Source organism: Pseudoalteromonas sp. SR43-3, from assembly GCF_014163875.1.
GTDB lineage: Bacteria > Pseudomonadota > Gammaproteobacteria > Enterobacterales > Alteromonadaceae > Pseudoalteromonas > Pseudoalteromonas distincta.
Genome location: NZ_JACJEC010000009.1, coordinates 74,115 through 131,785, shown reverse-complemented (window position 1 = coordinate 131,785; position 57,671 = coordinate 74,115). Strand labels below are relative to the sequence as shown.

55 protein-coding genes (2 of these 55 cut by a window edge) are annotated in these 57,671 nt (G+C 39.7%); 34 read left to right on the top strand and 21 right to left on the bottom strand.

Annotated elements, in window-relative coordinates; all coding sequences use genetic code 11:
- Nucleotides 1-578, bottom strand: the beginning of a protein-coding gene (gene rhlB, locus H5088_RS12485; protein ID WP_182753042.1) for an ATP-dependent RNA helicase RhlB. 700 nt of this gene lie to the left of the window's left edge; 578 of the gene's 1,278 nt are visible here — the first part of the coding sequence; it begins with the start codon at nt 576-578; its stop codon lies beyond the left edge, outside the window.
- 91 nt (nt 579-669) lie between these two features.
- Between rhlB and trxA the strand changes: the two genes are divergently transcribed.
- Nucleotides 670-996 (top strand): thioredoxin TrxA, encoded by a 327-nt coding sequence (gene trxA, locus H5088_RS12480; protein ID WP_002960942.1) that lies wholly within the window; start codon nt 670-672, stop codon nt 994-996.
- Nucleotides 997-1,182: 186 nt separating this feature from the next.
- Entirely contained in the window at nt 1,183-2,442 is a 1,260-nt protein-coding gene (rho, locus tag H5088_RS12475; RefSeq protein WP_002960945.1) for a transcription termination factor Rho, read from the top strand.
- A 63-nt stretch (nt 2,443-2,505) separates the two neighbouring features.
- Here the strand turns inward: rho and H5088_RS12470 are convergent, their stop codons facing one another.
- Complete coding sequence (locus tag H5088_RS12470) at nt 2,506-5,325, bottom strand: ATP-binding protein (protein ID WP_182753040.1); 2,820 nt, start codon at nt 5,323-5,325, stop codon at nt 2,506-2,508.
- Between the two features lie 76 nt (nt 5,326-5,401).
- On the opposite strand from H5088_RS12470, the gene H5088_RS12465 reads away from it, so the two are divergent.
- Nucleotides 5,402-5,974: a DNA-J related domain-containing protein gene (locus H5088_RS12465; protein ID WP_039486846.1), complete on the top strand. Its 573-nt coding sequence runs from the start codon at nt 5,402-5,404 to the stop codon at nt 5,972-5,974.
- Nucleotides 5,975-5,996: 22 nt separating this feature from the next.
- Here the strand turns inward: H5088_RS12465 and dbpA are convergent, their stop codons facing one another.
- Nucleotides 5,997-7,385, bottom strand: coding sequence for an ATP-dependent RNA helicase DbpA (dbpA, locus tag H5088_RS12460; RefSeq protein WP_002960948.1), 1,389 nt, complete (start codon nt 7,383-7,385; stop codon nt 5,997-5,999).
- A 189-nt stretch (nt 7,386-7,574) separates the two neighbouring features.
- Here dbpA and H5088_RS12455 point away from each other — a divergent pair, with 189 nt between their 5' ends.
- The 3 genes from H5088_RS12455 (at nt 7,575) to H5088_RS12445 (ending at nt 12,262) form a co-directional block, all read left to right on the top strand.
- Nucleotides 7,575-9,653: a TonB-dependent siderophore receptor gene (locus tag H5088_RS12455; RefSeq protein WP_182753038.1), complete on the top strand. Its 2,079-nt coding sequence runs from the start codon at nt 7,575-7,577 to the stop codon at nt 9,651-9,653.
- Nucleotides 9,654-9,833: 180 nt separating this feature from the next.
- A complete protein-coding gene (locus H5088_RS12450) occupies nt 9,834-11,234 on the top strand; it encodes a M20/M25/M40 family metallo-hydrolase (protein WP_182753036.1) in 1,401 nt (466 codons plus the stop codon).
- An 86-nt stretch (nt 11,235-11,320) separates the two neighbouring features.
- Complete coding sequence (locus H5088_RS12445) at nt 11,321-12,262, top strand: tetratricopeptide repeat protein (RefSeq protein ID WP_182753034.1); 942 nt, start codon at nt 11,321-11,323, stop codon at nt 12,260-12,262.
- Nucleotides 12,263-12,306: 44 nt separating this feature from the next.
- Here H5088_RS12445 and H5088_RS12440 read toward each other — a convergent pair whose 3' ends face one another.
- Complete coding sequence (locus H5088_RS12440) at nt 12,307-13,212, bottom strand: DUF808 domain-containing protein (protein ID WP_182753032.1); 906 nt, start codon at nt 13,210-13,212, stop codon at nt 12,307-12,309.
- Between the two features lie 145 nt (nt 13,213-13,357).
- Here H5088_RS12440 and H5088_RS12435 point away from each other — a divergent pair, with 145 nt between their 5' ends.
- The 5 genes from H5088_RS12435 to H5088_RS12415 all read left to right on the top strand — a co-directional run bounded on the left by H5088_RS12435 (nt 13,358) and on the right by H5088_RS12415 (nt 18,676).
- Nucleotides 13,358-13,639, top strand: a complete 282-nt coding sequence (locus H5088_RS12435) for an MliC family protein (protein ID WP_182712542.1) — start codon at nt 13,358-13,360, stop codon at nt 13,637-13,639.
- Nucleotides 13,640-13,705: 66 nt separating this feature from the next.
- Nucleotides 13,706-15,736, top strand: a complete 2,031-nt coding sequence (locus tag H5088_RS12430) for a methyl-accepting chemotaxis protein (RefSeq protein WP_182753030.1) — start codon at nt 13,706-13,708, stop codon at nt 15,734-15,736.
- A 71-nt stretch (nt 15,737-15,807) separates the two neighbouring features.
- Complete coding sequence (gene ubiD, locus H5088_RS12425) at nt 15,808-17,274, top strand: 4-hydroxy-3-polyprenylbenzoate decarboxylase (RefSeq protein ID WP_002960958.1); 1,467 nt, start codon at nt 15,808-15,810, stop codon at nt 17,272-17,274.
- A 109-nt stretch (nt 17,275-17,383) separates the two neighbouring features.
- Nucleotides 17,384-18,097 carry an NAD(P)H-flavin reductase gene (fre, locus tag H5088_RS12420; RefSeq protein ID WP_002960960.1) on the top strand — a complete coding sequence of 238 codons (714 nt, stop codon included), beginning with the start codon at nt 17,384-17,386 and terminating at the stop codon, nt 18,095-18,097.
- 168 nt (nt 18,098-18,265) lie between these two features.
- Nucleotides 18,266-18,676, top strand: coding sequence for a CBS domain-containing protein (locus tag H5088_RS12415; protein ID WP_182753027.1), 411 nt, complete (start codon nt 18,266-18,268; stop codon nt 18,674-18,676).
- Between the two features lie 64 nt (nt 18,677-18,740).
- Here H5088_RS12415 and add read toward each other — a convergent pair whose 3' ends face one another.
- From add to cyaY, 8 genes are all read right to left on the bottom strand, one after another.
- Nucleotides 18,741-19,742, bottom strand: coding sequence for an adenosine deaminase (gene add / locus H5088_RS12410; RefSeq protein ID WP_182753025.1), 1,002 nt, complete (start codon nt 19,740-19,742; stop codon nt 18,741-18,743).
- 128 nt (nt 19,743-19,870) lie between these two features.
- Nucleotides 19,871-22,558: a CHASE domain-containing protein gene (locus H5088_RS12405; RefSeq protein WP_182753023.1), complete on the bottom strand. Its 2,688-nt coding sequence runs from the start codon at nt 22,556-22,558 to the stop codon at nt 19,871-19,873.
- Nucleotides 22,559-22,609: 51 nt separating this feature from the next.
- Nucleotides 22,610-23,719 carry a heme biosynthesis HemY N-terminal domain-containing protein gene (locus H5088_RS12400; RefSeq protein ID WP_182753021.1) on the bottom strand — a complete coding sequence of 370 codons (1,110 nt, stop codon included), beginning with the start codon at nt 23,717-23,719 and terminating at the stop codon, nt 22,610-22,612.
- Nucleotides 23,716-25,557 carry a uroporphyrinogen-III synthase gene (locus tag H5088_RS12395; protein ID WP_182753019.1) on the bottom strand — a complete coding sequence of 614 codons (1,842 nt, stop codon included), beginning with the start codon at nt 25,555-25,557 and terminating at the stop codon, nt 23,716-23,718. Before H5088_RS12395 ends, H5088_RS12400 begins: the two co-directional genes overlap by 4 nt.
- Nucleotides 25,558-26,496: a hydroxymethylbilane synthase gene (hemC, locus tag H5088_RS12390; protein ID WP_024594617.1), complete on the bottom strand. Its 939-nt coding sequence runs from the start codon at nt 26,494-26,496 to the stop codon at nt 25,558-25,560.
- A 35-nt stretch (nt 26,497-26,531) separates the two neighbouring features.
- Nucleotides 26,532-27,509 (bottom strand): DUF2914 domain-containing protein, encoded by a 978-nt coding sequence (locus tag H5088_RS12385; protein ID WP_024594616.1) that lies wholly within the window; start codon nt 27,507-27,509, stop codon nt 26,532-26,534.
- A 22-nt stretch (nt 27,510-27,531) separates the two neighbouring features.
- The gene (locus H5088_RS12380) at nt 27,532-28,188 is read right to left on the bottom strand and encodes an alpha/beta hydrolase (protein ID WP_002960978.1); all 657 of its coding nucleotides are present in this window, start codon (nt 28,186-28,188) and stop codon (nt 27,532-27,534) included.
- Nucleotides 28,185-28,508, bottom strand: coding sequence for an iron donor protein CyaY (gene cyaY, locus H5088_RS12375; protein ID WP_002960979.1), 324 nt, complete (start codon nt 28,506-28,508; stop codon nt 28,185-28,187). The genes H5088_RS12380 and cyaY overlap by 4 nt, the downstream gene beginning before the upstream one ends.
- Nucleotides 28,509-28,676: 168 nt before the next feature.
- Between cyaY and H5088_RS12370 the strand changes: the two genes are divergently transcribed.
- From H5088_RS12370 to H5088_RS12335, 8 genes are all read left to right on the top strand, one after another.
- Entirely contained in the window at nt 28,677-28,871 is a 195-nt protein-coding gene (locus H5088_RS12370; protein WP_024605935.1) for an LPS translocon maturation chaperone LptM, read from the top strand.
- A complete protein-coding gene (lysA, locus tag H5088_RS12365) occupies nt 28,872-30,125 on the top strand; it encodes a diaminopimelate decarboxylase (protein WP_182753017.1) in 1,254 nt (417 codons plus the stop codon).
- A 64-nt stretch (nt 30,126-30,189) separates the two neighbouring features.
- On the top strand, nt 30,190-31,020 hold the full coding sequence (gene dapF / locus H5088_RS12360) for a diaminopimelate epimerase (protein WP_002960987.1): 831 nt from the start codon (nt 30,190-30,192) through the stop codon (nt 31,018-31,020).
- Nucleotides 31,017-31,628 (top strand): DUF484 family protein, encoded by a 612-nt coding sequence (locus H5088_RS12355; protein WP_182753015.1) that lies wholly within the window; start codon nt 31,017-31,019, stop codon nt 31,626-31,628. Before dapF ends, H5088_RS12355 begins: the two co-directional genes overlap by 4 nt.
- Entirely contained in the window at nt 31,625-32,569 is a 945-nt protein-coding gene (locus tag H5088_RS12350; RefSeq protein ID WP_182753013.1) for a tyrosine recombinase XerC, read from the top strand. Before H5088_RS12355 ends, H5088_RS12350 begins: the two co-directional genes overlap by 4 nt.
- A 10-nt stretch (nt 32,570-32,579) precedes the next feature.
- Nucleotides 32,580-33,287 carry an HAD-IA family hydrolase gene (locus H5088_RS12345; RefSeq protein ID WP_182753011.1) on the top strand — a complete coding sequence of 236 codons (708 nt, stop codon included), beginning with the start codon at nt 32,580-32,582 and terminating at the stop codon, nt 33,285-33,287.
- A 28-nt stretch (nt 33,288-33,315) separates the two neighbouring features.
- The gene (locus H5088_RS12340; RefSeq protein ID WP_182753008.1) at nt 33,316-34,419 is read left to right on the top strand and encodes a retroviral-like aspartic protease family protein; all 1,104 of its coding nucleotides are present in this window, start codon (nt 33,316-33,318) and stop codon (nt 34,417-34,419) included.
- A 21-nt stretch (nt 34,420-34,440) separates the two neighbouring features.
- Nucleotides 34,441-34,797, top strand: a complete 357-nt coding sequence (locus H5088_RS12335; protein ID WP_182696174.1) for a HopJ type III effector protein — start codon at nt 34,441-34,443, stop codon at nt 34,795-34,797.
- Nucleotides 34,798-34,807: 10 nt separating this feature from the next.
- Here the strand turns inward: H5088_RS12335 and H5088_RS12330 are convergent, their stop codons facing one another.
- Together H5088_RS12330 and H5088_RS12325 are read right to left on the bottom strand one after the other, a co-directional pair.
- Nucleotides 34,808-35,215, bottom strand: coding sequence for a GNAT family N-acetyltransferase (locus H5088_RS12330; protein ID WP_182753006.1), 408 nt, complete (start codon nt 35,213-35,215; stop codon nt 34,808-34,810).
- A 40-nt stretch (nt 35,216-35,255) separates the two neighbouring features.
- Nucleotides 35,256-35,561 carry a DUF6482 family protein gene (locus H5088_RS12325; protein ID WP_182753045.1) on the bottom strand — a complete coding sequence of 102 codons (306 nt, stop codon included), beginning with the start codon at nt 35,559-35,561 and terminating at the stop codon, nt 35,256-35,258.
- 89 nt (nt 35,562-35,650) lie between these two features.
- Here H5088_RS12325 and H5088_RS12320 point away from each other — a divergent pair, with 89 nt between their 5' ends.
- From H5088_RS12320 to H5088_RS12310, 3 genes are all read left to right on the top strand, one after another.
- Nucleotides 35,651-36,343, top strand: coding sequence for a pseudouridine synthase (locus tag H5088_RS12320; RefSeq protein WP_182753003.1), 693 nt, complete (start codon nt 35,651-35,653; stop codon nt 36,341-36,343).
- Between the two features lie 101 nt (nt 36,344-36,444).
- On the top strand, nt 36,445-36,819 hold the full coding sequence (locus tag H5088_RS12315) for a BlaI/MecI/CopY family transcriptional regulator (protein WP_007377323.1): 375 nt from the start codon (nt 36,445-36,447) through the stop codon (nt 36,817-36,819).
- 9 nt (nt 36,820-36,828) lie between these two features.
- Entirely contained in the window at nt 36,829-38,037 is a 1,209-nt protein-coding gene (locus tag H5088_RS12310) for a TonB family protein (protein WP_182753001.1), read from the top strand.
- A gap of 73 nt (nt 38,038-38,110) precedes the next feature.
- Here the strand turns inward: H5088_RS12310 and H5088_RS12305 are convergent, their stop codons facing one another.
- The gene (locus H5088_RS12305) at nt 38,111-38,494 is read right to left on the bottom strand and encodes an MAPEG family protein (RefSeq protein ID WP_182752999.1); all 384 of its coding nucleotides are present in this window, start codon (nt 38,492-38,494) and stop codon (nt 38,111-38,113) included.
- A 239-nt stretch (nt 38,495-38,733) separates the two neighbouring features.
- On the opposite strand from H5088_RS12305, the gene H5088_RS12300 reads away from it, so the two are divergent.
- Nucleotides 38,734-39,612 (top strand): DMT family transporter, encoded by an 879-nt coding sequence (locus H5088_RS12300; RefSeq protein ID WP_182696179.1) that lies wholly within the window; start codon nt 38,734-38,736, stop codon nt 39,610-39,612.
- 66 nt (nt 39,613-39,678) lie between these two features.
- Here H5088_RS12300 and H5088_RS12295 read toward each other — a convergent pair whose 3' ends face one another.
- The 4 genes from H5088_RS12295 to H5088_RS12280 form a co-directional block, all read right to left on the bottom strand.
- Complete coding sequence (locus H5088_RS12295; RefSeq protein ID WP_002962354.1) at nt 39,679-39,996, bottom strand: multidrug efflux SMR transporter; 318 nt, start codon at nt 39,994-39,996, stop codon at nt 39,679-39,681.
- Entirely contained in the window at nt 39,996-41,528 is a 1,533-nt protein-coding gene (locus H5088_RS12290; protein ID WP_024595458.1) for a bifunctional GNAT family N-acetyltransferase/carbon-nitrogen hydrolase family protein, read from the bottom strand. The genes H5088_RS12295 and H5088_RS12290 overlap by 1 nt, the downstream gene beginning before the upstream one ends.
- An 88-nt stretch (nt 41,529-41,616) precedes the next feature.
- A complete protein-coding gene (locus H5088_RS12285) occupies nt 41,617-42,465 on the bottom strand; it encodes an MBL fold metallo-hydrolase (protein WP_182737987.1) in 849 nt (282 codons plus the stop codon).
- Between the two features lie 58 nt (nt 42,466-42,523).
- Complete coding sequence (locus tag H5088_RS12280; protein ID WP_182752997.1) at nt 42,524-44,809, bottom strand: penicillin acylase family protein; 2,286 nt, start codon at nt 44,807-44,809, stop codon at nt 42,524-42,526.
- A 156-nt stretch (nt 44,810-44,965) separates the two neighbouring features.
- Between H5088_RS12280 and ycaO the strand changes: the two genes are divergently transcribed.
- The 7 genes from ycaO (at nt 44,966) to folX (ending at nt 53,657) form a co-directional block, all read left to right on the top strand.
- Complete coding sequence (gene ycaO, locus H5088_RS12275) at nt 44,966-46,726, top strand: 30S ribosomal protein S12 methylthiotransferase accessory factor YcaO (protein ID WP_182195425.1); 1,761 nt, start codon at nt 44,966-44,968, stop codon at nt 46,724-46,726.
- A gap of 115 nt (nt 46,727-46,841) precedes the next feature.
- A complete protein-coding gene (locus H5088_RS12270; protein WP_182752995.1) occupies nt 46,842-50,204 on the top strand; it encodes an ATP-binding protein in 3,363 nt (1,120 codons plus the stop codon).
- A gap of 43 nt (nt 50,205-50,247) precedes the next feature.
- Nucleotides 50,248-50,877, top strand: a complete 630-nt coding sequence (locus tag H5088_RS12265) for a YceH family protein (RefSeq protein WP_002962344.1) — start codon at nt 50,248-50,250, stop codon at nt 50,875-50,877.
- Between the two features lie 68 nt (nt 50,878-50,945).
- A complete protein-coding gene (nadE, locus tag H5088_RS12260) occupies nt 50,946-51,776 on the top strand; it encodes an ammonia-dependent NAD(+) synthetase (RefSeq protein WP_024589633.1) in 831 nt (276 codons plus the stop codon).
- A 223-nt stretch (nt 51,777-51,999) separates the two neighbouring features.
- A complete protein-coding gene (gene folM / locus H5088_RS12255) occupies nt 52,000-52,719 on the top strand; it encodes a dihydromonapterin reductase (RefSeq protein ID WP_182752993.1) in 720 nt (239 codons plus the stop codon).
- A 22-nt stretch (nt 52,720-52,741) separates the two neighbouring features.
- Nucleotides 52,742-53,296: a GTP cyclohydrolase I FolE gene (gene folE, locus H5088_RS12250; RefSeq protein WP_002962341.1), complete on the top strand. Its 555-nt coding sequence runs from the start codon at nt 52,742-52,744 to the stop codon at nt 53,294-53,296.
- A 4-nt stretch (nt 53,297-53,300) separates the two neighbouring features.
- A complete protein-coding gene (folX, locus tag H5088_RS12245) occupies nt 53,301-53,657 on the top strand; it encodes a dihydroneopterin triphosphate 2'-epimerase (RefSeq protein WP_002962340.1) in 357 nt (118 codons plus the stop codon).
- A gap of 16 nt (nt 53,658-53,673) precedes the next feature.
- Here the strand turns inward: folX and H5088_RS12240 are convergent, their stop codons facing one another.
- Nucleotides 53,674-54,108 (bottom strand): YqaA family protein, encoded by a 435-nt coding sequence (locus H5088_RS12240; protein ID WP_182195417.1) that lies wholly within the window; start codon nt 54,106-54,108, stop codon nt 53,674-53,676.
- Between the two features lie 228 nt (nt 54,109-54,336).
- Nucleotides 54,337-54,702: a DUF4870 domain-containing protein gene (locus H5088_RS12235; protein ID WP_182696051.1), complete on the bottom strand. Its 366-nt coding sequence runs from the start codon at nt 54,700-54,702 to the stop codon at nt 54,337-54,339.
- 185 nt (nt 54,703-54,887) lie between these two features.
- Here H5088_RS12235 and H5088_RS12230 point away from each other — a divergent pair, with 185 nt between their 5' ends.
- The 4 genes from H5088_RS12230 to H5088_RS12215 form a co-directional block, all read left to right on the top strand.
- A complete protein-coding gene (locus H5088_RS12230; protein ID WP_182721016.1) occupies nt 54,888-55,589 on the top strand; it encodes a spondin domain-containing protein in 702 nt (233 codons plus the stop codon).
- Between the two features lie 10 nt (nt 55,590-55,599).
- Complete coding sequence (locus H5088_RS12225; protein WP_024607274.1) at nt 55,600-56,334, top strand: spondin domain-containing protein; 735 nt, start codon at nt 55,600-55,602, stop codon at nt 56,332-56,334.
- 62 nt (nt 56,335-56,396) lie between these two features.
- A complete protein-coding gene (locus tag H5088_RS12220) occupies nt 56,397-57,122 on the top strand; it encodes a response regulator transcription factor (protein WP_182752991.1) in 726 nt (241 codons plus the stop codon).
- Nucleotides 57,123-57,132: 10 nt separating this feature from the next.
- On the top strand, nt 57,133-57,671 hold the 5' end (the start) of the coding sequence (locus tag H5088_RS12215) for a cell wall metabolism sensor histidine kinase WalK (RefSeq protein ID WP_182752989.1). Its footprint extends 949 nt past the window's final position; 539 of the gene's 1,488 nt are visible here — the first part of the coding sequence; its start codon is at nt 57,133-57,135; the stop codon falls past the right edge of the window.

The following is a 57,671-nucleotide window of genomic DNA, read 5'->3' as shown; positions in this document are numbered from 1 at the left end:
AATAAGTTTAAACGCTTTGATGTATCTGGCATACGATCGAACATATAGCGAATATCTTTGATAAAACCTAAATCGAACATACGATCGGCTTCGTCCAGCACGACTACCTCAATTTCATTAAGGGTGTAACAGCCTTGCTTATACAGATCAATTAGGCGACCTGTAGTACCAATTAAAATATCAACGCCTTTTTCTAGTTGTGCACGTTGTTTTTCGTAATCTTCGCCACCATATACTAAACCTAAGTTAAGATTACAGTGCGGCGCTAAAATTTTAGCATCTTTGTGTATCTGAATCGCAAGCTCCCGAGTAGGGGCCATGATCAGGGCTCTTGGATGTTTACTAGGTGCTTTGCTAGATTGTAATAACCGATGGCACGTGGCGGTTAAAAACGCCAACGTTTTGCCTGTACCCGTTTGAGCTTGGCCCGCGATATCGCGTCCATCACAAATAAAAGGTAGGCATTTTGCTTGAATAGGTGTGCAATATTCAAACCCATTCTCGGTTAAACCGGCAACCACTTCCGGTGCGATAGCAAAGTCTGAAAACTTTTTATCGGTTAAATGTGTCTTAGTCATAGCGTTTAAGCATAACGTTTAAACTTGCAATAAGAAACAAGAGTGTTTAAATACGCACTAAATATTTCGCCTAACTAAATCGGAGAGCGCAATGAGCGAGAAAATAATCCAAATTACTGACGATAGCTTTGAAGCTGACGTATTACAATCAGACAAACCAGTACTAGTAGATTTCTGGGCTGAATGGTGTGGACCTTGTAAAATGATCGCCCCTATTCTTCACGAAGTTGCTGATGAATACGACAGCCGTGTGACTGTTGCTAAATTAAATATTGACCAAAATGCTGGCACACCGCCAAAGTTTGGTATTCGTGGTATCCCTACTTTACTTCTTTTTAAAGATGGCCAAGTAGCTGCAACGAAAGTAGGTGCTCTTTCAAAAACTCAACTTATCGAGTTTTTAGAAAACAACATCTAACGGTAAGCTAGAACAATAAAAAGGGCTTTTTTGCCCTTTTTTAAATTTATTTTGTATAAAGACTGGACGCTTTGCCAGTGAACTGCTAGTTTATAAAGCCAACTAATCCTTAGTTATATTCAACAAACCTCACTCAACGATCAAAGCGATTTTGAGTATGACAACTGTAATAAAGAACCCACCAATATGCATTTACGCGAATTAAAAGACAAGTCGATTAAAGAGCTTGTAGACTTAGCTGAGTCCATGGGGCTCGAAAACGTAGCCCGCTTAAGAAAGCAAGATATCATTTTTGCCATTCTTAAATCCCATGCCAAAGGCGGAGAGAATATCTTCGGCGGCGGTGTATTAGAGATTTTACAAGATGGTTTCGGCTTCTTAAGATCATCAGAAGCCTCTTACTTAGCTGGGCCAGATGACATTTATGTTTCACCTAGCCAAATTCGCCGTTTCAGCATGCGTACTGGCGATTCAATTTCAGGCCTTATTCGTCCACCTAAAGACGGTGAACGTTACTTTGCTTTACTCAAAGTAAATGAAGTTAACTTTGATAAACCTGAAAACTCTCGAACTAAAATTCTTTTTGAAAACCTTACTCCACTACATGCAAACGAACGTTTTCGCATGGAACGTGGTAACGGCAGTAAAGAAGATATTACAGCCCGTGTACTTGATTTAGCATCTCCTATTGGCCGCGGCCAACGTGGCTTGTTAGTAGCTCCGCCAAAAGCGGGTAAAACAATGCTACTTCAAAACATTGCACAATCAATTACGCATAATCACCCTGATGTAACATTAATGGTTTTACTTATTGATGAACGTCCGGAAGAAGTAACTGAGATGCAACGCCTAGTTAAAGGTGAAGTTATTGCATCAACGTTCGATGAGCCAGCTTCTCGTCACGTACAAGTTGCCGAAATGGTTATCGAAAAAGCAAAACGCCTAGTTGAACATAAAAAAGATGTTGTTATCTTATTGGATTCAATCACTCGTTTAGCACGTGCTTATAACACCGTTATTCCTTCATCAGGTAAAGTACTTACTGGTGGTGTTGACGCTAACGCATTACATAAACCTAAGCGCTTCTTTGGTGCTGCACGTAACGTTGAGGAAGGTGGTAGCTTAACAATTATAGCTACAGCGCTTATCGATACCGGCTCTAAAATGGATGAAGTTATCTACGAAGAGTTTAAAGGTACTGGTAACATGGAACTTCACCTTAACCGTAAAATTGCGGAAAGACGTGTATTCCCTGCTATCGACTTTAATCGTTCAGGCACTCGTCGTGAAGAATTACTAACAAAACCAGATGAGCTTCAAAAGCTTTGGATTTTACGTAAAATTGTTCATGACATGTCAGAAATTGATGCAATGGAATTCTTAATCGATAAACTATCGATGAGCAAAACCAATGATGAATTTTTTGATTCGATGAGACGCCAATAAAGCGTTTTAGCTGAATAAAAAAAGCGCCTAAGGCGCTTTTTTTATGTCTGGATAAAACACAGTTTAACTTTCGTTATACTTTTTAAGTACACTCTGCAGCGTATCAACGAGCGCTTTAAAGTCATTCGCACTACTTTTTTGGGTCCTGCGTAAAAGGGCTCTATCTAAACTTTGAGCCGATTGCGCAATTTCATCTAAACCAAACATTTGCGCCGCTCCTAAAATGCGATGGCTATCTTTTTGTAGCGCGGCTAAATCTTCACTTATAAAATGCTGAGTAATCGTTTCACTCTCCAAAGCAAAGCTTTGCTTAAAACTAATGACAAGATCGCTCATATCAACTTCATTTTGCTTTGTAATTGGCTGATCTTCTGCACTATATAGGTGGCTGGAAAGCGCTTTATAAAATGACTCTTTATCTATCGGTTTACCTAAGTAACCACTAAACCCTAACTCTAAATAGCCATCCACTTCATGGCTCATAGCATTTGCAGTTAAAGCAAAAATAGGCCGCTCAAAACCACACTGTTTTAATAGCTGAAAAGCAGAACGCCCATCCATCACAGGCATTTGAATATCGAGTAGCACTAAATCAGGATACTCTTTTAAGCACTGCTCTACCGCTTGCTCACCGTTTTCAACGGCAATAACCTCGAGCCCCATTGAACGTAAATAGCGGCTTATTAACCTTCGATTATCAGGGTGATCTTCTGCAAGTACAACACGCCCTGCTAATTGCTTATTTACCTTTGGAGCACTTTGAGTTTCAATCAGGCTTTGCGATTTATTTACTTCTGCGCACGGTAAAAAGAACGAAAACTGACTGCCCTTTTTGTATTCGCTTTGTACACTGATATAACCGCCCATCATCGCGGCTAATTGTTGCGATAAGCTAAGGCCTAACCCTGTCCCCCCAAAGCGACGGCTAATACTGTTATCAGCTTGGCTAAAGCATTCAAAAATAAGCTTTAACTGTTTAGAGCTCATACCAATACCGGTATCTTTTACAATAATCACTAGCCCTTGTTCACTCTTATTTAAAGCAATAATGATTTGGCCAGCGTGAGTAAACTTAATAGCATTAGCACATAAATTTATAAGAATCTGTTTTACGCGTATTAAATCCAGCTTAGTGTAAAACTCATTACCCACTTGATTGTCTAAAATGAGGCGTAGATTTTTTGCTTTTGCTTGAGTGATAAACATTGCATGTACGTCATTTACAAGCTCTACAATATCAAAGCACGAAATATTTAACTCTAATCTATTGGCTTCAATTTTACTTAAATCGAGCACGTCGTTTATTAAGCTTTTTAAATGGTCACTGTGACGCTGAATTACTCTTAATTCATCTTTAAGTGACTCAGGCTCATATAATTCATTAATTAAAGCATCTGTTTGCCCTAAAATAGCCGTTAGTGGAGTGCGGATTTCGTGGCTAATATTGGCTAAAAACTGGCTTTTAACATCGTTAGCTTCTCTTAGCTCCTGTGCTATTGCCTGTAACTCGGCAGTGCGCTGCGTAACTTGCTCTGTTAACTGCTGCTTAGCGCGTTTTTCTGCGCCACGGCGGTAAAGCGCAATACCAGTTACAACAACCAAAAGTAATAGTAAAAAAGAGAATAAAGTAAGCTGAGAACGCTGCGACATTTTTAGCTCTTGCACACGTCGATCTTGTTTAAGTTTTTCTATCTCTTGGTTTAATTGGGTTGCTTTAAATTGATGCTGAAGTACCGCTAGTGCATTTATAATTGCTGTACTTCTGAGCTTTCGTAGCTCACTAATATATTCTTGTTGCAAGGCCATTGCGCTTGAATAATCGCCTTTACTGGCTTCAAGTAGTGCTTTAGTCCCTAAACCCTCCCTAATTATTCGCTCACTGCCATATTCGTGGGCAAGTGAAATAGCTCTATCTAAACTTATTTTCGCCTCTTCTAAGTTGCCTTTAACAAACTGAATTTTACCAAGCGCATGTAGCGCATTAAGCTCTAAATTATGGTTACCTATTTTAAGCGCATAGTACTCACCTAATTTAGCTTGCTCGTACGCTTCATCTACTTTTTTTAACACTAAATTAGTATTTGCCAAGTTGGTATATTGCGTAGATAACTTATTGTAATCATTGGCTGAATTATAATAACGCAGCGCTAGCTGGTAATAATGAAGTGCTAAGTCAAATTGATTACTCTCCATATGAGCAACACCCATATTGTTGTATACCTGCGCAATACCGCTTTTATCATCTAACCGCTGATAAACTTTAAGTACATCTTGATAAAGACTAAATGCACTATCGTAGCGTGATAAGCGTATATAAACGCCTGCTATATTAAGTAATATGTCGGTTTGATCTTGCTCACTACCGTGCGCTTCGTAAATAGCTTTTGCCTTTAAGTAAAACTCTAGGGTATCGCCTAGCTTATTCATATTAAAATAAGCCAAACCAATATTATTTAGTAAATTTGCTTGTTCAAGTAGTTGTTCATTTTTTTCAGCTAATACTAGGGTGCGGGTATATTCACTTATGGCCTTTTGAAATAAGCCTTGATAAAAAAGTGCTACACCTTGCATTTTTATTGCACGAAAGTGCTCGTCAGGAAAGAAAGTATCTGAAGTGTTTTTTTCTAATAATTTAAAATAGTGTAAAGATTCTTTAAAATTATCAGCCGATAACGCACTATTACCTAATACCGAATAAACAGCGACACGCTCTTTTTTAGAAACGTTTTTATTAGCAAGTAACGTATTTGCTAATTGTAATTTAGGCTCCCACTGCACTTCGTTTTTGAATTGCTCAAATAACGAATCACTATTTTGGGCATAGCTAGGAGCTATTAGTACACAGCATATAGTAAATAAGAGGCATTTAAACTTGCCCAGCATAATTTTAATCCTTCAAACCGTTACTTATATCAGTGTAATCTTTATTGAAGATACACTAACTACTAGGGCCTAAACAATGCTTAACCCACTGATTGATGAGATTTTTGAGCTGATATTAACAAGGCAGGTTTGGCAAGTTCATACTTTAGCAGCAGAACTGACAAACCGCAGCGCAATAACAACACTCGATAAAAGCCCTGAACGTGATTTATTTAAACGTAACTTTTTAATTATGAATGCATTGTACCAACTGCAGGCACAATTACGCCCTCAAAGTTTACTCATTTCAACTCTGCATATCGAGCTTTTAGAAAAAGAAGATAATAGTTTAGTAACAACGAACGAAAATTTGCGAGATTATTATTTAGATTGGCGTAATTACGATACCGATGAAGAGAAAATTGATGAGCTTTTGAATAGTTTTTGGCGTCAGTTTAAAACGACATCACCACAACAAGTATTAAATGACAATGAATTCAAAGCGTTGGCTTTAGAGTGGAAGTTACCCGAAAATTTCACTCTTAAAAACGTTCAAAAGCGCTGGAGACAACTTGCATTACAGATGCACCCAGATAAACCAAATGGTTGTGAAGTTAAGTTTAAAAAAATAAAATTACAATACGAGCAGCTAAAGGTAGCTGCTCGCTAATTTGTTAATTTAGCGGTTTAAATTAACGAGTAAGGCGACGAGCGCGTATTTTACGCCCTTTAATGTTGCCTTCGGTTAGTTTGCGAAGTGCTGGTTTTGATGAGTTACGTTCAACAGCAACAAATGCTACGTTATCAAGTACGTTAATTTTACCTACTTGACGACCTGCAACCCCATCCTTACCTGTTAGAGCACCAAGAATATCGCCTGCACGTACTTTTTGCTTTTTACCTGAATCAATCATCAAAGTAACCATTTCAGGGCGGTACGGCGGTTTATCTAATAAATTAAACGGCGGCATTTGCTCTGGAGTAATATCACGCTCGTAATGATCGCCAATTTGTGCAATTTTAAACGCTTCAGCTTCACCGTAAATAGAACAAGCAATGCCCTTTTTACCAGCACGTCCAGTTCGGCCAACACGGTGAACATGTGTTTGCGTGTCATGTGCTAAATGGTAGTTAATAACCATATCCATGTCATCAATATCTAAACCTCGTGCAGCAACATCGGTTGCAACAAGTATTGAAGCACTTTTATTTGAAAAGTGAATTAGCGTACGTTCACGATCGCGTTGCTCTAAATCACCGTGCAATGCAACAGCGCTGAAGCCTTCGTCAGCTAAATCATCACACACTTGTTGAGTTTCTACTTTGGTATTACAAAATACAACACAGCTTTGTGGTGTAAATTTAAGAAGTAATAACTTAAGCGTTGGATAGCGCTGCTTATTGTTATCCATTTTATAGAAGTACTGCTTAATTGTGCTTTTGGCTTGCTCTTCTTCTACTTTAACCATTTCAGGGTTTTTAAGTACACGCTTAGCAATTGCTTCAATGGCTCTTGGGAATGTAGCACTAAATAACAATGTTTGACGATTTTGTGGAATACGCTCAATAATTGCATCAAGTGTGTCTTGAAAACCCATATCAAGCATTTGATCGGCTTCATCAAGCACCAATGTTTCCACATCATCTAAACGTAAAGTACCTTTACGAATATGGTCATCAACACGCCCTGGCGTGCCAACAATAATATGCGCACCATGTTCAAGTGAACCTATTTGCGGGCCAATTGAAACACCACCACATAACGTCAATATTTTAATGTTATGAATGCCGCGCGCTAATTTACGCATTTCAACTGCAACCTGCTCGGCAAGTTCACGAGTTGGGCACAAGACTAAAGATTGAATACGAAAGCGTTTTACGTTTAATTTAGCTAACACACCCAAGCTAAACGCAGCAGTTTTACCTGAACCGGTTTTTGCCTGAGCAATGATGTCTTTACCAGCAAGTACAGGCGGCAAACTTTGCGCTTGTACAGGTGTCATGTGGGCATAGCCAAGTGTTGATAAGTTATCAACGAGTCCAGCCGGTAAAGCCAAAGATGAAAAAGCAGTTGAAGTCACAGTAAGTTCCATAGCAATAAAATAACATGGGAGAAAGCCCCACTAATATGCAGCTTATAATAGCAGAATTCGTAATTGGCAACCATTAACAAACACATTATAAAACATGTTAATGAAAGGTGTTGAAAATGATAGTAGTTTGCATTAAGATCGCGATTGTTTTTTACATACCTGCGCTGGAAGCAATTAATGAAACTGAATTCTATTTACATAGCACTATTAGCAAGCATTACAACAAGCACATATGCAAACACTACCGACCTTGAACGCATAGAAGTAAAGGGTAGCTACTTTAACGATTACAAAGTAGATAACGCTAATGGCGCAATGAGAACATCAGCTTCATTACTTGAAACTGCACAATCTGTCACTGTAATAACCGACACTATTATTAGCGAACAGCTTGCCACTACACTTGGCGAAGTACTCACAAATGACGCAAGCTTAACTGCAGGCTCACAACAACGAAATCGTGAAGTATTTAACTTACGCGGCTTTGAGCTGAGCTCATCGACAGGTTATTTACGCGACGGTCATCAGCATTGGTCGCACTATCAGCAACCAATCGAAATTTTGCAACAAGTTGAAGTAATTAAAGGCCCATCAAGTATTTTATATGGTCAGTCAGGCCCGGGGGGCTTGGTTAACATGGTAACTAAAAAGCCTACCGCACAAACATTATTTAATGCCAGTGCCGATGTAGATCAGCATGGGTCAACGCGCTTTATGGTTGATGCTGCAGGTGCATTAACTGAATCAGAAGATTTACGTGCTCGCGGGATTTTAGTAAAGCAAGACGTTGACTACTGGCGTGAATACCAAAATGGTGAAAACCGTGAGCGTGACCGCTTTTTAGGTGCTTTAGTTGTAGATTACGATATTAGCGATAACGCATTAGTCCGTGTGCATTACGACCGCACAGATGACGAAGCCGGTTTAGATACTGGCGCATGGATAGATGATAACACCAATGTAATTGGTAGCGATAAAACAATCCGTGATATGTCTTGGGCGTTTACCGATATTACCGTAGAAAACCTAGGTGTAGACCTAGAAGTATTTTTAACCGATAACTGGCAAGTAAAACTTGGCTATAACGAACAAACGTTTGAGCGCCAACGCTTTGAGTCAGCACCTCGCATGCCTAGTGGCTTTACTGAAGGTGACAGCTATGAATCTCGTCCTTACGACCGTTTTGACGATTGGCAATTTAAAACTGCATTTATTGATTTTATTGGTGAATTTAAAACAGGTAGCTTACAGCATCAGTTTTTAATTGGCGCAAACTCGCTAGATTACTACTACGGGCAACGCCGTACTTCTGCTGACTACTTTGATTTTTCTGCAGGACAAGCAGAACCATCACGCCCATCTGTAAGTTATAAAACAGATGATACAGTAAGCGAAACTGAATACGACTATTACGGTATTTACGTTCAGGACTTAATTTCGTTCTCACCACAATGGCAATTATCGCTAGGTGGCCGTTACGATAAGCAAACTCGAGAAGGTGCAGATAACGAGTCATTTGTACCAAAGGTAGGTGTGCTTTATCATCCAAATACTTCGGCAACTATATATGCAAGTTACTCAGAAGGTTTTGAGCCTCAAGGTAGTGAAACTCTGATTGATGAAACCGATGTAAATAATGGCATGAAGCTAGATGCCATTACCTCAGAGCAAAGAGAGATTGGTATTAAATGGCAATTATTTGATGACCGTTTACTGCTTACAGGTGCAATTTTTGATATTAGTAAAGAAGGCACACTTGTTAGCGAACAGCTTGAGACGCCTATTGGCTCATTCACAAGTGAAACAAACCAAGTGGGTGAACAACGCCATAAAGGTGTTGAAGTAAGCGCACAAGGTGCTGCTACCGACCGCTTATTTGTTATGGCATCAACTATGTATCTAGATGCTAACTTTGAACGCGATGAAGTATTGGAAGGTAAACGCCCTACCGATGCACCAAAATGGTCGGCATCACTTTGGACTCGTTATGAATTAAACGACGCCATTGCCATTAACGCTGGCGCTTTTTACGAAGGCGAGCGCTTTGCAGATAGCGATAATACAATTACTAAAGATGCATATACACGTGTTGATGTTGGCGCCACTTATAAGTTTAACTTAAGCAATACCGATATTAATTTACGTCTTAACATCGAAAACTTATTTGATAAAAGCTATTTAGGTGGTGGCGGCACGAGTAATGTAACTATTGGCGAGGGCACAAATCTTCGTTTAGCAGCGCAATTTAGCTTTTAAATAAATGCCTTAAATAACAGTGTTAAAAGATAGCCCGCGTACATTTACGCGGGCTTTTTTATATCTAAACTTTTATACCTAACAGCATTAAACCTATTACAAAGCCTATTCATCTCATCTATTTTTTATCATGTTTGTTACATGTTCTAATAGCGCTAATTATTAAAAAGGCTTACCCAAATGAAAAAATTAATTACCGCACTGCTGCTTACTAGCAGTATGGCTGCAAACGCTAACAACGCCGAATTTACCCAAAAGCAATTACAACAAGTCAATGAAGTGCGCACCTCTGCACTAAATAGTGATCTAAGCTATAAATTACTAGAGTCATTAACAACTGAGGTTGGCCCTCGCTTACCTGGTACTGAAAATGATAAAAAAGCAGTGGCATGGGCTAAAGCTAAATTTAATGAGCTTGGTTTTGATAAAGTATGGCTTGAAGAAGCGACTTTTCCTGAATGGCGCCGTTATAGCGAAAGCGGAAAAATACTAACACCAAGCGAGCAACCTTTACATTTAACTGCATTAGGTAACAGTATAAGCACGCCTAAAGATGGGATCACAGCACCAGTAGCCTTGTTCGAAACACTTGATGAGTTAATTGCAGCACCAGAAAATAGCCTAAAAGGTAAAATTGCGTATATTAATTACCGCATGAACCGCGATATAGACGGGAATGGTTACGGACCTGCTGTAAAAGCACGTGGCACAGGCGCTATAGAGGCGTCTAAAAAAGGCGCTGTTGCCTACATGATGCGCTCGGTAAGTACTGGTCATCATCGTTTTGCACACACTGGCGGTAGTTACTACAAAGAAGGTGTTACAAAAATACCTAATGTAACCATTGCTAACCCAGATGCCGATCAAATAGCACGACTCATTGCTTTAGATAAAGACGTATCGGTAAATATTAATGTGCAAACCGAAAGCCTTGGTGAAGGCACTGGTTATAACGTTATTGGCCAATTTAATGGTACCGAAAACCCTGAGCAATATGTACTAATTGGCGGGCATTTAGATTCTTGGGACTTAGGGACTGGCGCACTAGATGACGGTGCAGGCGTTGCGCTAACAATGGCAGCCGCTAAACATATTAGCGATGTAAAGCGTCCTAAGCGCAGTATTCGTGTGGTACTTTTTGCAGCCGAAGAGCTAGGCCTTTGGGGTGCAAAAGCCTATTTTGCAAAGCATAAAAACGAGCTGAGCAATATTGTTGCAGCAGCTGAGTCTGATTTTGGCGCCGATGTTGTATATGCTTTTGAATCGAACGTAAGCGCAGAGTCACTTCCTGTAGTGCGTGCTATTGCAAAAGAACTTTCGCCGTTAAATATTGAGCATATTGGTAAAAACCAAGCGAATGGTGGCCCTGACCTAATTCCACTTAAAGCAGCAACCTCAGCACCTATTTTTGAACTTGCTCAAGATGGAACAGATTACTTTGATTACCACCATACAGCTGACGATACGCTTGATAAAGTAACACCTGCTAAGCTTCGTCAAAATACCGCTGCATACGCTGTATTTGCTCTAATGGCTGCTGATGCAAAAACAACAATTAAGCCTAAAGCTCAAAATAAGTAATAACAGACATACTTACTTACAGTTTGTGGCTTTAACTAACACGCTTCTTGTTTTACCTTTAGGTAATTAAACAAGGAGCGTGCTTTATGTTACTTTTCAACACGAGTGAATCATTTCCACATTTTGCACAAACAACACGCTGCCCTCATTGTCAAAGCGACGCCTACCATTTAGTAAATAAAAGCCGCTATTTACGGTTTAGTATTTTACCTATGCTTGCCTTAAAATTAAGCTATAAACGTGAGTGCTATCAATGCGGAAAAAGCGAACCGGTTAAAATATCGCAACTACCGTTAATAGAAAAACTAAGCCTACCTAAATACTTTATTGGTGTATTTTTATTACTTTGGATTGTTTTATTTGTTTATCAACAGCACCTTAATAGCGAGACTCAAAAGAAAAACTATTTAAATACGCCTAAAATATATGATACCTACTTAGTACACGCCGACAAATTTACACACGAGCCTTGGACCCTAACCAATTTAAAAATTGCTCAAGTTTTAAATTTTGACGAACAATTTATTACCTTTCAGATAAGCAACTACAGCTATAAACGTAATAATAGTATTACTTTGGCAATGCGTACTAGCCAGCTAATTCAAGACAATTACTTTTCCACTAAAACGATCACCCTCCCTCGTGATGAAGTAAAGCGTTTGTATAAAGACGAAGCTATTTACGACGTACTGCGCCCTTATGCCAACATCCTTTATGGTGGGTTTGTGATGCATCCTCCCAAACCTAAGCCACTATATAAAGGCTTAAAGCTCGATAAAAACAATCAACAAGGCATTATTTATTTTAAAGATGGTTTGTTTGTTGAAGCATTTAATAGCTTTAAACAAGCTGCTGAAGCGGGCTCTCAATGGGGGCAATTAAATTTAGCGCAAATGTATCGTGATGGTCAGGGAATAGATCAGGATCCACAGCAAGCTATTTATTGGTACAAAAAGGCCATTGAGCAAAAAAATACTAAAGCACAATTTGAATTGGAATCTCTTTGTAAAATAGCTAACTGTGAATGAGTGAATTTCAATATAGCTGGCGCAACAAGTACGCCAGCTTGGAATTATTTTTTAAATAACTTTGTATAACCTACATGTATAAGCACGACAACTAAGCCAGCAATCACGCCTAGCAAACCATCAAACAATAGAGGAGCTAATACTTCTCCTGTACCGCCAGCAACAGATTGGGCATAGTTTGATACATCGACTTGAGTATGATGCAGTAACTCAACACCATGTACTAAAATCCCGCCACCTACTAAAAACATCGCGATGGTGCCCGCAAATGCTAAAAACTGCATCAACCTAGGCGCTGCTGCGAGTAAGCCTTTCCCAAGTAATTCTTTAAATTTATTAGCTGTTACCTTTGATTGGTTGAGTAAATAAAGCCCGGCATCATCCAGCTTTACAATACCGGCCACTAAGCCATAAACGCCAATCGTCATTATAATTGCGATAACACAAAGCACTAAAGCTTGATTAAGCAATGTAGCACCTGCCACAGTACCTAAAGTAATCACAATAATTTCGGCAGAAAGAATAAAGTCGGTTCTTATTGCCCCTTTTATTTTTTGTTTTTCGTACTCAACTAAATCTAATTTCTCACCCTCGTCTACCGCTTCACTGTTATGAGGCAAAAACTTAGCAAATACTTTTTCAGCTCCCTCAAAACATAAAAACAAACCACCCATCATTAAAAGCGGTGTTATTAACCAAGGCAGCCATACGCTTATTAATAAAGCAGCGGGTACGAGTATCGCTTTATTTAAAAATGAGCCCTTTGCCACAGCCCAAACAACCGGTAATTCACGTTCTGCAGCTACACCTGTAACCTGCTGTGCATTGAGCGCTAAGTCATCGCCTAATACACCTGCTGTTTTTTTTGTTGCTACCTTACTCATTGTCGCAATGTCATCAAGTAAAGTGGTTATATCATCTAATAACGTTAAAAGGTTAGTGCCTGCCATAAAGCTTCCGAGCTCAAAAAATATTGCTATAAACATAACTTAAAGCGCTACTTTCACCAACGGTTAATTTTGCTTTGTTATTCTTACATTAGATTAAAATTTTGCCCTGTGTTTTAACTAACGTTTAAAGAAGATGGGAGGAAAAATGAAAGTATATTTAGCATTAATCGCTATTTTACTAAGCTTAACCGCATGTAGTGATTTAAAAACCAGTACTGCTTACCAATGCGATGATAAGAGCGTAAAACTCAATATTATTAATAATTCTGAAGCCGAACTTATCTTTAACAATAAAGTGCATGTACTTAATCACGAAAAAAGTGCATCAGGGAATAAATATATAAGTGAAGAGGTACTGTTTTGGGGTAAGGGTAATGAAGCCATGTTAATCATTGCTGGTAAAAAAAGACAGTGCACCAAGGTTTAACATAAAAACAACCAATAAATTACAATAATGCTACAATAATTAAAGACCCATTATTGTGATGAAGTTATGCGTTCAATTGCGATCAAACATAAAATAATTTTAGCCTTTACAGCCATTGGCATATTGGTGCTAACAAGTAGTGTATTTTTTTATTGGTCATTAAACAAAATTAGCGTTAACAATACCCGAACCGAAAAATTAGCGGTTCCGGTACAACAGTTCAGCAAAGATTTAAGGCTATCATTACTGTCTATTACCAAATTTAACGCCTTAGCTTACAGCCAAGCAAACCTTGATTTACTTCAACAAAATAAAAAACAGGCGCAAGTTGAGCAACAACAATTTAGCGATATGCTCAATTTGTTAAGCACTCAACTAAATCAACAAATAACAATGCAAAATTTACTCACCAGTACCAACGCAGGTTTCGAGCAACTGACTGAAGTAAGTGTCGCAATGTTTAGCGCTAAAGAGCGTAAGTTTGTAGCGCAAAATTCCACCATAGAATTATCAGCAACGTTTAACGAGCAACTTTACAATTTAAGTTCTAACTTACTTGATATAGAACTTTTAGAAGTGCCTGTAAAACAGCAGGCGTTACTTAATGCTATGTTTGGAACAGCGACCCGTATAGACGATTTATTGTTTAACTTAAGCAATAATATAAAAAGCATTACTCAAACTACTACTATCAATGATTTAAATAGCCATCAGCAAGATACCCTATTTCTACTAGATAACATCCAACCTAATTTCATCTATTTAGAGCAACAAGCGCTACCTTTTAATAATGCGTTTAATGCTAAAAATTTAACGGCTAAGTTTAATCAATTAAGAGAATTGCTTAACAACGATACAGGAATTTATGCCCAACAAAATAAAGTACTCAAAAGTGCTATTGCTGCGGCTCAAAATTTTGAGCACTTTCAACAGCAATTTATAACAACAGAAGATCAGCTTATTGAACTTAATAAATTGGCTGATGAGCGCTTTAATTCCTTACAAACTAATGCAAAGGCCGCCATAAATACAGGGATTAGTTCTGTAGTAATTATTACGATTGTTTTAATTATATTGATTATCGCTATCTCTATTTTTACAACGCGTGCAATGCTAAAACCGCTTAAAAAAGTAAACCGCGATTTAGCCCGAATCGCCTCAGGTGATTTATCAAAGCGAAGCCACCCACGTAGTAAGGATGAATTTGGTACTTTGCTAAATAACATAAATAAACTCAGTGAAGACCTTACTAACCTAATTGGTGCGATTAGTAGTGACGCCCACGAGCTAGACCGCAGCGCTATTAAAACCAGTGAAAAAGGTCAGCAAATGACGGTTGTTGCACAACAGCAGTTAGAACGAAGCGCGCAGGCAACATCGCTTGCACACAATATGCTAACCAACTCACAAGCGGTTTATGAGCAAGCAGATAAAACATCAAGTGAAATAACAAACGCATCGCAATTTGCAAATGATGTAAACGAGATTGCTAATCAAAATAGTCTAAGTATAGAAACTTTATTGCAGCGCCTTGATAAAGCAGTAGGCAGCACAGAAGAACTCGCACAGTACACCCAGCTTATTGAAGCCATTGTTGAAACAATTAGTAGCATTGCCGAGCAAACTAACTTACTAGCACTTAATGCTGCAATTGAAGCAGCGCGAGCGGGTGAAAACGGACGCGGGTTTGCTGTAGTTGCTGATGAGGTTCGATCATTAGCTGCTCGTACACAAACCTCGACTAGCGAAATAAACACCATGATCCAAACATTGCAACAACACACTAAAACAACTCAAGAACACATTACTGATGGCCAACACCAAGCCAAGCAATGTGTTAAAAACAGCACTGAACTAAATAAAGCCGTAGAGCGTATTAAAAGCACATTGTTGTCTGTTAATCAGATGAGTGAGCAAATTGCTCATGCATCACATGAGCAATTGACTAACAGTGGCGACATTCAACAAATAATGGCAAAGGTGACAGAGCAAGCAACCTTGAATGCCCAAAACGCGACAACCCTAGCAAGCGAAAGTGAAGACGTAAACCAACTTGCACACTCTTTAACGAGTGCCGTAGAGCGCTTTAAGTTTTAAGTGCAAGTAATGACTTGCCTTGCATGAAATGGGTATAATACTTTAACTCTTTTGCTTAATAGCGGCCCACAATGAAATATAAAGATCTACGTGATTTTATCGATTTGCTTGAAAAAAAAGGCGAACTTAAACGTATCACCCAAGAAATCGACCCGTATCTTGAAATGACCGAAATATCTGATCGCACATTGCGTGCAAAAGGCCCTGCGTTATTATTTGAAAACCCAAAAGGCTACGATATGCCGGTGCTTACCAACTTATTTGGTACACCAAAACGCGTAGCAATGGGCATGGGCCAAACAGATGTTAGCGAGCTTCGCGAAGTGGGCAAGCTACTCGCTTTTTTAAAAGAACCTGATCCACCAAAGGGTATTAAAGAAGCTCTAGGCGCTATACCTATTTTTAAGCAAGTGCTTAATATGCCTGCAAAAGAAGTTAAAAAAGCGCCTTGCCAACAAGTAGTTTTAGAAGGTGATGATGTAGATTTAACTAAATTACCTATTCAACATTGCTGGCCAGGTGATGCAGCACCATTAATTACTTGGGGCCTTACAGTTACCAAAGGGCCTTATAAAAAGCGCCAAAATTTAGGTATTTATCGCCAACAATTATTAGGCAAAAATAAAATAATTATGCGCTGGTTGTCACATCGTGGTGGCGCGCTTGATTTTCAAGAATGGTGTAAAGAAAACCCAGGGCAACCCTATCCTGTATCGGTAGCATTAGGTGCCGATCCTGCCACTATATTAGGTGCCGTAACGCCTGTACCTGACACTCTAAGCGAATATGCATTCGCTGGCTTATTACGTGGCAGCAGAACCGAAGTTGTAAAATCTATTTCAAATGACCTACAAGTCCCTGCCAGTGCAGAAATAGTACTTGAAGGTTACATAATGCCTGGTGAAATGGCGCCAGAAGGCCCTTATGGTGACCATACCGGTTACTATAATGAAGTCGATGACTTTCCAGTAATGACGGTTACTCACTTAACGCATCGTAAAGATCCTATTTATCACAGCACATTTACTGGCCGTCCGCCTGATGAGCCTGCTATTTTAGGTGTGGCACTTAATGAAGTGTTTGTGCCGATACTACAAAAGCAATTCCCTGAAATTGTCGACTTTTACCTTCCGCCTGAAGGGTGCTCATATCGTATGGCGATTGTAACAATGAAAAAACAATATCCAGGCCATGCTAAGCGCGTGATGATGGGAGTTTGGTCGTTCTTACGTCAGTTTATGTACACCAAATTTGTAATCGTCTGCGATGACGATGTTAACGCCCGCGATTGGGAAGATGTTATTTGGGCTATAACAACCCGAATGGATCCAGCGCGTGATACAACATTAATAGAGAACACACCTATTGATTATCTCGATTTTGCATCGCCAGTCTCAGGTCTTGGTTCAAAAATGGGAATGGATGCTACCAATAAATGGCCTGGCGAAACCACCCGCGAATGGGGCGAGCCTATTGTTATGGATAAAGACACCAAAGACCGCGTAGATGATATTTGGGAAAGCCTTAATATTGTTTAAGTGTTTATATGTAAGTACATATCAGGCTATAAAATAACCCTGCAGATATGCTAGAATCTAGCTATTCGATTGCGTATCTGCTGTTACAAGCGCTGCTAAAAGGTAAAAAATGCAAACATTAAAAGCTGAAGTTGTAGCTATCAGCCCACTTACAGAATTTGTTCATAAAGTAATTTTAAAGCCACAACAACCTGTGACCTTTGAAGCTGGCCAATACATGCAACTCGTATTAGGCGAAAAAGACAAACGTGCTTTTTCTATAGCTAGCCGCCCTTCACAGTGCGATGCAATAGAACTGCATATTGGCGCCTCAGGTGCCGATTCGTATGCAATGCAATCGTTAGAGCATTTACGAAACGCCCATACCACAGGGCAGTTAGTAGACATTGAAGCTGGCTTGGGTATTTCACAGTTGCGCCTGCAATGTGAGCGCCCTATTATTTTACTCGCCGGTGGTACTGGTTTTTCATACGCAAAATCAATGGCTGATCATTTAGCTGAAATAAAATGCGACCGTCCTGTATTGTTTTACTGGGGCGTAAAAGAAGAATCTGCTTTATATGCACATACAGAAATGCAAACATGGGCAGATAGCCATGAGAACTTTAAGTTTATTCCTGTAGTAGAAAATCCATCTGCTAATTGGCAAGGACACACTGGCTACGTACACAAAGCAGTAATGCAAGATATTGTGTCACTAGAACCATACGATATTTATATGGCAGGTCGTTTTGACATGATAGGTATTGTCCGTGATGACTTTATTACTCATGGTGCAATACGCGAAAACATGTACGCAGATGCATTCGCATTTATCAAATAATTGAAATTTACTTTCAGTTATAAATAAAGGCACCTAATCGGTGCTTTTATTTTATATAGCAAAAAATATTTAATAGTTAAAACCTATCAACTCCATCAATATAAACAATTTCCTAAATCCCTATCTATAAACCATACTTTGTATAGAACATCAGCGGGAGAGACCCAAATGCTAAATACAAAAGTAAAAGATTTTATGCAACGCAAGTTGCCAAATATCACACCAGATACAGAAATGACGACAGCCATAGCAGAACTACAAAAATTTAAACTACTTGGCGCACCAGTATTTGATAAAGATAAATGCTTAGTTGGATTTATATCAGAGCAAGAGCTGTTACAACCACTTACGCAAAGCAGTTATTTTTGTGATGGGATGGTTAAAGTATCGCAGCTTATGCAAACAGAGGTAGTGACCGTTAGCGGCGATACCAACATTATTGAGCTTGCACAGCAGATGCAGCCTGGTAAACCAAAAAACTACCCTGTTGTAGAGGGTGTTAAAGTAATCGGTATGATCAGCCGAGCAGACGTACTTAAAGCACTTTACGATAATTACATAAGCTGCCAAACACACTAAATTGCAGATACAAAAATGCCGCTTATATAAAGCGGCATTTTTAATGCTCTTAAATTAACGTGCGCTAACGAGTGCTAACGAGTGCTAAAAGTTCTTTTTTATCGCCATCGCTTAAAAATGCTATTTCTAACGCATTTTTTTGGGCTTTTTCCATATCAGCTTGAGATAAGCCTGCTTTAGGTGCGGCAACGGTATATTCATACTCAATTTCAATACCTTCAACCGCAGGATCATCAGTATTAATACACGCTAAAATACCATGATCTAAAAACTGTTTAAGTGGGTGCTTAGTTAAATCGTTTACTGTACTGGTTTGAATATTACTTGTTAAGCATGACTCAATACCAATACGGTTATCGCGTAAATAATCCATTAGTTTTGGATCTTCAATTGCTTTAACGCCATGCCCTATTCTGCTCGCACCCAACTCATTAATTGCTTGCCAAATACTTGGAGCGCCAAGTGCTTCTCCAGCATGAATAGTCGAAGCTAAATACGCATTTCGTACTTGTTTAAAGTGCTCTACAAACAACTCACCCGGGAAGCCAATTTCGTCACCGGCTAAATCAACAGCGACTAAATCATTTTTAAATGCGAGTAATGCATCAAGCTCTTTTTGACACGTTTTTACGCCATAAGTACGCGATAAAATACCAATCAAGTTAGCTTTTATATTTGCGCCCTTTGTTGCTGATTTAATACCATCAACAACTGCCTCTACAACGCCTTCTGGGTGTAAACCTTGGCTTTGTGCCATGTAGTAAGGGCTAAATCGAAGCTCCACATAATCAAGACCTTGTGCTTGTGCATCTTCAATGTTTTCAATTGCGATACGTCTACACGCATCGTAGTCGCCAAGCACAGTAACTCCCCAATCTAACTTTTGTAAAAAAGCCATGAGGTTTGGTTCAGGGTCAATAACTTGAACATGAGGGATTAATGCTTCAACGTTATCTGCAGGTAGCTCTATATTAAACTGTCGACCAAGTTCTAATATGGTTTGCGCACGTACATTACCGTCTAAATGGCGGTGAATATCTAGCAAAGGTAATTTTCTATTGATCATAATAGCAACCCAGTTTAGTTAAATTTGCGCGCATGATACGCAGATACAGTTATTTTTCAAGTCTATATGATTTGCGGTAAGTTTTAGCGGTCATATGTCTGCTTTTTGTGCAAAAAAAATGATATAGCCTATTTTCCTGATAAGTGATGCCAAAGAGTTTTAAAAAGCGTATTTGCATCAATAGGTTTGGTAATATAGCCATTCATTCCACAGGCTAGTGCCTTTTTAACGTCATCGTCATGGGCGTTCGCCGATAGCCCTATTATGGGTAAATCAATTAACTCTAAATCACGACGAATTACTTTTGTTGCTTTGAGTCCATCCATTTTTGGCATTTGAATATCCATAAGCACAATGTCGTAGCTATTTTCGGCTAGCTTTTCTATGGCTTCAAAACCATCGTTAGCAATGTCGGCAATACAGCCTTTCGTTTTTAAAATAGCATTAGCAACATGCTGATTAAGTGGATTATCTTCTACTAAAAGTAATTTATAGCCTGTAAATGATAATGTACTTACGTCTATTTCGTTGTATTGCTGCTGAATTTGCTCTGCCTTTGGTAAAGGCGATATTAGCGGCAAACTAAATGTAAATGTAGAGCCTTTACCTTCATAACTAACTAAATCAATTGCACCACCCATTAACTCAACCAGTTTTTTGCAAATACTTAATCCTAAGCCTGTACCACCATATTGGCGTGAGGTTGAGCTATCAGCTTGTGCAAACGGTTTAAACAATTGTTTCTGTGCTTCGCTACTAATACCAATACCCGTATCGTTAATACTAAAATAAGTCATTTTTTTCGATTGCCAAATTTTCAGAGTGATTTCACCTTCCCCTGTAAATTTAACCGCATTATTGAGCAGATTCAGCAGCACTTGTTTTAAGCGAATTGGATCGGTATTAATGACCAAATTTGATGTTTTATCAAAATCGAGACTTAACTTTATTGATTTAATGTCAGCCTCAAACTGAAGTAAATTAAGCATTTCATCCGCTAAACTCGCTACATTAATAGGCTCTTGCATTAAGTCTAGCTTGCCTGCTTCCATTTTTGAAAAGTCGAGCACATCGTTTAATACCCTCAGTAAAACACCAAGTGCCCCATCTGCTTGCTCTATGTAACTTCTAGCTTGTTGCCAATCGTTTTGCTGGAGCGCTAAATAATGCAGCCCTTTTATACCGTTAATAGGGGTGCGGACTTCGTGGCTCATGTTTGCTAAAAACTGCCCCTTTATATGACTCGCTTCATCTGCTTTTTGTTTTTCTTTGCGTAGTGTATGTGTTTGCTTGGCCACTTGTTCGCGAATTTGTATGTTTGTACCAGTAACTGAAATCAAAAATGTAATCAGTAACCACACAAACAACATACCTACTATTTGTGCAAGCCAATATACTAACCAAGACGTTCTAACTATTGGCTCATATAACTCAACCTGCCACATACGTTTGCCAATCAACAATTGATATTCTTTAAATAGCGCTTGCGAATTAGCGGTATCTGCAATATAAATTGCCTGCTTTTTCCCTGGTACCGTTGTATCAAAAAAACTAGCTGAAATTGAGTTGTTGTGATCAAATAATAGTTTTTGCGATAAGCGTTTCAGACTGACTATCGCTGCCACAAAGCCTTGAAAATCATCTTCGGTAGAGGACTCTCCAAAAACAGGATATAAAAAAAGCACACCGTGTTCGGCTGTATTTTGGACCAAGTTAATTGGCTCACTTAGTGCAAGTTCATTAAGCTCTTTCGCTTTGCTAAGCGCTGCACCTCTTACTTTACTATAAGCTAAATCAAACCCTAAAACATCTTCATTACCTTTTAAGGGATATACGTACTTTACTGGAAAGTAATTACTACGCGTACCTGCTGGTTGCCAAGCTCCATCTAGTGACTTTTCTTTTATATATAGAGGTTTGCCTGTGGCTGGATTTTCATGTGTTTCAAAATCTGCGAGTTTATTTGCTGGTATATAAGGTATCCATTCAAAAGCCAGAATTTCTTGGCTGTAGCCCAACTGCTTTGAAGTAAATTGTTTAAACTCTTTAAAATCCACGTCACTACTACTAGCAAAATATGTGGCTAATAAGCCTAAATGAGCAGTAATACCATCGAGCTTCTGGCTTATAGCATTTTGCACAGAAAGTACTTTAGCTTCTTGCTTTTGGATGTCTTTTTCTTTTTTAACACTGGCAGCACCATAAAAACTCACGCTGATCAGTATATAAATTAATAGTGAGGGTAATATTACCAGCATACGGTGGCGCACTTGCGTGTAATTAAAGGCTGCAAGTACAAGAGGTGTAAATATAAGTACGCCAATACTGTCTCCAATCCACCATGCTATAAAATTATCAAAAATAGCAGTAGTCGGGATCACATTATTCAATGCTAATAAACTTGTTCCTACACCTGCAGCAATAACACAACATATTGGCCCCGCTACTATTAAGCTTTGAACACTGTGTTTTAAAGAAGATAAATCCAACGGCGCTTTTATAACATTCACTATAATTTGTCGGCCAATCCAAGCCTGTAAAACAGAGGCTAAAGTGACGCAAATAGCTTGTAAAAGCACATTAAAATGAAGAATATCTACAGTGTTATCAAGATGAATTAAGTTAGTACAGAAAGCACCAAGAATAAGGCCAATAAATGACTTACGTCCCCAAATTAAAAAGCTCGCTAAAGCAATTCCTGAGGGCGGCCAAGAGGCGACCGCATAGCCATCTACAGAAAGAAGTGAGTTGCTAAAATACCCAGTAAAGAAGTAAGCACAAGCCAAGCTAAGGGTTAATATTAAAAACTTTCTCAAAGCTTGTGCTCCTGAACTACAAAAAATGCTAAGTAGTTATAGTGTAGTCATTTATTGATATAAAACGAGCGCCTTTTCTGCCTGTGCACTATTTTTATAACTCAACACAGCTTGTTCAGCGAACTGTTTTTTATTTTCACTATTCAGTGCTTTATCAAAAATTCTAGCTGCTAAGTCATAATCACCCTTAGTATTAGCAAGGCAAGCTAGCGCAAGTAATAGTGAATTATTTGAATCATCCTTCTTAAGCCGTTCTTGAATGCTTATTTGCAACTTAGCTGCATCAGCTGCTGTTGCTTTACTTAATATATTTGCAAGCTCTAAGTGTTGCTCATTGTGCTTAACCATCTTAATTAAGTCACTTTCAATAACAGCCAATTGACCTGCTTGCGCCATTTGCATTAAATATGCGGTGTGGGCATGAGCTTGCAGCTTTTTAGGCAGCTGTTTATATTTTTCACTCAGCTTGTCTGCATCTAACGCATTAAAATAAGCACTAAATAACTGCGTCCACTGTGTATCAGTAAGTGCTTTTTTGCGCAGTAAACGCGGCAAAAAGTCTTCCAGCGCACTAAAGTGTTGTTGCTGTACTAATACTTCTGCATAAAGCTTTAACTCAAGTGCGGTGGCTTTTTTAGCTTCTGCGCTAATACGCATTTGTGATTCAATCGCACTACTATCGCCACTTGCCAACCATAGCTTTGCTACTTTTAATTGATGCTCTGGGCTGATTTCAAATAAACGCTCAAGTGCTTTATCTGTTTGATTATTAGCAAGCGCTGCTTTTGCAAGTAATGCTAAGCGAATATCTTCAAACTTATCTGGTACGCTATTACCCGATAAAGCCTGTTCTACGTGCTCGTAATCATCATTAATAGCACTCCAAAGAGCCTGCTCAATAGCTGCTTGTTTGCGCTCTTGGCTACGTGCAAAAAAGCCATGCTTAGTATTATGATAAATCGATAATAAATAACGAATTAACTTATATGTTAAATATAAAACAACAGCGGTAATGACTGCCATTATACAAAACGATACTATCGTGCCTTCTATCGTCGTATTGTTAAATGAAATAAGTACATAACCTTTTTCATCTAGAACGAATGGAGTAACCGCTAGTACAACAACAATAGCTACAATTAAAATAATTAGCCCTATCATTGCGCCCACTCCTTAACCTTTTGTGTACTGTTTAAGGTTACTTTTGGATTAAAGTTAAGCTGCTCTTTTTCAAGTTTAGACAACGCTTTAAGTACCGTTTTAGTTGTATCATCGTCTTGCTTAAAGTACTCACCAACTAAACGTTTTGCTTCACTTAAGGCGCTAAAGAAAATACTCGCCTGCTTACTCATAAGTGCATCTTGTGCCTGAGTTATATTAAGCTTGATTCGTTGATTTATTAAATGGCGCTCTTGATCCGTAAGTAATGGCTCAATGGAAACACCCTCGTGCTGACGAATAGTAATAAAGCTATCCACAATTTTATTCCAGCTATTACTCAAGTTTTGCTGCCAATCACTCACGTCACCACTTAAAGCATTTTCATCTATTGCAGCTGCTTCTTCTGGTAAATTAACTGCATTAAAAACTAAGTCGTCAATACTGCTTAGTACACTGTTTAGCTGTAAATAAATAGCCTCTGTTGCAACAGGTTTAAGGCTATCAAGTGTTTGTATATCTTGCATAATCGCTTGGCGAACTTCAACTGTTCCTGGGTGCTCACCAAGTAACCCATCTAAGCGTTTTAAAACAGCACTAGCGCCTTGATAATCTTTTTCAGCCCATAGTTTAAACTCAGCCATACGCTGTAAGCTGGTTACTTCTTGCGGGTTTAACGATGAGCCTTGTTGCTGCGCCTTTTGCAAAGCCGCTTTTAGTTCTTGCTGATTTTGAACTGCACTTTCATTTAGGGCTGCGGCAACTTTTTCTTCACTATTAAACAGCGCTTGTTGCAAATTAGATTGCGCCGATTTAAGTGCTTGCAGCTCCTGGGTGAGTAACTTATTTTGCTCGCTTAACTCATTAACGGCTAGGTTTTGCGCCTTACCAGCATTTAATTTTTGATAAAACTCGTATCCAACACCAGAGGCCACAATTAACGAAATAAGAAGCGCAAGTACTGCAACCTTACTTATTTTTTGTTTACTTTTGTCTGCCGTATTTTTTGTAGCTGTAGGCTCTTGCTTAGTTGATTTAGCAGAGGTCGTGTTAGCTATTGTTGGTGTGGCTTTTTCTGCCGTTACTGGCTTTGACTGTTCGCTCATGTTGCTACCTTGCTGATTTATGCAGGTAAACATAGCATTATCGCTAGCCCCTGCTGCAATGTGTATATTAGCCGAACTTACCTGTTGCAGCTTTAAATAAGCGGCTATACGCTCGCTGGCAACATAAAATCGGCACTGTTGTAACCATTGTAGTTGGTGTGCAGTAAGGCTTTTAAATATAGCATCAACTGCTGCATTACTTGTTATGACTATACCGTGTACATTCTGGCTTTTCCAGTGGTCTGTCCAGTTAGAAATAATACTCTCTGTCGGTTCACGTTTGTACACAACACAATTATTTAAAAAAGCACCGCGCTCTTTGAGCGTTTTAGCTAACTCAGGGCGGCCACCTTGGCCCTTAACTAATACTATATTACTGCCATCCACCTCGGCGAGTGATTTAAGCGCAAGTAACCCTTCTGAATCATACTGCTTTGGTACTGCTGCGCGCATACCAAATTGCTCATATATAACATCGGCTGTTTGTTGTCCAACCGCATAAAACTGCGCTTTGGTATTTATATCTGGTTTTAATTGCGAAAGTGCACTGACTGCATCTTGCGATATAAATATTATTTTATCTGCATTTAATAGCGGACTAAGCTCAGTGCTGGAGGGTGTTAAATGCGTTATTTTTAATACCGGAAATAAAGACGCCTGATAACCCGCTTGCTCAAGTTGCTGTGCAAGGGCTGCGCCTTTTCCTTCGGGCCGAGTTATCAGAATATGTGTCATTTATGCGTCTCTATAAACTTCAGCTAATATTTTGTCTGCACCTTGAGCTAGTAATTTTTTAGCAAGCTCAATACCTAGTTTTTCTGCGTCATTTACATGGCCTGTTACTTCGTCACGTAAAATTTCGCTGCCATCAACAGCACCAACTAAACCACGTAAATGCACTTGTTCGCCATCAACCAATGCATAAGCACCAATAGGAACTTGGCAACCACCTTCTAAATAGCGATTCATCGAACGCTCTGCGTTTACGCGAATACGTGTTTGTGTATGCTCAAGTGGTGCAAGTAATGCTTTGGTTACTTCATCATCAATACGACATTCAATACCTACAGCGCCTTGACCATTTGCTGGTAATGACACTTCTGGCTCAATGTAGTCAGCAATACGCGACTCCATTTCTAAGCGAATAAGCCCTGCAGCCGCTAAAATAATAGCATCATATTGGCCGTCATCTAATTTACCTAAACGCGTATTTACATTGCCGCGTAAATCACGAATATCTAAATCAGGGCGAAGTGCCTTAATTTGGCACTGGCGGCGTAGGCTCGAAGTACCAACAATAGCGCCTTGTGGTAGCTCACTTAAATTAGCAAAATTGTTTGATACAAACGCATCGCGTGGATCCTCACGCTCACAAATAGTATGCAGTGCTAGCCCTTGAGGAAACTCTACTGGCACATCTTTCATAGAATGTACGGCAATGTCAGCTCGGCCATCTAACATTGCTTGCTCTAGTTCTTTAACAAATAAGCCTTTACCGCCAATTTTAGCCAATGGCGTATCTAAAATTATATCCCCTTGCGTCGACATTGGGACTAATTCTACGCGCACATCTGCATGAAAACGCTCAAGCTCTGCTTTTACAAATTCGGCCTGCCAAAGTGCTAGAGCGCTTTTGCGCGTTGCGATGCGTACTAATTTTGTTTTTTCTGTCATAGGGGTATCCAATTAATTACTGCGTTTAGCCAGTTTTAGTCAGCTAAAATTCTAAATTCTTTTTGGGCAATTAAATTACCTTGCTCATCAACTACATCAACACGCCAATGACCTGTTTGTGTGTTCATTATATTTTTTGTTGAGTACGTTCTGTAACGAGGCGAAGTAACATTAAGTGTAATTTCAGCCATCGTTTCACCTTCAAACGACCAAACATGCTTAACTTGCTGGCCTTGAAGGTTTTTAATCTCGCTAAAAAACGATAACCCTTCCTCAAACTGGCTTAACCTAATATCAGCAGCAAACACATTAGTAGGCTCACGCTTACTTACTTTACGAGTAAGTACCGCGCGACTAATTTTACCCGTGTCTATTTGCGCCCCCAATGCCACACTTGCCACATGTGCTGTAGAGGAAAAACCTTCAGTGCCACTCAATGCGCCATCATCACTTTCTAACTCTAAAAGTAAGTCACTTTGACTTGCAGGCTCAGTTACGTTTTGGGCTTCTGCGGTTTCTTCTTGCACATCATTATCAAGGTTTGAGTTTAACTCTGTATTAATACTTTCGCTTTGATCAGTAACAATATCGTTGTTAGCCAACAAAGCCGGGGGATTATTTACAAGGTCTACTTCGGCAGGTGTATTACTTGAAATGCTTAGTTGAGTCTCATTTTGCTCAGCTAACAAAGGTTCAATACTCGCTTGAGTTACCTCTACAGACTCAGCAGGGGTATTGTTTCCTGATGATTGAGGCTCAACATCCATTACCTCATCGCTTGTTTGGTTTTCAGCGTTACTGCTGAAATTTAAGAATTGTTCCTGCTCATTTGGGTGCTCACCTTGCTCTGCATTAACAGAGGTGGTTAAGCCATAAACAACTGCTGCAGAGGTCATTAATACCAACATAGCAATACTCACAATACGACGCCAATTCCACTCGTAGCTTACCGTTGGTACGCTCTGTTGTAATTCGCGTTTAACATTTGCTTTTATAACTATTTTTTGACTCATATTGACCTCAGCGGTTCCAAAATTAGCTTAAACGAGCAATTAACCATTGGCGAATAGCTTGCAATTCTTCTGCGCAAACTTGATGAGCCATTGGATATTCTTGCCAGCTTACATCCATGTTATGTGCTGTTAATACTTCAAACGCATTTCTACCCGCACTGTGCGGTACAACGTTATCTTGGCTACCATGAGCCATAAATACGTTTAAATCAGTATGTTTTGCTTCATCAGCAAATTTGTGTGGCACACACATATAAGTAGAAAGCGCCATAACACCCCCAAGCTTTTGCTCAAAGCGCGGCGCTAAATGCAAAGACACAACACCACCTTGAGAAAAACCAGCTAAAATTATTTTATTAGCAGGAATGCCATTAGCAATTTCTTTATTAATTAACTCTTCTACCTTTGCAGCAGAATCTCTTACGCCTTGTTCATCGGCACGCTTATCTAATTCTATAGACTTAATATCGTACCAAGAGCGCATTTCCATGCCACCATTTATGGTGACCGGTTGCACTGGCGCATGCGGAAAAATAAACCGTATACCAAGCTCGCTTGGTAAATTTAGCTGTGGGGCTACTGGCGCAAAACCATCCCCAGAGTCACCTAAACCATGTAACCAAATAACCGTTGCTTTGTGTTCACTTTGGGCTGCATATTCTACAAATTCTAAACTCATAGTGATGATTGCCACTTAACTTCTTGGCCTGCTTGGCGAGTTGAGGCTTCATTTATAAACGCCCAAAATTCAGCGCCAGAGCGGTTATCAATCCATAACCCATCACGCATTTCAAAATGATGTCCGTTAAACTTAGTCGCAACCCATACTTGGTGAAGAGGTGCTTGCTTATTGATCACTATTTTACTTTTATCAGGAAAAATAATTTCTAAAATACCTTGTGCCGATTCATAATCTAAATCAGCTTCGCAATCATCAACCTGCTCTTCAATAGTGAACATAAGAGCTTCGGCTAATTGGTGATATTCGTGTTCAGTCATTGTTATTTCCTTTGCAGGCGAGCCGCCTAATATTGGGTACGTTTTAGCTTTAAATTAGCTTTAAAAATGTGCAGCTAGTGTAACAGGAATAAAATCATCCGCGAATAGCTGCATTTTTTAGATATTCTGTTACTCTGCGATTATAAAGCCAGCAACCGTATTAATCTAATGAAAGCGACACATACCTTACAATTAAAAAGACTATTAATAAGCACTGTACTGTTAAGCGCCTTAGCTGGCTGCGGACAAAGCGGTCCGTTATATTTACCAGAGCAAAAAACAGAGCAAAACCAACCTCAAAATACAGCTAAACCAGCCACTACCGCTGAGCAAGCTAAAACATCGCAAAGTCAGGAGCAATAAATGGATTATTTTAACTACAAAAACAACCAATTATTTGCCGAAGACGTCAGCGTAGCAAGCATAGCGCAGCAATACGGCACGCCGTGTTATGTATACTCGCGTGCTACATTTGAGCGCCATTACTTAGCATTTGCTAACGCCACTAAAAATCATAAAAGCTTGGTATGTTACGCTGTAAAAGCAAACTCAAATATTGCCGTACTCAATATATTAGCGCGCTTAGGATCGGGTTTCGATATTGTATCTAAAGGCGAACTAGCGCGTGTAATTAAAGCGGGAGGGGATGCCTCTAAAGTGGTTTTTTCAGGCGTGGCTAAAACGTCTGACGAAATAGCTTACGCATTAAAACTGGGCATTAAATGTTTTAATGTAGAGTCGGCGTCTGAGCTTGAGCGTATTTCTGAAGTGGCTTGCGAGCTTAACCTAGAAGCGCCTATTTCTATTCGCGTAAACCCAGACATAGATGCAAAAACACATCCGTATATTTCTACCGGTTTAAAAGAAAATAAATTTGGTATTGATATTCAAACAGCAGTGAGTGTTTATCAACAAGCAGCGGCTTTACCTGGTTTAAAAGTAATTGGTGTCGATTGCCATATTGGCTCTCAATTAACGCAAGTTAGACCTTTTTTAGAAGCCCTTGATAAATTAATGGCGCTTATTGATGAGCTAAAAACTAACGGTATTGAGCTAACTCATTTAGATATTGGCGGCGGTTTAGGTGTGCCATACAACAACGAGCAACCACCACACCCAAGTGAATATGCAGCGCAAGTTACCGAACGCTTAGCTAACTACAAACATCTTGAACTTATTTTTGAACCAGGGCGCGCTATTGCAGCTAACGCAGGTATTTTGGTCACTCAAGTTGAATTTATTAAACAAAACCAAGACAAGTTTTTTGCAATTGTAGATGCTGGTATGAACGATATGCTTCGCCCTGCGCTTTATCAAGCGTGGCAAAAAATTATTCCGGTATCCGTTCGCGACGACGAAACACCTACTCACAACTTTGATATTGTGGGTCCGGTGTGCGAAACCGGCGACTTTTTAGGAAAAGACCGCGCACTAGCGCTTAAACAAGGCGATTTACTTGCACAACGAAGTGCGGGTGCATATGGCTTTACAATGAGCTCAAACTACAACTCGCGCCCGCGTGTTGCAGAAATTATGGTAGATGGTCAGCAGCATCACCTTATTCGCGAACGCGAAACTATTGAAAGCCTTTATCAAGGTGAGAAAGTTTTACCATAAACGTTTTTGTCTACTAGCTGCTCTGTGGCATGATTAGCACAGAGCAAAACCGAATTAGAGCGCTATGTTAGTTAATTTTTCCAAAATGCACGGCTTAGGTAACGACTTTGTTGTGATTGATAACATTACACAAAATGTTTTTTTGTCGCGAGACCAAATCAAAAAACTGGCAGATCGCCACTTTGGCATTGGCTTTGACCAATTGCTGATGGTTGAAGCACCATATTCACCTGATCTCGACTTTCATTATCGAATTTTTAATGCCGATGGTACCGAAGTAGAACAATGCGGTAACGGCGCACGCTGTTTTGCCCGCTTTGTACGCATGAAAGGCCTTACTAACAAGCACAAAATTAGTGTATCGACTAAGTCGGGCAACTTAACGCTCTACATAGAAAAAGACGGTCAAGTAACTGTTAACATGGGCCATCCTAATTTTGAGCCAAGTAAAATTCCGTTAAAAGCCAGCAAACGCGAGCTTACTTATATTATTAGAACGCAAGAACACACTGTATTTAGTGGCGCGGTATCTATGGGTAACCCACATTGCGTGCTAGAAGTTGACGACGTAACCACCGCGCAAGTTGATATATTGGGTCCATTACTTGAAAACCACGAACGCTTTCCGCAAAAAGCGAACATTGGCTTTATGCAGGTTGTATCGCAAGAACACATTAAGCTAAGAGTGTGGGAGCGCGGCGTTAACGAAACCCTAGCCTGTGGCACAGGTGCGTGTGCAGCAATGGTGATTGGTCATATGCAAAATAAATTATCAACAACCGTTCAAGTAGATTTGCCGGGCGGTACTTTGCAAGTACGCTGGAGTGGTGAAGGTCACCCGGTACGTATGACTGGTCCCGCAGAGCATGTTTTCGACGGACAAGTAGCACTATGAGCGAGCTAAGTACAGAGCAGATTATTAATTACTTACAGCAACATCCTGACTTTTTAGTTCATCACCCCGAGCTACTCGCACAACTTGAGCTGCAACAGCAAGCTCAAGGTGCAACGTCACTAGTACATATTCAGCAACGTCAATTACGCGAGCACAACACGCTTTTAAAAAGCCAAATAGATGCTATGAGCAAGCATGCAACGCAAAACGAGCTCGTATATCGTTTGTTTAGCCAATGTCATCACCAGCTTTGGAATCATGACGACTTTGACACTCTTGCAAATAACCTACGCAATATAATCTGCTCAAGTGAAGATGTTAACGACTGCAAATTAGTAAAATACAATCCCGAGTACGACGAGCTTATTGCGCATCGCCTTACCCATTCTGGGCATTATTTAGGGCGAATTAATATACAAGAGCGCGAACAATTATTTAGTGAAGATACACAATCCGTCGCTATTTATTTAATTGGCGACACCAAGCACCCTATCGCTATTTTGGCGTTTGGTAGCAATAACGTAAACCATTTTGAGCCCGCGCAAGATAACCTGTTTGTGCTCGACTTTATAAACGCATTACACCTGCGGTTACAAAAACTAGCATGAGTGACGATGCGCCTAATATTACCGCGCTAAGCGACCACTGGCGTACACCCATAACGCTATTTAGCGATTATTTAAAGTTTGAAAAACAATATTCAGCGCACACAGTTAATCAATACGTAAGCCAACTTGGCTTTGCAGCCCTATATTTTAGCAAACTATGTGATGACTGGTTTGGCGTACAAGGCGAACATATTCGCCGCTACAGCATGGCACTGCGATCAAAGCAATTAAGTGGCCGTACAATTAGCTTAAAGCTCAGTTGTATTCGCAGCTTATATAAGTTTTTAAAAGCAAAAAATATTGCCGAGCAATCGCATTACCATAATCCGGCAATAGGTATAAAAGGCCCTAAGTTTGCAAAGCCCCTACCTAAAAATCTCGATGTAGATCAAATGGCACGCTTGCTCGAAATACCCGACGACGAACCTCTCGCTATTAGAGATAAAGCAATGATGGAGTTAATGTATTCATCAGGGCTGCGTATAAGCGAGTTAGTTGGCGCTAACATACAAGATATTAGCGCTGCCAATGGTGAAATTTTAGTGCGTGGTAAAGGTAATAAAGAGCGATTAATTCCGGTGGGCAAAAAAGCGTTAGACGCATTAAAAAAATGGCTCACAATACGCCCTCAGTTTGCAAAGCCCGATGAAATAGCAGTATTTTTAAGTAGCCAAAAAAACCGTATTTCGATTCGCCAAGTGCGCCTGCGTATGCAAGAGTGGGGAATAAAACAAGGCATTAGCTCGCAGGTTCATCCGCATAAGCTGCGCCACTCGTTTGCGTCACATATTTTAGAATCATCTGGTGATTTACGCGCCGTGCAAGAGTTACTAGGGCACAGCAGTTTGTCGGCTACACAAGTGTATACACATTTAGATTTTCAACATTTAGCCAAGGTGTACGACAACACTCACCCTCGTGCAAAAAAACGAACTGATTAGGTAAATAAAAATGATCCGATTTAATCGTGCTATTAAGCCATTTTCTGTCATGAGCTTTGATTTAGACGACACTCTTTACAACAATCACCCCATTATAAAAGCAGCGGTTAAAGCGCAGCAAAATTATTTAAACGCGCTCCCGAGCTACTTAGCCCAAGGCCCAAAATACTGGCAACAATGCCGCAATGAGGCCGTATTAAAGTTACCTGAACTTGCTGATAACGTCACTAAATGGCGCCAACATACACTGCGCTTAGCCCTCTCTAAACTAGATTTGAACGAGCAAGAGGTAGAGCATCATGCCGATGCTGCCTACAACGCCTTTGCCGATGCGCGCAGTAAAATAGTGGTAACCGACGACGTACTAAAGCTGCTAGATAACTTAGCCCAGCACTTTACGCTGGTTGCTATAACTAATGGTAACGTTGAAATTGAACGCTTTAACTTACACGATAAATTTGAGCTTGTATTACAAGCCGGCATGCATGGTAAAGCAAAACCTCACAGCACCTTATTTGATAAAGCCGCCGAGCACTTAAACGTTGCTAAAAGTGAAATTTTACACATTGGCGATAGCCTTGATACAGACGTACAAGGCGCAAATAATGCCGGTTGCCAATCGGTATGGTTAAACGATCAAGGCGCCAATTATGCTTATAAAGGGCTGGCTGATATTGAAATAGCCAATATTCATGCCTTAACGCACTTTATTAAATAATACCAATTGCATCAAATAAGAGGTCACAATGAGCCACTATACCAAGCTAATTACCTTGCTATTAATTGGCTCACTTAGCCTTAACGCTTATTTATTGTGGCCGCAGCCCGCGCCAACCAAAGTACAAAAAACGCAAGGTGCTGAAAAAAGCATATCGCCTAAACAACAAAATACGCTATTAAATACGGCAAAGCAGCAGTTTAAAAAACACCAATTTGAAGCCGCACTTAGTAGCTATCAACAACTCAAAAACAGCAATCCAGAAATCGCAAAAAACCTTTATTCATCGTGGCTAGTGCAGCTTAAAATATGGCTAAATAGCAATTTATTACTCAGCGAATCATTTCTCAATGCGCTATTAAATAACAGCCCTTATAACGTAGAGTTACTTAATTTACAGGTTGAGTATTTAATAAATAGCGAGCAAACACAAAATGCCATTATTGCTTTATTTGAGCTTAATTCATTACTGCCTGCTGATCAGCAAAGTAATGTAAATACACGTTTAAATACGCTCACTCAAAACGAATTACACACATTAACTGAGCAACAAAATTGGCAAGCTATTATTGAGCAAACACAAATTTGGCTTGATTATAAAAGCGATAACGCGCAGTTTTTATATCCACTTGCGTATGCCTACTATCAGCAAGGCGATTTAATTAGCGCACAAGCAACCCTTGATCGAATGCCAAACCAGCACAATCTAAAAAGCCAAGTGCAAACACTGCAAGCGATGATCAATAAAGCACAATCGCAAGACGACTTTGTTGCTTTAACGCCTTACGGCGCGCATTACTTAATAAACACCGAAATAAATAACAATCTATCGACCGAACTAATGATTGATACAGGCGCAAGCGTAACCTCGCTACCTACAAATATTATTAAGCAAATTTCGCCAAGACCTTTGTATTTAGGTGATGTAACGGTAAACACAGCTAACGGTCAAATTGTTGTAAAGCGTTATCAAATTGAATCGTTTAAAGTGGGCTCGCAAATTATTTATGGTTTTGAAGTGCTAAGCATTGAAAACACCCGTGGGCAAGGTTTGCTAGGAATGAACTTTTTATCGCGATTTAAATTCAATATAAATCAGCAAACAGATGAGCTAGAGTTGAGCGCTAAATAATTAAAAACCCAAAGGTAACACATGACACTAAATAACTATTTAAAAGCACTTGCTGAAAACCCAAAAAGCATTCAATTTACCGATACAATGACGGTGATAGAAGCAAATTACGACTTTACTGCATGTGGCTTTAATAACCATGGATTACTTAGCGCTGCGAGTGAGAACAATGGCTCGTGTAAAATTTTCGCGTTTGCTAAATTAAACGATTTAAGTAAACAAAATACGTTGGATTGTTTTGGTAAGTTTTACCGAGAAGACGTGCTGCAAAACCCTAAAGGGGATGATCATATGAACATTCGCACGTTTATGTTAGCACCAGAGGCAACACCTTTTTTAGGTATTACCTTTGAAGGCGAGCCACTAAAAGCAAAATAGTCAGCAAAAATTAAAGTGGTTTTTCCATAAAGTAACGCGTACCTGAGCGTGGGTAATTATTAAGTTGATACTTAACACTATAACCGCGCTTTTCATAAAAGGGTTTTGCTTGAAAATCAAGTGTATCAAGCTGAGCAGTTGTAGCACCTAGCTCAATAGCTGCTTGTTCAAGTGCCGTTAGCAGTTTATCTGCAAGCCCTTTACCTCGCGCACTATCGCTACACCAAAGCCAACTAATCATCAGCCAGTTTCCAAACACACACCCACTAATACCGGCAACAAGCTCGCCCTGCTCATCAGTAAATTTATAGCCTAATGGCACTCTTTGCGCATCAAAATGATCGGCGTTAAATTCAACCATTTGTGCGCGAAGCGCTGAGTTTAACGCATCGGTATTATCTACTTTTAATTGATACATTTATCGCCCTTAAAAAGCAGATACTAGCAAATTAGCTCAATCAATAAAGATTATTTTTACCATAAGGTACTTCAAGCATATTGCTGCTGGTTTTATCCGGCTGGCCGCACATTTCGTCGTAAGCGCTTGTTTGCCTTAACATCATCTGTGCGTACGCTATTTTTTCAAAACGTTTTTGTACATGCAGTGGGCTGAGTGCTCTTAAAAACTCACCGCTGTCTTCTGTTACATAATATTCAACGTTATTAATCATCACTGATACTTGATAAAGCGCCATATCTAACGAGTGAACAATAACTTCTTGTAGCGGTTCGTGCTTTTTTAACTGTGAAAATTTAATACCCATCATGTTTACCTTTTTATATTTAGCATTATCGATACGCAGCTTTGCTATAATCGCGATCAAATTTTTATTAGCCGCTGGCGTCACACGTTATGATCGCAAAAATTCGACTCGCTAAATATATTGCCCATGCAGGTATTTGCTCTCGTAAACAGGCATCGCGTTTAATTGATGAAGGTGTGGTGACTGTAAATAATCGCCCAGCAAATCATATAGATCACGTTGACGAGCAAGATATTGTAATAGTGAACGAAAAAGAAATTAAAGGTGCTGCCGATTTAGTTTATTTTGCGTACCACAAACCAGTAGGTATTGACTGTAAATTAAATATTGATGACCCTGCCAGCCTTATTCACCATTTGCCCACACTCACCCGTGTTTACCCTATTGGTCGATTAGATAAAGACTCTCGCGGTTTGCTTATTTTGACCAACGATGGGGATTTTTGTAATCAACTAATACATCCTGATTTCCACCAGCCTAAACATTATTTAGTCACCGTAAATAAGCCCTTAGACGATGATTTTTGTAAAAAAATGGCAGCAGGCGTACCCGTTGATAAACACATAACCCTGCCTTGTGAGGTAAATAAAATAGCCAGTAATCAGTTTAGTATTGTTTTAAAACAAGGGCTAAACAGACAAATACGTAAAATGGCGCATTACTGCGGATACAAAGTAATTGACTTATTTAGAGTGCAATTTAGTGACCTCCCCCTTTCAAAGCTAAACCTACCTGAAAACCAATATATACAAATTAATAAAAACGATATTTCAAAAATCTAATACCAAGTCACTTAACTATATCTCAAAAAGTTAAAAATAAACTTGCAAAAATAGATTACAGGTGTAGTCTTAAATTAAAGATTACACTTGTAGGCGATAAAATGATTGAATTATCAAAAGCAGAGTTTGACGTGCTCGACGCACTTTGGATTAACTACCCCGCCACCGCGAGCCAAATAATTGAGCGCTTAAGCGACGATAAGCAATGGCACGAAAAAACCATTAAAACCCTGCTAGGTCGACTAGTAAAAAAAGGCGCACTTACATTTGAAAAAGAAGGTCGCCAATATATTTATACTCCCTGTATGGAGCGCGCCGACTACACCCTAAAAGAAAGCCAAAACTTTATTGAGCGATTTTTTAGTGGGCGTATTGCGCCACTTGTGAGTGGCTTTGCTAAATCGGAGCAGCTTTCTCAGCAAGATATAAACGAGCTTAAAAAAGTTATAGATGACTGGGAAAAAAACCAAAAGTAAGGGATTAACATGGTTATTCAAACTGGTTTTAATTGGTTAATTGAGCAGCAATTACTATTAAGCATTTTGTTTTGTGGTTTTATTTTACTCGAGCGATTTGCTTTAAAAGCCCTTGGCTCGCGGTTTGTATATAAATTAGCATGGCTATTACCTGCGGCATTGGTGATTGCTAATTTACCAAATGCGATTAAACCACTGCAAAACAGTAATATTAGTCACTACTTAATCACCCCCAACCAATCTTTTACAAACGAGGTAGGTATTAGCTGGGCGCTCATGTATGTACTTATTACCGCAGGGTTATTAATAGCTAGCTTTATTACGCACACCCGCTTTGTTAAAAGCCTGCAGTTAACTGAGTTAACCCAATTTGAAAGCACTCTTACCGCTGATGTTAAAACTTATACCAGCCAACATGTAGCCACGCCAATGGTGGTCGGTATTTTAAACAGCAAGCTGGTGTTACCGAGTAACTACAATACCCAGTTTGATAAAGCCACATTAGCGCTTATTTTAGAGCACGAAAACGTACACATAAAACGCAAAGACAACCTAACAAACGCACTTATATTACTACCTACTATTTTACTTTGGTTTAACCCACTAGCTTGGGTTTGTTACGCAAGCATGCGCCGACTACAAGAGTTGACTTGTGATGAACGGGTACTTGCCAATAAAACCACACAACAACATATTCTATATAGCAAAGCCTTAATAAACTGCGCGGCAAATGCGCCCACAGGACTTATGGCTTATTCACACTACGGAGATAAAAAAACCATGTTACAACGACTAATTAATATAAAACACAGCGGGGAGCGTTCAAAGTTTGCTAAAGGTGGCTTATTGCTTGTAGCAGCAAGTATGCTAAGCGGATTAGCGATTGCAAAGCAACCAGAAGCAATGACTAAAGAGGATCACATTTCACCAACAATACGCATTGAACCTGCTTACCCAATACAAGCAGCTCAACAAGGGATCAGCGGCTCTGTTGTATTAAAATACGATATTGCAGCAAACGGTAAAACAAAAAACATTAGTGTTATTCAATCTAAACCTAAAGATATTTTTGATAAATCAGCGAAAGAGGCACTAGCAAAATGGAAATATAAAGCATCTGATTCAGGTTTTGAAGATGTACTTGTGCAACTAGATTTTGCGATTAATAGTGAAGTGGCGCCTACCGATTTAATTGAGCGAATAAAAGTATCGCATTAACGCCGCGAGTTGTTCAAGACTACAAAGCAAGCGCCCTTTTAGGCTGCTTGCTTTGTGGTTTTACGCTATAAAGTTACAAACTCACCACAATCATGGCAATGGCTGTACCCAAACCAATAAACCACACTAATGAGCGAATTATATCTAGGTTCATATAGTAAAATACGCAATACAAAATACGCGACACAATATGCGTAACCGCTAGCGTTTCGGTCACTGCACCTACAGAGTTAGTGCCCAGTACAACTGCAATAGCGGCAGCAAAAACAGCAAGCGATTCAAAACAGTTTTGATGAGCAGCGAGCGCCCGTGCACCAAAGCCGGTTAATTTTGTTTGTTGCGCCCTTGGGTGTTTATTGTCGTATCGACCTAATTTTGCCATTGCTATAGCAACCGGCACTTTTGCAAAGTAAGGCATTAATACCGCAAGTAATGCACATACAACTAATGTTGTCATAATTTATCCTTTTGATGTTTCGGATAATTTAGCATAAGCGTAATAAAAAAGCCGCCAGATACGTTTTATGACAAACTCTGGCGGCTAACAATAACATCAGACCTACTATAGCTAAATTTATCCTCAAACCCATGCGACATAATGTCGCAGATGATGAATATTCAACATCATAGTTAATACATCGCTTTACTTCACAAAGCTTGTTAACTTTACTGCCTTACATTTTAACGATGACGACCATGACCTGGATATTTTTCACTTTTTTAGCCGCCTTCATGCAAGCATGGCGTAATGCCCTGCAAAGTAAATTAAGTAACGATGTGAGTGTGGCTGGCGTAACACTCTCTCGCTTTATTATCGCAGGCCCTATTGCTGGCGTGTATTTATATGGTTTGTATCAATATCAAGATACAGCCATGCCTACGTTTAATAATGCCTTTTGGGGATTTATTGTAGGCGCAAGTGTGATGCAAATACTTGCCACTGGTTTAATGGTTAAGTTATTTAAAATGAATAATTACGCCGTAGGTGCTGGTCTTGCCAAAAGCGAGGCGTTAGTAGCAGCCATTTTAGGTGTATTATTTTTTGGCTCGGCACTTTCTTTGCTCGGTTGGCTTGGTGTGTTTTTTGGCGCTATTGCCGTATTGCTACTCAGTGGCATAACAAGCGTTAAACACTTTAATGCTAAAACAGCATTACTAGGACTGGCTTGTGGTACTTGCTTTGCACTTACATCGCTGTGGGTACGAGAAGCGAGCTTAAATTCAGGATTATTATTTCCTCACTCAGCAGCTTGGGTTTTGCTGTTTGTAATTAGCTTACAAACACTAATACTACTGGGCTATTTATTATTAAAAGAGCCGCAAACACTTAGTAAACTGTGGCAATACAAAGGTACTACAGCCGCAATTAGTGTTTTTAGTTGTGTCGGTTCTATTGGCTGGTTTAGTGCAATGAGCTTACAGCACGTTGCTTACGTTAAAACACTTGGACAGGTTGAAGTGTTTTTTACCATGCTAATTGCCGTTCTTTGGTTAAAGCAGCCACTTAAGAAACAAGATACTGCTGGCTTAATACTCATAGCCATTGCCGCTGTTTTGGTTATGTTGCCGAATTAAGGGCATAAAAAAGCGCAGGCTTTTATAGCTGCGCTGTTATAATTTTTATAGCTTTAAGAACTGGTTCTAAGAGCTGATTTTTAGTGTTATCACACCACTAATAATCATTAATACTCCCGCAATACGACCAAATGTAGCGGCATCGTTATAAAACAATATACCCACTAAAAACGTACCGGCGGCGCCAATACCTGTCCATACGGCGTAAGAGGTGCCCATTGATATTTGCCTTTGTGCAAGCCACAACATAAAACCACTAGCGACTAAAAATACCACCGCTATTGCTATGCCTTGCCAGCGTGTATCAGCGTTTTGCGAAATTTTTAAGCCAATCGGCCAGCCAATTTCAAGTAACCCAGCAATAATTAAGTACACCCACGCCATTAAACGTCTCTCTTTTTAACAATCACTTCGTATAAATCTTCGCGGCGATCTTTTAAATTACGCACTGTGCCTTCGCTGTGAAGTATTTTAAGCTTATCCATATCAAGGTCACTAAATAGCAGCATTTCGGTGTTTGGTGTGGCTTCGTTAAGTGTTGCATCGTGCGGGAACGAAAAGTCCGATGGCGTTAGTACAGCTGATTGCGAATACTGCACATCAAGGCTTTCTACCTCTGGTAAATTACCCACCGAACCTGCAATTACCACATAACATTCGTTTTCTATTGCACGCGCTTGTGCACAGTGGCGCACACGTAAATAACTGTTTTTAGTATCAGTCCAAAATGGCACAAACAGAATATCTAACCCTTGTTTGGCCAATATGCGTGAAAGCTCTGGAAACTCTACATCGTAACAAATTTGAATACCCACACGACCGGCATCGGTATCAAACACGGCAATTTTATCGCCGCCTTGAATAACCCAATCGTTTTGCTCATGCGGGGTTATGTGTATTTTACGTTGCTCGTCTATCTTACCGCTACGATGGCATAGGTAACTTACGTTATAAATTTTATCATCTTCGGCAAGTGGCATAGAGCCGGTAATAATATTAGCGTTGTATTCTATTGCCATACGCGACATGGCATTTTTAAATGTTTCGGTGTATTCCGCTAAATAGCGAATCGCTTCTGTTTGATTACTTTGATTCCCTAGCCCCATTAGTGGCGCATTAAAAAACTCAGGGAATAGTATAAAGTCACTTTTGTAGTCAGATACGGTATCTACAAAGTATTCAACCTGCTTTAGCATTTCTTCAACCGATTCAACACAACGCATTTGCCATTGCACAGCACCTACTCGCACGATTGATTTAGTTGACTCAAGTACCGTGTCGGTTGGCTCATACATAATGTTATTCCACTCAAGTAGAGTGGCGTAACCAACAGACTCTTGATCCTCCGGTAAATACTTTTTAAGTAATCGTTTTACCTGAAAATCGTTAGATAACTGAAAACTTAAAATAGGATCGTATAATTCTTTTTGATCTACTTTTGCAATGTATTCCATTGGCGTCATTTCACTGCTGTGATTGTAATAACGCGGAATACGCCCACCTGCTAAAATAGCGCGTAAGTTATATTGGCGGCACAATTCTTTACGGGCATCATAAAGGCGACGACCTAAACGCATGCCTCTGTGACTTTCGCTAATAGCAACATCTAAGCCGTATAGCGCATCGCCGTCGGTATCGCTAAATACACGGTCGTGACCGTCTGCAATATCTTCGTATGTATGCGGGTTTGAAAAACGCGTGTAATCAACCTGCACGCTTAATGCTAAGCCCACCAGCACGCCGTCATCCACGATACCTATCTGCCCTTCAGGAAACTGGTCTATTAATCTAAAAATGGTATGACTTGGCCACGCACCGCCTAAGTCGGGATACGCTTGATCCATCAAGGTTTTAATTTGCGGATATTGCTCTCTGGTTAAGTTACAAATTTCAAGATGGGTTTTTTCTGCCGACATACACAACTCCTTTGGGCATAAGAAAATAAAAGCCGAATGTACGTTAAAGTACACTCAGCTTTGTATCATGTTTTTTACGTTACGCGTACTACTTTAAGCTACGATAAAAAAGTGTGGTTACTTTCTCTTTTGGTAACCAGCCTGCGTATTCAAGATTCAGCTCAGCCAATGGATCGGCTTTAAGTACTTGCTCTAAGCTTGCATTATTTTGCATTGCTTTTAGCATTACGTCTTTCGCGTTTTGAACTAGCTTACCATACGCTATCAGTCCTGAACGGTCACTTACCTTGCCGTGTCCTGGTATTACTTTAGTGTTGTCGTCAATTTGATTAACTACATCGTTTACTGCCGCTAAAATACCATCAACGCTGCCGCCGCTATCTACATCAACAAACGGTAAGCTGCCAAAATTAAAGTAAATGTCGCCCATGTGCACTATGTTGTCGTTACTAAAAAAGATAACCGAATCGCCATCGGTGTGTGCATGTTCGTAATGCACAACATGGGTGTGTTCGTTATTAAAATGTAGTTTTAAGTCGTGACCAAAACTAATGCGCGGTAAAAAGTCTGACCCTTCCCCGTGCTGCTCTTCTAAACGTTTGTGTACATTGTCGTGCGCTATAACGTGCGCACCCGCTTTAGCAAAGTTCTCGTTGCCACCGGTATGATCGCCATGATGGTGAGTATTGATAACAAACTCTGCACTGCCTGGTTTTAAATCGCTAATGGTTTTTTTAATATCATCTGAGAGTTTGGCAAACTGATCATCAATAATATAAATGCCATCATCACCTACACTTGCTGCAATATTGCCGCCTTGCCCAAATAGTACGTATACATGCTCACTTAGCTTTTGTGCTGTTACTGGGCCATCGTCTGCTTGCGCTGTAGTGCTTAGTAATAAACCTGTGATTAATGCGGGTAGTATTTTTTTCATTTTAGTTCTCTGTTGTTTTATTGGTAATTATATAGAACGTGTTTAGCTATACTTTAGTTCATCGTGTCGGCTTTATTACTATTTGATGTATTAACTCTTGAGGCAATAAAGGTGTATGCTTACCTTCTACGTAATCACTAAACCCCGCTCTGTAAAATTCAGAAAGAGGGTGCCCCGATTGCCCACCAGGAATAGCTAAAATTGCATGTTCTAAATGCCCTGGTTGAGCAATAAAACGCTGCGATGCGCCAAAACTACGCCCTTGTACGGCGGGCATATAACTATCTCCAAAACCCGCTGCTGTGGGCATATTTAATAACTTAGCAAGTAACGGCATTTGCTTTGCAAACGGATGCTCTATCACTAACTCATTTACCTTGCCCCACTGCCAGTTTTGTACGTTATTACCAAATTGTTCTGTAAGCTTAGTAATAGTTTGGCTAAATGCTCCTTGTAACTGCTCATCCCAGCTTTTAAATTGTGGGTTTATCCATGTGTCGGGCTTGTTGTTTATAAGCTGCCAAACAGCGGGCTCTAAATCTCGTTTTACGTATTTAAGTGTGCCTTGTTGTTTATTTAATTCATCTTCCATACTGCTAAATAAAATATTAATCACTTCATCGCGGTAGCGCTTAACTAAGGTATACCCTATGGAGGTTGAACACGCACATTGCTGCCAGTTTTCAAGCGCTGTTATATATTGCTGATTTTTAGTTGTATCGGCTTTTAATTGCTTTAATAGCAGAGCATGCCAAGGCATTAAAAAGCGAGCTTGATTATCAAGTTGTAATGCGTAAAAGTCGCTCTCAGCAAATGTTTGTTTTTCAAATAATCTATCGCGAATTTGACTCGAACGTGCGCCGAGTGCATAACCACCATTACCAAAACGCGCGTCATCCTCAGCCGATACCACGCGAGAATTACCAGTCCATAATCGACCGCTTTGCGGGTTTTTAATAAAAGGGCGTTGTAATTCATTTTGCTGCCAAAGCGCTGAGTAGTCATCGGCATTTACGCCAAGCACACTTGGCGCTTTACGAGCCGGTATACCGCCCATGTTTTTCCACGCTGCGCTACCAAGGCTGTCTACCACCATTAGGTTTTGCACCGGAATGCCCACATCGCTTGCTACAGCAAGTGCATCATCTACCGTTTTGGCTTGCTCTAATTTTAATAACTGCATATTAACGGCATAAGGCTGATGGGCAGCCCAGCTCAACGCATAAGGTTTTTCGTTAATATATTTTACAGGTCCGTATTCACTGAGTATTAATGAATAGTTTTCAACCTCCCCATCGGGTAATGGGATAGGTTCATCAACTTGCCATGTTTTACTATCATCGTTTAATACAACCCAATCGGCTGTATCTAAATAACCGTTAGTAAATCCCCATGCAACATTGTTGTTAGTGCCAACAACAATGGCAGGTGCGCCGGGCAGCGATACACCGGTTACCTGAGTCTGCTCACCACTGTGCATGTAATTTAATTGTGCCCTGTACCAAATTACAGGTACTGCCATCGATAAATGCATATCATCCGACACCATACCAGCCCCTGTTTTAGTCAGCGCTCCTGTAACAGCCCAGTTATTACTGCCGCGCTCTTGGTTGGCTTCAATGCTTTTAACTATATGCTCTGTTTGATTGGGAAAAGTAGGTATGCTGCCGCTATAAAGCGCTAATTTACTGCCATCAAGCGCGGCTTGGTACTTACTCGGTTGCGTTAAAAAATCAACCATTTGCTTTGTGTACGCTTGCTCAATTTGAATAAGTGCTTGGTCACGCTCAAATGTGGCGCTTTGTAAATCAAGGTACATGCTAAATATCACAAGTAGGCTGTCTTCACTTTGCCATGGCTTTTGTGCTGCACCTGTTAGTAAATATTCAAAGCTTGAATACCCTACTTGCGCTAAACCTTCGTTTACACCTTGAGTGTAACTTTTAAGTAATTGCTTATCTGTCTCAGGCAGCGTTTGTAAAATAATTTGGCTGCGTTTACGTAATTGATGAAAACGCATTTTTTTATCGAGCCCCAACGCTGCTTCGCCAAATAATTCACTTAACTCACCTGCGGCATTACGCCTTAGTAAATCCATTTGAAAAAATCGGTCTTGTCCATGCGCATAACCTAAACCGTAGGCGGCGTCGTTTCGGCTATTGGCGTTTATTACTGCTTGCCCTAATGCATCTCGCGAAATTTTTACAGGCTCTGCTACCGCGTTACTGCGTCCGTTTCCATCAAGGGCGGGTAAACTTAAACTAAGTACCCCATAAACAACAGCGGTACTTGCCAGCCCTAATATTACAATTAATAACAACAAGCGTTTGATTACTTTAAACATCACCGTTTCCTTTGCACGTTTTGACCAAGCGTTAAGCACATATAATAACCACAGTTTTATTAAATAATAATGTTCTTGCTCACAAAGGGTGAAATAAACATCAAAATCCACGATAATGTCAGCTCCACACATCGTGCAGAACTAGTTGAGTAAAATATGACTGAAAAAACATTTATCAAAGGTAAAGACCGCGACCTAGAATCGTCAATCTCTACCATGCAAAACAAGCTTAAAGCCCTAAACATTAATGTTGAAGAAGCGCTTTGGCTTAACCCTGTAGCTAACTGTTATTCGGTTCATATAAAAGACAGCGACTGCGGTGTTATGTTTACCAATGGTAAAGGCGCAACCGACAAAGCATCTATTGCTTCAGCACTCGGTGAATACTTTGAACGTTTAAGCTGTAACTACTTTTTTGCAGACTTTTATCTAGGTGAAGAATTTGCTAATGGCGAGTTTACTCATTACCCAAGCGAAAAATGGTTTAAAGTTGAAGGCGATGAAGTGCCAAAGGGTATTATGGATGAAAGCTTATGGGATTACTTTGACCCAGAGCGCGAACTAAACGCATCACACCTTTTTGATTTTAACTCTGGCAATATCGATCGTGGTATTTGTACCCTGCCATACACACGCCAACGCGATAACCAAGACGTATACATTCCGGTAAACGTTATCGGTAATATTTTTGTATCTAACGGTATGAGCGCAGGTAACACCAAGTTTGAAGCTCGCGTACAAGGTTTATCAGAAGTATTTGAACGTGCTATTAAAAACCGCATCATCGCCGAAGGTATTTGTTTACCAATCGTGCCTGAAGATGTTGTTAAGCAATACCCTAAAATTCACGAAGCGTGTGAAGAGCTTCGCAGCCATGGCTTTCATTTACGTATTGCCGATGCATCACTTGGGGGTAAATACCCTGTAATGAGCGTAACGCTTATTAACCCAACAGATGGTTCTGTATTTGCTTCTTTTGGTGCTCACCCATCATTTGAAGTTGCGCTTGAACGTACCGTGACTGAGTTACTACAAGGCCGTCGTCTTGACCAGCTAGATGTATTCCAACCTGCAACATTTGATAACGATGAAGTAGCAACACCAGAGAACATTGAACTGCACTTTATTGATTCAAGCGGTTTGATTTCGCATGATTTTTTCCGTGCAAAACCTGATTTTGAATTTGTACACTGGGACTTTAGCGGAACAACTGAAGAAGAATATAACTTCTGTACTGACCTAATTCATAGCATGGATCATGATATCTACATCATGGATTACACGCACCTAAACGTATACGCATGTCGTATTTTAGTACCTGGCATGTCTGACATTTACCCTGTTGATGAGCTTATTTGGCGTAACAACAACGAAGGCGCAAAATTTCGCGAAACATTCCTATCGCTTGATCAGTACGATGCAGAGCAATGGATGGAAATTTACGACAGCCTTGAAGAAGCAGGCCACAGCGATATTATCCGCGCCGCAGAATTTATTGGCCTTGCAACCGATGCCGACACACCATGGCACACTCTGCGTATAGGTGAGCTTAAAGCGCACCTATGTTTAGCTGCAGGCAGCGAAGAAGCCATTGATTGGGTTGACTGGATACTTCATACAGGCCAAGTAAACGAAGAGGCAATGCGCCACTTCCGCTGTTTAAAAGCAGTTCTTGAAATTAAATACGATGACGAGCGCGAATACGCAGATTACCAAGATGCACTAGGCTTAATGTTTGGTGCTAATAATGTAGCGCTGGCTATAGAAATTGCCGAAGGTAAAAAGCAGTTTAACGGTTTAACTTTCCCTGGTTTATCGCTTGAAGGCTTTAAAAAGCATGCGGCGCTACTTGATGGTTACCGCAAGCTACATGTAGCAAAGCAAAATCACTGGGCGCGTGAAGTTAGCGACTCGTAACTCGCTAAACTACTAATTATAAAAAATAAACGGCGCATTTGTTAATGCGCCGTTTTCATTTGTGTAATAAATTAGCTATAGTTAATTTGCCTAAATTAACGCCACGATGTAGCTAATGCCACCATCTACTAACAATAAAAAAACGAACGTTCATAACTTTAAGTTGACCTTTTGGTTATCGCTTACGCTAACTGTACTAGTTGGTATCGTACTTGATCGTATTAACTACAATCGTGTTAAAGATGCTCATCGCCTACAAATTCTTTCTGAAGTAAGTACATATCGAGCTCAATTAGAATCTATTTTAGTTTCTAATATCCAACTAGTTCGAGGCTTAGGTGTTGCCGTAGCGGCGCAGCCTGATTTACAGCAAACACAGTTTGAACAAATTGCCCAACCACTATTTAAAACCTCAAATGAGCTTCGCAATATTGGTGGCGCTCCCGATATGGTAATTCGTATGACTTACCCCTTAAAAGGTAATGAAAAAGCACTCGGTTTAAACTTTTTAGAAGAAAAAAACCAACGCGCTGATGCTATTAGAGCTCGCGATACAAATACCATTGTAATGGCTGGCCCATTAAAATTAATCCAAGGTGACATAGCACTTATAGCCCGCGTTCCTGTTTACATACCGCCAGAAAATCGCTTTTGGGGATTACTTTCAGTTGTTCTCAACATTGACAAAGTCTATGAAAATTCAGGTATTTATGAGCTAGAAAAAGAATACAACGTCGCTTTACAAGGCAGGCATGGACTTGGCAGCAAAGGGGAGTTTTTTTACGGTAATCAAAACATAATAGAGCAAGACCCCCTTGAGTTTACGTTAAGCTTTCAAGGTGGCAATTGGCAACTTTACGTAGCACCTAAAATAGGTTGGAGCCCACCAAATTCAGCTGTATGGCCACTTAGGCTATCAATTATTATTATTTGCGGATTATTAATTTGGGCCTTTTTATTCTTTTTGAAAATGCTTAATCGTCAGCAACAAAACGAAAAAATGCTTGAGGCAATGAGTGATCTAGCCCAAATAGGCGCATGGTCATTTAACTTAGAAACGAAACAAGTGTATTGGTCTGATATGACCAAAAAACTATTTAAATACCCATTAAATAGCCAACCAGAATGGCCTAAAGATTTAAATTACTTTAAAAAAGGCACTAGCAGAGAAACAATTAAACCTTTAATTGAACGAGCCATAAAATATGGTGAAAGCTACGAAGTTGAATTAGAAGTAATGGATGAAGAAGGTGAATCTGTTTGGGTACTCGTACATGGTGAAGCAGAACGAAAAAATGGACGATGCACACGTATTTTTGGCTCATTACAGAATATTGATACCCGTAAAAAGATTGAATTAGAAAATAATAAAACAGCATTACACAACGAAATTTTAGCTTCCCTTACCGTTAATAAATTAATATTAACTGGGCAGCTGAGCCAATCAAAAGACATTATCACTGAAGCAATCTGCCAAGCATTTGATATTAAACGTGCCAGTATTTGGTTTTTTAATGAAGACAAATCCCAACTAAGCCCTTTTGCCATACATAGCAAACATTCGTCTAGTGATAAAATTGACTCTATTTGGCTAAGAAAAAATCTTCCCGGCTTTTTTAATGCAATAGATCACCAGCCTGTATTTAATGTGCCTGACGCCCAAGAACACCCAATACTCGAGCCAATTAAAGAACAGTATTTAATGACTCTCGAGATTAAATCAATGCTGTGCGTAATAATTCCTGCGGGAAGTGGCGCTATAGGAGTCGTCTGCGCAGAGCAATGTCAATCAAAACGCCACTGGTCTAAAAACGAAGAAAGCTTTTTAATTGCCGTTGCAGCGTTAATAGGCAGCTTGCACTCAAGCCAACAGCGAATTGAAACCGAACAAAAACTAGTTTCTGCCAAAGAAACCGCCGAACAAGCTGTTAAAGCTAAAAGTGAATTTTTAGCGAGTATGAGCCACGAAATTCGCACCCCAATGAACGGTGTTTTAGGGATGCTTAACATAATTAAGCAAACTCAATTGGACCTACAGCAAAAACATCATATAGAACTTGCTCAATCATCAGCTCAATCTTTGCTTAATATAATTAATGACATATTAGACTTTTCTAAAATTGAAGCCGGTAAGCTCGATATTGAAAACGTGCAATTTAATTTACCTCGGTTATTAGGCGAAGTGGTGGAGTCCTTTGCTTTAAAGGTAGAACAAAACAATACAAAACTTATTCTAGATGCTACTCAAATAACTGTTAGCGAGATAATTAGTGACCCTAACCGCTTGCGCCAAATTTTAAATAACTTAATTGGCAACGCGGTTAAATTTACTATTGATGGCGAAGTAGTCATTACTGCCAGAATAGATGAAACAACGGATGGCTCGTTCCTTCAATGTTCGATTATTGATACTGGTATTGGTATTGACCCTAAAAAACAAGCGTCGTTATTTGACTCATTCACACAAGCCGATGCTTCAACAACACGCCAATTTGGGGGCACAGGGCTTGGCCTTGCCATAGTAAAACAATTGTGCGAACTGATGAACGGTGAAGTGAGTGTAAACAGTATGCAAGGTGAAGGAAGTACATTTTCTTTCACAGTACAAATACAACCGCGCTTAAGTAAAGAACAAGATTTACCGAGTCATTTAATTAAAAACAAACATATTTTAATTATTGATGAGTGCTCGTTAAATGCTAACACCGCTAATAAGCAGCTCACTGTTTGGGGTGCAAAAGTTAATTGTATACATAACTATCTTGAGGTTGATGATTACTTAAGTAATGTAACCACCCACCCTGGTGCTATTTTAGTTGATTACTACTTTTTTGAAAAAGCCCCAAAAACGCATATCACCGCGCTTAAAAACTTTATAAATATGCATAGTTGCAAGTTAGTTATTATGGCGCCAATGAGTTATTCGTCTGAGGAGTCTAAAGTAGGTATGGAAGTCGACTGTATGATTTTCAAACCTCTCACACCGTCTGATTTGTTTGACTCACTCACAAACGATAAATACATTGAACAACAGCAGCAACAAGCACAGCTTCAAAACAAGCTAACTAAAGCGCCAGTACTCGATTCATCAGAACCACAACTATTGCTTGTTGAAGACAATAAAATAAACCAAGTGGTTGCCTCTGCGCTATTAAAGCAGGCGGGTGTTACTTTTGATATTGCCGAAAATGGCCTTGAGGCAATTGTAAAGCTCAATGCAAAACAAGGTAAACCATATAAGCTAGTTTTAATGGATTGCCAAATGCCCGAAATGGATGGCTACCAGGCCACTAAAGCCATTAGAGAAGGTGATGCTGGTAAAGATAATGAAAATATTACTATTATTGCGCTAACAGCCAATGCCATGCAGGGCGATAAAGAAAAATGCCTAGCCGCAGGCATGAACGACTATTTAAGTAAGCCTCTCGATTTAGCAGCATTACAACCAAAGCTTCAACAATGGCTTGGCATTCAATAAAGGTGTAAGCTAATAAAATACGCTTACTAATTTGAGATTATTTATGCAGTTATCAACAAATCAACAACGTATTCTTGGTTGCCTATTAGAAAAACAAAGCACGACGCCAGAGCATTATCCGCTATCGTTAAACGCTCTCGTGAACGCATGTAACCAAAAGTCTAACCGCGATCCTGTGTTAAGTCTTACAGATGAAGACGTGCAAAACGCACTTGATGAACTAATAGAAATGCGTTTGGTTACAATAGATGAAGGTCTTTCGGGTCGCGTAAATAAATACGATCACCGCTTTTGCAACACTGAATTTAGTAATCTGCAATTTTCTGCTCAGCAGCGTGCCATTGTTTGTTTGTTACTTTTGCGTGGTGCTCAAACCCCTGGTGAATTAAGAACCCGCAGTGCTAGGCTTGCTGATTTTAATAACGTAAATGAAGTAGAGGCAGCGCTCAATAAACTGATTGAAAGCGAGTACGTCACAAAGCTAGAGCGTGAAGCTGGAAAACGTGACAGCCGATATATTCATTTATTTGGCGAACAACAAAATAATCCCGCCGATGCCTTTGTTGCTCTACCAAGCGAAGTAATTAAAGACAAAGAATTAAGCGATTTACTTGAAGAAGTAGAAAAATTAAAAGCAGAGCTTCGCCAAATAAAAGCTCATTTAAAACTTTAATTAACTAAAACTAAATCACATAATAAGTTTATTGCGTATCACATATTAAATTTTATAAGGAGCTGGCAATGCGCGCCGAAATTATGGCTGAAATGAAGGTTCAGCCAACGATTGATGTAAATGCTGAGATAACTCGCCGAGTTAATTTTATTAAAACACGTTTGGTAGCAGCTCATTCACGCTCGTTAGTACTGGGTATTAGCGGTGGTGTTGACTCATCAACCTGCGGCCGCTTATGTCAACTTGCTGTAAACGAGCTAAATAAAGAACACGATACTGACAAGTATCAGTTTATTGCAGTGCGCCTACCTTATGGTGTACAAGCTGACGAAGATGAAGCACAAATGGCGGTTGATTTTATTCAGCCAAGTAAACGTATGACCGTAAACGTACAACCTGCGGCTGATGCATTGCATGAGCAAGCGATAGCTGCCGTAGTTGGCTGTGGTGAAGCACTGCCTGAGCAAGCTCAAATAGATTTTATTAAAGGTAATGTTAAAGCGCGTCAACGTATGGTTGCTCAGTACGAAATTGCAGGTTTTTGCCAAGGCTTAGTAGTGGGTACCGATCATAGTGCTGAAAACATTACTGGTTTTTATACTAAATTTGGTGACGGCGCGTGCGATTTAGCCCCTCTGTTTGGTTTATCAAAACGCCAAGTTCGTGCACTTGCTACTGCACTAGGTGCGCCAGCTTTATTGGTAGATAAAGCACCTACAGCTGATTTAGAAAGTGACCGCCCAGGTTTAACAGACGAAGAAGCACTTGGTTTGAGCTATGAGCAAATTGATGACTTTTTAGAAGGTAAACCTGTGTCTAATGATGTTGAACAAAAGCTTGTAAGCATTTACACGCGTACACAACATAAGCGTCAACCAATTCCGACAATTTACGATTAAGGTTTAGTAGCTAAAATAAAGCAATTAATGCCTTTGAGGATTAATTGCTTTTTTGATCGACAGATTAAGAAGCTGCGTATATTTTAATAAATTAACGCTTTGAATTTTATAATACCAATTGCATTAAATTAGTGAGCTATTATAGCCCTATGAAATAGCGATAGAATGATGATATTTTTAATTATATTGGTATAACTACCCGCCAAAGAGAACACTGCCTTATATGACATCGCCCATTTTAATTACCGGCGCAGGCCAACGTATTGGTTTAGCACTCGCTCAGCATCATATAGCCCAAGGGCAGAGTATTATTATCACGTATCGTACTCGTCACGCCGCTGTTGATAAATTAGAGCAACAAGGCGCTGTATGTATTTATGCCGATTTTAGTACCGATGAAGGTATTAGTACATTTATAAATACGCTTAAAGAGCATACAACATCGCTGCGCGCTATTGTTCATAACGCATCAAGCTGGGACTGCGAAGCTAACAACCCTGACTTTGCAGCACTGTTTGATAATATGATGCGAGTACATGCCAAAACACCGTATTTAATTAATTTAATGTGCGCAGAGCTGCTTTTAAACTATCAGCAAAATGAAAAAGTACCTGCCGATATAATACACCTTACTGATTATGTAGTTGAAACAGGCAGCCCTAAACACTTAGCTTATGCAGCAAGTAAAGCAGCACTCGACAACCTAACCAAATCGTTTAGCGCTAAATATGCGCCAAATATAAAAGTGAACTCGGTTGCTCCATCGCTCATTATTTTTAATGAACATGACGATGAGCAATATCGAGCTAAGACCCTTAAAAAATCATTAATGGGCATTGAACCCGGATGCCAAGAAATTATCAATAGCATTGATTTACTATTACAAAGCCACTACATCACAGGGCGCTCTTTGCCTATTGATGGCGGTCGTCATTTAAAGTAAATATAAATTAACTGAGATATTTATGCACAATGAATTAAAAGAAAGTTATGAAAAAATCATCACCGCTGTAGGCGAAGATGCTAACCGCGAAGGCTTACTTGATACGCCAAAACGTGCTGCAAAAGCAATGGAATATTTAACGCAAGGGTATCGCCAAACGCTTGATGAGATAACCAATAAAGCAGTATTTACGTCTGATGCTGACGATATGGTTTTAGTGCAAGATATAGAGCTTTACTCTATGTGTGAGCATCATTTACTGCCTTTTATTGGTCGTTGCCATATTGCTTATATTCCAAACGGTAAAGTATTAGGCTTGTCTAAATTTGCACGTATTGTTGATATGTTTTCACGTCGCTTTCAAATTCAAGAACAGTTAACGCATCAAATCGCTAAAGCAGTCGAAGAAGTTACTGGCGCTAAAGGCGTAGGCGTTATTGTTGAGGCAAAACACATGTGTATGATGATGCGTGGTGTAGAAAAGCAAAATTCAAGCATGCGTACATCAGTAATGTTAGGTAACTTTAGAAGCGATCCTAAAACACGTAACGAATTTTTGCAGCTTATAAAAGGTTAACCCTATGGCTAATGCAATTATTAACGTTACTAATTTGCGCCTGCGTACGTTTATTGGCTTTAACCCCGATGAGCGTGAGAAAAAGCAAGATGTAGTGATCAATCTAGAGATTCACTACCCTGCTGATGATGCGTGTAAAACGGATGAAGTTGACCAAGCACTTAATTACAAAGTGATCACCAAAGAAGTTATTAGCTTAGTAGAGCAAGGGCACTTTTTACTGCTCGAAAAATTAGTTGCTGAAATTCTTGCCGTTTGTCACGCGCACCCAAGCGTTCATTACGCTAAAGCACGTGTTGATAAACCACATGCACTGCGTTTTGCCGACTCAGTGTCGTTAACGCTTGATTGGGCTAAATAAGCACTTAAAAACTTATTTAAAAAAGCTTTTCGAATCCTACGGCAAGGGCGATAACCGCTAAATAGCGAGCGCCTTTGCCTAGTGTTACTAACAGTAAAAAGGTACTAAATCGTACTTTAAATATGCCTCCAATCACCGTTAATGGATCTCCCACAACCGGCAACCAAGCAAATAACAAACTATACACTCCATATTTGTTAAATTGCTTTTGTGCGCTATCAAGCCCTTTTTGCGATACAGGAAACCATTTTTTATCTTTAAAACGCAGTACCTGCGTGCCTAACCAGTAATTAACACAGCTCCCTAACACATTTCCAAGTGTTGCTACGCACCACATAAGCCATAAATTAACTTTATCTTGAGTAATCATTCCCACCATTATCACCTCAGAAGAGCTAGGCAGTAATGTCGCAGATATAAATGCGCTAATAAATAACGTGAGATAAAGCATAATGCCCTTATGGCTAAACGTAAAAACCCAGCCTATAGCTGGGTTTATAATACCAATTTTATTAAAAACATGATCATTCTAGCGTATTAAATAACTCACTAACTACGTTAAAAATTATTTATATAGAACAACTATGTATCATAATTTTAGCCTTGTTATTGAGCTATTTTCTTATCGCTATAATAGGTCACTAATTTAATGCAATTGGTATAAAAATAAACTGTGTGTTTATTTTATCAAATTTAAACTAAACGGGTAATTAAACTCTTTACCTTCATTAGCTTTAATACTTGCCATTACAACCATTACAAACCCAAAAATTGCCACTATAGGTAGTAATATTAAGCCGATTGCTACAAACATCAGTACAAAACAAACTACATATGCAATTGCCATCGTTATTTGAAAGTTAAGCGCCTTTTTACCGTGCACGTCAACAATTGGCATTTCATCTCTTTTAATTAACCACACAATTAATGGCCCAATTATTGAGCCAAACGGCACAACAAACCCAGCAAGCGCACTTAAATGGCATAACATAGCCCACGTACGGTCATCTTTATTAACTGGTTCAACCTGCTGATTTTCTTCCATAACACTCTCCTTTTTGTTTTATGTATGTTGCCTCTTAACTAAACAAATGTCTACAAATCAACCAACGTATTTATGTTTAAAAATCACAGCGTGCAATCTTGTGATAAAAAAGTGATAAGTTTGTGAGGGTTTCTGGAGACGATTATTCAATACTTAACTCGAATCATCACTTACAGGAAATAATAATGAAAACTTCTACATTAACAATCGCAATTCTTTTAGCGGCAGCTAGCCAATCGACTATGGCCGCAGAATTAGACCTAAAAGTTACTAACCTAACCAAAGGTATTCACTTTACTCCACTGTTAATCACAGCACACAACAGCGAAGACACACTGTTTGAAGTAGCAACGCAAGCATCTACAGCACTACAAACAATGGCTGAAGGCGGCAATATTGAAGAGTTAGTTGCACAAGCAACTGCTGCGGGTAGTGATATGGCTGCAAACCCAGCTGAAGGTTTACTTGCACCAGCCGCATCTACAACGGCAACACTGAGCACGACCGACGGTAATGAGTACCTATCTTTAACTGCAATGATGCTACCAACTAATGATGGCTTTATAGGCTTAAACAGTTGGAAAATACCAACAGAAGCGGGTACTTACACTATTAATTTAAATGCTTACGATGCAGGCACAGAACAAAACAATGAGCTTGTAGTTGAAGGCTCTGGCGCACCAGGTACTCCGGGTATTCCTGCTGCTCCAGGTGGCGACGCTGGCACTGGCGGTACAGGTGTATTAAGTGGTGATACAAATACTAACATTCATATTCACCCGGGTAGCTTAGGTGATGACGATTTAGAAGCGGGTAATAGCGATTTAAGTAATACAGTACACAGATGGTTAAACCCAGTAGCACAATTAACCGTTACAGTTAAGTAGGAGCATGATTATGTCATCTGCTAACAACCTTAAAAAAAGTCTACTAGTGCTTGCACTTGCAACCACACTTGCAGCGTGTAGCGATAATGATAACGACCCAGTTGTTGAAGAGCCGGTCGTTGTTGAGCCAATTGTTGTAGAACCTGTGATCAGTGAGTTTACTATTACTTTTAGTAACTTAACTGCAGGACAGCCTTTGTCACCACTCTCTGTCATTGCTTTTGAAGATGAAGCACCTTGGACCTTCGGTACAACAGCTTCTGTTGGCTTAGAAATGCTTGCAGAAAGCGGTGCAAATGAAGAATACCTCAGCTACGAAAGTGCACTTGCTGCAGTTTCAGCTGAAGGCGCTATTGGCCCTGGTGAAACCACCACAGTAATCATTACTGTTGAAGAGCAAGAAACGCTTAATTTGTCATTTGCTGCCATGCTTGGGAATACAAATGATGCTTTTACCGGTCTTAGTTCTTTAGATGTATCAACATTAGAAGTTGGCGGCTCGTTATCACGCACTACGACAGCTTATGATGCGGGTACGGAAGCAAATACAGAAACAGCTGAAACTGTGCCAGGTCCTGCCGCTAGCGGTGAAGGGTTTAACGAAATACGTGACGATACAGCCGATATAATAACGATGCATCCAGGCATTGTTTCAAATCAAGATGGATTATCTACATCAGCACTTGGTGTTGAACATAAGTTTGATAACCCAGTATCGAAAATAGTAATTACGCGCACGCAGTAACGTTCCAGCTTGTAATGGGGAAGTAAGGGAGCACGGATGCCCCCCTTTTTACGAGGTAATACATGCGTCACGAAAAAATATTAGTAGTAGAAGACGACAGAGAAATAGGTAAATTAATTACCACACAACTTACTTCGCTTAACTTACATGTAGATCATGTTGTAAGCGCAGAACTTGCCTTAAAAAAAATAGCTAAGCATCCCTACGGACTTATTTTACTCGATATAAACTTACCCCAAATGGATGGTTTGAGCTTATGCCGAAAAATAAAAGAGCATTACCCAACTACCTCCGTAATTTTACTCACCGCGCTTAGTAGCGATATGGACAGAGTTATTGGCCTTGAAATGGGCGCCGATGATTATATTTGTAAACCCTTTTTTGCACGCGAATTACAAGCCAGAGTAAAAACCCAATTACGCCACAGAGCACAACTACTCGCAGGCCAAAACAACGACAACTCCACCGTTGATAGCGAACAAACACTAAATGTAGGCTCACTCAATATAGAATTTAGTTCGCACCAAGTGTATTTAGGCAAGCAAGCCCTTAACCTTACCGCCACCGAATTTGATTTACTCGTTTACTTTGCACGCCATCCTAATCATGTTTTTAGCCGCCAGCAGTTACTCGATAAAGTATGGGGTTACCAACACAGTGGTTACGAGCACACGGTTAATTCACATATAAACCGCTTACGTGCCAAGCTAGAAGAACACCAACAAGCGCCTATCATCGAAACAGTTTGGGGTGTTGGTTACAAACTAAACCCTAGCCAACTCAATTAAGACACCTATTATGAAATTATCTTTGTATCAAAAATTAGCTATATCGCTAGTCGTGATTTTTTGTTTTATTTGCGCCCTAGTTTACGGCTGGAGCAAGCAACTGGAACTCACCTCAAAACACCACGCCGAACAAAATCTGCACTTAGCGTTAGCGGAACATTTAGTACAAGATAACCCACTAATAAAAGAAGGTGTTTACGACTATAAAGCGCTTGAAAACCTCTTTCATACCTTGATGTTATTAGGCCCTGCGTTTGAATTTTATTTTGTAGACGAAACCGGAAAAATTCTTACTTACTCAGCAAAGCCGGGGAAAGTTAAACGCACGCATATTAGTTTAACGCCTTTAAAAAGGCTGATTAACGACCCAAGCGCTGCCCCTATTTATGGTGATAATCCTCGTAATAAAGAGCAACAAAAAATATTTTCAGTCGCGCCTGTATTTAATAACGATAAGTTGCAAGGATACTTATATGTAATTATTGGGGGCGAAGCTTACGACACATCTTTAAACACAATTAAAAATAATGACAAGCTATGGCTAGCTGC

Bases quoted from the DNA above. Each gene is read 5' to 3' on its own strand.
- H5088_RS12435 (WP_182712542.1), top strand. From the start codon at position 13,358: ATGAAAGTATATTTAGCATTAATCGCTATTTTACTAAGCTTAACCGCA.
- H5088_RS12430 (WP_182753030.1), top strand. From the start codon at position 13,706: ATGCGTTCAATTGCGATCAAACATAAAATAATTTTAGCCTTTACAGCC.
- H5088_RS12220 (WP_182752991.1), top strand. From the start codon at position 56,397: ATGCGTCACGAAAAAATATTAGTAGTAGAAGACGACAGAGAAATAGGT.
- rho (WP_002960945.1), top strand. From the start codon at position 1,183: ATGCATTTACGCGAATTAAAAGACAAGTCGATTAAAGAGCTTGTAGAC.
- ubiD (WP_002960958.1), top strand. From the start codon at position 15,808: ATGAAATATAAAGATCTACGTGATTTTATCGATTTGCTTGAAAAAAAA.
- folX (WP_002962340.1), top strand. From the start codon at position 53,301: ATGGCTAATGCAATTATTAACGTTACTAATTTGCGCCTGCGTACGTTT.
- H5088_RS12265 (WP_002962344.1), top strand. From the start codon at position 50,248: ATGCAGTTATCAACAAATCAACAACGTATTCTTGGTTGCCTATTAGAA.
- H5088_RS12470 (WP_182753040.1), bottom strand. From the start codon at position 5,325: ATGCTGGGCAAGTTTAAATGCCTCTTATTTACTATATGCTGTGTACTA.
- trxA (WP_002960942.1), top strand. From the start codon at position 670: ATGAGCGAGAAAATAATCCAAATTACTGACGATAGCTTTGAAGCTGAC.
- H5088_RS12465 (WP_039486846.1), top strand. From the start codon at position 5,402: ATGCTTAACCCACTGATTGATGAGATTTTTGAGCTGATATTAACAAGG.
- H5088_RS12295 (WP_002962354.1), bottom strand. From the start codon at position 39,996: ATGGCGTGGGTGTACTTAATTATTGCTGGGTTACTTGAAATTGGCTGG.
- H5088_RS12325 (WP_182753045.1), bottom strand. From the start codon at position 35,561: ATGGGTATTAAATTTTCACAGTTAAAAAAGCACGAACCGCTACAAGAA.
- H5088_RS12455 (WP_182753038.1), top strand. From the start codon at position 7,575: ATGAAACTGAATTCTATTTACATAGCACTATTAGCAAGCATTACAACA.
- H5088_RS12330 (WP_182753006.1), bottom strand. From the start codon at position 35,215: ATGTATCAATTAAAAGTAGATAATACCGATGCGTTAAACTCAGCGCTT.
- H5088_RS12240 (WP_182195417.1), bottom strand. From the start codon at position 54,108: ATGCTTTATCTCACGTTATTTATTAGCGCATTTATATCTGCGACATTA.
- H5088_RS12450 (WP_182753036.1), top strand. From the start codon at position 9,834: ATGAAAAAATTAATTACCGCACTGCTGCTTACTAGCAGTATGGCTGCA.
- H5088_RS12305 (WP_182752999.1), bottom strand. From the start codon at position 38,494: ATGACAACATTAGTTGTATGTGCATTACTTGCGGTATTAATGCCTTAC.
- fre (WP_002960960.1), top strand. From the start codon at position 17,384: ATGCAAACATTAAAAGCTGAAGTTGTAGCTATCAGCCCACTTACAGAA.
- H5088_RS12445 (WP_182753034.1), top strand. From the start codon at position 11,321: ATGTTACTTTTCAACACGAGTGAATCATTTCCACATTTTGCACAAACA.
- H5088_RS12415 (WP_182753027.1), top strand. From the start codon at position 18,266: ATGCTAAATACAAAAGTAAAAGATTTTATGCAACGCAAGTTGCCAAAT.
- lysA (WP_182753017.1), top strand. From the start codon at position 28,872: ATGGATTATTTTAACTACAAAAACAACCAATTATTTGCCGAAGACGTC.
- H5088_RS12370 (WP_024605935.1), top strand. From the start codon at position 28,677: ATGAAAGCGACACATACCTTACAATTAAAAAGACTATTAATAAGCACT.
- nadE (WP_024589633.1), top strand. From the start codon at position 50,946: ATGCGCGCCGAAATTATGGCTGAAATGAAGGTTCAGCCAACGATTGAT.
- H5088_RS12300 (WP_182696179.1), top strand. From the start codon at position 38,734: ATGACCTGGATATTTTTCACTTTTTTAGCCGCCTTCATGCAAGCATGG.
- hemC (WP_024594617.1), bottom strand. From the start codon at position 26,496: ATGACAGAAAAAACAAAATTAGTACGCATCGCAACGCGCAAAAGCGCT.
- add (WP_182753025.1), bottom strand. From the start codon at position 19,742: ATGATCAATAGAAAATTACCTTTGCTAGATATTCACCGCCATTTAGAC.
- dapF (WP_002960987.1), top strand. From the start codon at position 30,190: ATGTTAGTTAATTTTTCCAAAATGCACGGCTTAGGTAACGACTTTGTT.
- H5088_RS12400 (WP_182753021.1), bottom strand. From the start codon at position 23,719: ATGATAGGGCTAATTATTTTAATTGTAGCTATTGTTGTTGTACTAGCG.
- H5088_RS12270 (WP_182752995.1), top strand. From the start codon at position 46,842: ATGCCACCATCTACTAACAATAAAAAAACGAACGTTCATAACTTTAAG.
- H5088_RS12355 (WP_182753015.1), top strand. From the start codon at position 31,017: ATGAGCGAGCTAAGTACAGAGCAGATTATTAATTACTTACAGCAACAT.
- H5088_RS12380 (WP_002960978.1), bottom strand. From the start codon at position 28,188: ATGAGTTTAGAATTTGTAGAATATGCAGCCCAAAGTGAACACAAAGCA.
- ycaO (WP_182195425.1), top strand. From the start codon at position 44,966: ATGACTGAAAAAACATTTATCAAAGGTAAAGACCGCGACCTAGAATCG.
- H5088_RS12395 (WP_182753019.1), bottom strand. From the start codon at position 25,557: ATGACACATATTCTGATAACTCGGCCCGAAGGAAAAGGCGCAGCCCTT.
- H5088_RS12440 (WP_182753032.1), bottom strand. From the start codon at position 13,212: ATGGCAGGCACTAACCTTTTAACGTTATTAGATGATATAACCACTTTA.
- H5088_RS12335 (WP_182696174.1), top strand. From the start codon at position 34,441: ATGACACTAAATAACTATTTAAAAGCACTTGCTGAAAACCCAAAAAGC.
- folE (WP_002962341.1), top strand. From the start codon at position 52,742: ATGCACAATGAATTAAAAGAAAGTTATGAAAAAATCATCACCGCTGTA.
- H5088_RS12310 (WP_182753001.1), top strand. From the start codon at position 36,829: ATGGTTATTCAAACTGGTTTTAATTGGTTAATTGAGCAGCAATTACTA.
- H5088_RS12290 (WP_024595458.1), bottom strand. From the start codon at position 41,528: ATGTCGGCAGAAAAAACCCATCTTGAAATTTGTAACTTAACCAGAGAG.
- cyaY (WP_002960979.1), bottom strand. From the start codon at position 28,508: ATGACTGAACACGAATATCACCAATTAGCCGAAGCTCTTATGTTCACT.
- H5088_RS12315 (WP_007377323.1), top strand. From the start codon at position 36,445: ATGATTGAATTATCAAAAGCAGAGTTTGACGTGCTCGACGCACTTTGG.
- H5088_RS12385 (WP_024594616.1), bottom strand. From the start codon at position 27,509: ATGAGTCAAAAAATAGTTATAAAAGCAAATGTTAAACGCGAATTACAA.
- H5088_RS12235 (WP_182696051.1), bottom strand. From the start codon at position 54,702: ATGGAAGAAAATCAGCAGGTTGAACCAGTTAATAAAGATGACCGTACG.
- H5088_RS12280 (WP_182752997.1), bottom strand. From the start codon at position 44,809: ATGTTTAAAGTAATCAAACGCTTGTTGTTATTAATTGTAATATTAGGG.
- H5088_RS12225 (WP_024607274.1), top strand. From the start codon at position 55,600: ATGTCATCTGCTAACAACCTTAAAAAAAGTCTACTAGTGCTTGCACTT.
- folM (WP_182752993.1), top strand. From the start codon at position 52,000: ATGACATCGCCCATTTTAATTACCGGCGCAGGCCAACGTATTGGTTTA.
- H5088_RS12345 (WP_182753011.1), top strand. From the start codon at position 32,580: ATGATCCGATTTAATCGTGCTATTAAGCCATTTTCTGTCATGAGCTTT.
- H5088_RS12285 (WP_182737987.1), bottom strand. From the start codon at position 42,465: ATGAAAAAAATACTACCCGCATTAATCACAGGTTTATTACTAAGCACT.
- H5088_RS12340 (WP_182753008.1), top strand. From the start codon at position 33,316: ATGAGCCACTATACCAAGCTAATTACCTTGCTATTAATTGGCTCACTT.
- H5088_RS12320 (WP_182753003.1), top strand. From the start codon at position 35,651: ATGATCGCAAAAATTCGACTCGCTAAATATATTGCCCATGCAGGTATT.
- H5088_RS12230 (WP_182721016.1), top strand. From the start codon at position 54,888: ATGAAAACTTCTACATTAACAATCGCAATTCTTTTAGCGGCAGCTAGC.
- H5088_RS12350 (WP_182753013.1), top strand. From the start codon at position 31,625: ATGAGTGACGATGCGCCTAATATTACCGCGCTAAGCGACCACTGGCGT.